54 protein-coding genes, 1 tRNA gene and 1 pseudogene (2 of these 56 cut by a window edge) are annotated in these 56,003 nt (G+C 65.5%); 18 read left to right on the plus strand and 38 right to left on the minus strand.

Annotated elements, in window-relative coordinates:
* From ASE13_RS09990 to ASE13_RS10015, 6 genes and pseudogenes are all read right to left on the minus strand, one after another.
* Nucleotides 1-1,740 carry the 5' portion of a glycosyl hydrolase 115 family protein gene (locus ASE13_RS09990; RefSeq protein ID WP_235536908.1) on the minus strand. It extends 855 nt beyond the left edge of the window, so only the first 1,740 of its 2,595 coding nucleotides appear in the window; the start codon lies at nt 1,738-1,740; the stop codon falls past the left edge of the window.
* Nucleotides 1,741-1,942: 202 nt separating this feature from the next.
* The gene (locus ASE13_RS09995) at nt 1,943-4,903 is read right to left on the minus strand and encodes a TonB-dependent receptor (RefSeq protein WP_056614126.1); all 2,961 of its coding nucleotides are present in this window, start codon (nt 4,901-4,903) and stop codon (nt 1,943-1,945) included.
* Between the two features lie 542 nt (nt 4,904-5,445).
* A complete protein-coding gene (locus tag ASE13_RS10000; RefSeq protein ID WP_321164339.1) occupies nt 5,446-6,507 on the minus strand; it encodes a LacI family DNA-binding transcriptional regulator in 1,062 nt (353 codons plus the stop codon).
* Nucleotides 6,508-6,892: 385 nt separating this feature from the next.
* Nucleotides 6,893-7,078 (minus strand): annotated as a pseudogene (locus tag ASE13_RS20250) (alpha-L-fucosidase); the annotation flags it as partial.
* Between the two features lie 242 nt (nt 7,079-7,320).
* Complete coding sequence (locus tag ASE13_RS10010; RefSeq protein ID WP_056614133.1) at nt 7,321-7,560, minus strand: hypothetical protein; 240 nt, start codon at nt 7,558-7,560, stop codon at nt 7,321-7,323.
* A gap of 17 nt (nt 7,561-7,577) precedes the next feature.
* On the minus strand, nt 7,578-9,326 hold the full coding sequence (locus tag ASE13_RS10015) for a chloride channel protein (RefSeq protein WP_056614135.1): 1,749 nt from the start codon (nt 9,324-9,326) through the stop codon (nt 7,578-7,580).
* 90 nt (nt 9,327-9,416) lie between these two features.
* On the opposite strand from ASE13_RS10015, the gene ASE13_RS10020 reads away from it, so the two are divergent.
* Both ASE13_RS10020 and ASE13_RS10025 read left to right on the plus strand, forming a co-directional pair.
* Complete coding sequence (locus ASE13_RS10020; protein WP_056615082.1) at nt 9,417-9,812, plus strand: MarR family winged helix-turn-helix transcriptional regulator; 396 nt, start codon at nt 9,417-9,419, stop codon at nt 9,810-9,812.
* A 54-nt stretch (nt 9,813-9,866) separates the two neighbouring features.
* Entirely contained in the window at nt 9,867-10,166 is a 300-nt protein-coding gene (locus tag ASE13_RS10025) for a hypothetical protein (protein WP_056614141.1), read from the plus strand.
* Nucleotides 10,167-10,491: 325 nt separating this feature from the next.
* Here the strand turns inward: ASE13_RS10025 and ASE13_RS10030 are convergent, their stop codons facing one another.
* Nucleotides 10,492-15,768, minus strand: a complete 5,277-nt coding sequence (locus ASE13_RS10030; RefSeq protein ID WP_162254684.1) for an autotransporter domain-containing protein — start codon at nt 15,766-15,768, stop codon at nt 10,492-10,494.
* A gap of 210 nt (nt 15,769-15,978) precedes the next feature.
* On the opposite strand from ASE13_RS10030, the gene ASE13_RS10035 reads away from it, so the two are divergent.
* Nucleotides 15,979-16,866, plus strand: a complete 888-nt coding sequence (locus ASE13_RS10035) for a helix-turn-helix domain-containing protein (RefSeq protein WP_056614148.1) — start codon at nt 15,979-15,981, stop codon at nt 16,864-16,866.
* A 275-nt stretch (nt 16,867-17,141) separates the two neighbouring features.
* On the opposite strand, the gene ASE13_RS20160 is transcribed toward ASE13_RS10035, so the two are convergent.
* The 3 genes from ASE13_RS20160 to ASE13_RS10050 all read right to left on the minus strand — a co-directional run bounded on the left by ASE13_RS20160 (nt 17,142) and on the right by ASE13_RS10050 (nt 18,066).
* Nucleotides 17,142-17,522 (minus strand): hypothetical protein, encoded by a 381-nt coding sequence (locus ASE13_RS20160; protein ID WP_200955610.1) that lies wholly within the window; start codon nt 17,520-17,522, stop codon nt 17,142-17,144.
* 144 nt (nt 17,523-17,666) lie between these two features.
* Complete coding sequence (locus ASE13_RS20465) at nt 17,667-17,849, minus strand: phage integrase central domain-containing protein (protein ID WP_414885307.1); 183 nt, start codon at nt 17,847-17,849, stop codon at nt 17,667-17,669.
* A 127-nt stretch (nt 17,850-17,976) separates the two neighbouring features.
* A tRNA-Ser gene (locus tag ASE13_RS10050) sits at nt 17,977-18,066 on the minus strand.
* 136 nt (nt 18,067-18,202) lie between these two features.
* On the opposite strand from ASE13_RS10050, the gene hspQ reads away from it, so the two are divergent.
* The 5 genes from hspQ to ASE13_RS10075 all read left to right on the plus strand — a co-directional run bounded on the left by hspQ (nt 18,203) and on the right by ASE13_RS10075 (nt 20,889).
* Nucleotides 18,203-18,583 carry a heat shock protein HspQ gene (hspQ, locus tag ASE13_RS10055; RefSeq protein ID WP_056614159.1) on the plus strand — a complete coding sequence of 127 codons (381 nt, stop codon included), beginning with the start codon at nt 18,203-18,205 and terminating at the stop codon, nt 18,581-18,583.
* A gap of 162 nt (nt 18,584-18,745) precedes the next feature.
* The gene (gene rplU, locus ASE13_RS10060) at nt 18,746-19,126 is read left to right on the plus strand and encodes a 50S ribosomal protein L21 (protein ID WP_056614163.1); all 381 of its coding nucleotides are present in this window, start codon (nt 18,746-18,748) and stop codon (nt 19,124-19,126) included.
* Nucleotides 19,127-19,150: 24 nt separating this feature from the next.
* Complete coding sequence (gene rpmA, locus ASE13_RS10065) at nt 19,151-19,420, plus strand: 50S ribosomal protein L27 (protein ID WP_056614164.1); 270 nt, start codon at nt 19,151-19,153, stop codon at nt 19,418-19,420.
* A 174-nt stretch (nt 19,421-19,594) separates the two neighbouring features.
* Complete coding sequence (locus ASE13_RS10070) at nt 19,595-20,155, plus strand: GNAT family N-acetyltransferase (RefSeq protein WP_235536909.1); 561 nt, start codon at nt 19,595-19,597, stop codon at nt 20,153-20,155.
* A 146-nt stretch (nt 20,156-20,301) separates the two neighbouring features.
* Nucleotides 20,302-20,889, plus strand: coding sequence for a TetR family transcriptional regulator (locus tag ASE13_RS10075; RefSeq protein WP_056614167.1), 588 nt, complete (start codon nt 20,302-20,304; stop codon nt 20,887-20,889).
* A gap of 223 nt (nt 20,890-21,112) precedes the next feature.
* On the opposite strand, the gene ASE13_RS10080 is transcribed toward ASE13_RS10075, so the two are convergent.
* The 3 genes from ASE13_RS10080 to ASE13_RS10090 are packed head-to-tail and all read right to left on the minus strand — an operon-like array spanning nt 21,113 to nt 24,646.
* Complete coding sequence (locus ASE13_RS10080; RefSeq protein WP_056614169.1) at nt 21,113-23,089, minus strand: ATP-binding protein; 1,977 nt, start codon at nt 23,087-23,089, stop codon at nt 21,113-21,115.
* A gap of 50 nt (nt 23,090-23,139) precedes the next feature.
* On the minus strand, nt 23,140-24,402 hold the full coding sequence (gene spt, locus ASE13_RS10085; RefSeq protein WP_056614172.1) for a serine palmitoyltransferase: 1,263 nt from the start codon (nt 24,400-24,402) through the stop codon (nt 23,140-23,142).
* Between the two features lies 1 nt (nt 24,403).
* The gene (locus ASE13_RS10090) at nt 24,404-24,646 is read right to left on the minus strand and encodes an acyl carrier protein (protein ID WP_029935363.1); all 243 of its coding nucleotides are present in this window, start codon (nt 24,644-24,646) and stop codon (nt 24,404-24,406) included.
* Between the two features lie 130 nt (nt 24,647-24,776).
* On the opposite strand from ASE13_RS10090, the gene ASE13_RS10095 reads away from it, so the two are divergent.
* Nucleotides 24,777-26,420 carry an NAD(P)/FAD-dependent oxidoreductase gene (locus ASE13_RS10095; RefSeq protein ID WP_056614174.1) on the plus strand — a complete coding sequence of 548 codons (1,644 nt, stop codon included), beginning with the start codon at nt 24,777-24,779 and terminating at the stop codon, nt 26,418-26,420.
* Nucleotides 26,421-26,769: 349 nt separating this feature from the next.
* On the opposite strand, the gene ASE13_RS10100 is transcribed toward ASE13_RS10095, so the two are convergent.
* Genes ASE13_RS10100 through obgE form a run of 4 tightly spaced genes read right to left on the minus strand, consistent with a single transcriptional unit; the run spans nt 26,770 to nt 30,041 of the window.
* Nucleotides 26,770-27,675, minus strand: coding sequence for an NAD-dependent epimerase/dehydratase family protein (locus tag ASE13_RS10100; protein ID WP_056614177.1), 906 nt, complete (start codon nt 27,673-27,675; stop codon nt 26,770-26,772).
* Nucleotides 27,672-28,778, minus strand: a complete 1,107-nt coding sequence (gene proB / locus ASE13_RS10105; RefSeq protein WP_056614180.1) for a glutamate 5-kinase — start codon at nt 28,776-28,778, stop codon at nt 27,672-27,674. The genes ASE13_RS10100 and proB overlap by 4 nt, the downstream gene beginning before the upstream one ends.
* A 13-nt stretch (nt 28,779-28,791) precedes the next feature.
* The gene (locus tag ASE13_RS10110; RefSeq protein ID WP_056614184.1) at nt 28,792-28,977 is read right to left on the minus strand and encodes a hypothetical protein; all 186 of its coding nucleotides are present in this window, start codon (nt 28,975-28,977) and stop codon (nt 28,792-28,794) included.
* Between the two features lie 14 nt (nt 28,978-28,991).
* A complete protein-coding gene (obgE, locus tag ASE13_RS10115; RefSeq protein ID WP_056614187.1) occupies nt 28,992-30,041 on the minus strand; it encodes a GTPase ObgE in 1,050 nt (349 codons plus the stop codon).
* Between the two features lie 156 nt (nt 30,042-30,197).
* Between obgE and lptF the strand changes: the two genes are divergently transcribed.
* The 3 genes from lptF to ASE13_RS10130 are packed head-to-tail and all read left to right on the plus strand — an operon-like array spanning nt 30,198 to nt 32,846.
* Nucleotides 30,198-31,400: an LPS export ABC transporter permease LptF gene (gene lptF / locus ASE13_RS10120; RefSeq protein ID WP_200955614.1), complete on the plus strand. Its 1,203-nt coding sequence runs from the start codon at nt 30,198-30,200 to the stop codon at nt 31,398-31,400.
* Nucleotides 31,397-32,494: an LPS export ABC transporter permease LptG gene (gene lptG / locus ASE13_RS10125; protein ID WP_056614191.1), complete on the plus strand. Its 1,098-nt coding sequence runs from the start codon at nt 31,397-31,399 to the stop codon at nt 32,492-32,494. Before lptF ends, lptG begins: the two co-directional genes overlap by 4 nt.
* 4 nt (nt 32,495-32,498) lie before the next feature.
* Nucleotides 32,499-32,846, plus strand: a complete 348-nt coding sequence (locus tag ASE13_RS10130) for a hypothetical protein (RefSeq protein WP_056614194.1) — start codon at nt 32,499-32,501, stop codon at nt 32,844-32,846.
* Between the two features lie 756 nt (nt 32,847-33,602).
* On the opposite strand, the gene ASE13_RS10135 is transcribed toward ASE13_RS10130, so the two are convergent.
* Nucleotides 33,603-34,706, minus strand: coding sequence for a fatty acid desaturase family protein (locus ASE13_RS10135; RefSeq protein WP_056614198.1), 1,104 nt, complete (start codon nt 34,704-34,706; stop codon nt 33,603-33,605).
* A 134-nt stretch (nt 34,707-34,840) separates the two neighbouring features.
* On the opposite strand from ASE13_RS10135, the gene ASE13_RS10140 reads away from it, so the two are divergent.
* Nucleotides 34,841-35,992, plus strand: a complete 1,152-nt coding sequence (locus ASE13_RS10140) for a hypothetical protein (protein ID WP_056614201.1) — start codon at nt 34,841-34,843, stop codon at nt 35,990-35,992.
* A gap of 50 nt (nt 35,993-36,042) precedes the next feature.
* Here the strand turns inward: ASE13_RS10140 and ASE13_RS10145 are convergent, their stop codons facing one another.
* From ASE13_RS10145 to ASE13_RS10165, 5 genes are all read right to left on the minus strand, one after another.
* Nucleotides 36,043-36,315 (minus strand): hypothetical protein, encoded by a 273-nt coding sequence (locus ASE13_RS10145; RefSeq protein ID WP_156404811.1) that lies wholly within the window; start codon nt 36,313-36,315, stop codon nt 36,043-36,045.
* Between the two features lie 61 nt (nt 36,316-36,376).
* Nucleotides 36,377-36,649 (minus strand): hypothetical protein, encoded by a 273-nt coding sequence (locus ASE13_RS10150; RefSeq protein ID WP_156404812.1) that lies wholly within the window; start codon nt 36,647-36,649, stop codon nt 36,377-36,379.
* A gap of 259 nt (nt 36,650-36,908) precedes the next feature.
* Nucleotides 36,909-37,685: an exodeoxyribonuclease III gene (gene xth, locus ASE13_RS10155; protein WP_156404843.1), complete on the minus strand. Its 777-nt coding sequence runs from the start codon at nt 37,683-37,685 to the stop codon at nt 36,909-36,911.
* Nucleotides 37,685-38,026, minus strand: a complete 342-nt coding sequence (gene erpA / locus ASE13_RS10160) for an iron-sulfur cluster insertion protein ErpA (protein ID WP_056614208.1) — start codon at nt 38,024-38,026, stop codon at nt 37,685-37,687. Before erpA ends, xth begins: the two co-directional genes overlap by 1 nt.
* 102 nt (nt 38,027-38,128) lie before the next feature.
* On the minus strand, nt 38,129-39,997 hold the full coding sequence (locus ASE13_RS10165; RefSeq protein WP_056614210.1) for a methyl-accepting chemotaxis protein: 1,869 nt from the start codon (nt 39,995-39,997) through the stop codon (nt 38,129-38,131).
* A gap of 195 nt (nt 39,998-40,192) precedes the next feature.
* On the opposite strand from ASE13_RS10165, the gene ASE13_RS10170 reads away from it, so the two are divergent.
* On the plus strand, nt 40,193-41,365 hold the full coding sequence (locus tag ASE13_RS10170) for a carbohydrate porin (RefSeq protein ID WP_056614212.1): 1,173 nt from the start codon (nt 40,193-40,195) through the stop codon (nt 41,363-41,365).
* 52 nt (nt 41,366-41,417) lie between these two features.
* On the opposite strand, the gene ASE13_RS10175 is transcribed toward ASE13_RS10170, so the two are convergent.
* The 4 genes from ASE13_RS10175 to ASE13_RS10190 form a co-directional block, all read right to left on the minus strand.
* Nucleotides 41,418-42,599, minus strand: a complete 1,182-nt coding sequence (locus ASE13_RS10175) for a M23 family metallopeptidase (protein ID WP_056614214.1) — start codon at nt 42,597-42,599, stop codon at nt 41,418-41,420.
* A 121-nt stretch (nt 42,600-42,720) separates the two neighbouring features.
* Entirely contained in the window at nt 42,721-43,518 is a 798-nt protein-coding gene (locus ASE13_RS10180) for a ferritin-like domain-containing protein (protein WP_235536910.1), read from the minus strand.
* Complete coding sequence (locus ASE13_RS10185) at nt 43,515-43,979, minus strand: peroxiredoxin (protein ID WP_056614218.1); 465 nt, start codon at nt 43,977-43,979, stop codon at nt 43,515-43,517. The genes ASE13_RS10180 and ASE13_RS10185 overlap by 4 nt, the downstream gene beginning before the upstream one ends.
* Nucleotides 43,980-43,992: 13 nt before the next feature.
* Nucleotides 43,993-46,605 (minus strand): bifunctional [glutamine synthetase] adenylyltransferase/[glutamine synthetase]-adenylyl-L-tyrosine phosphorylase, encoded by a 2,613-nt coding sequence (locus tag ASE13_RS10190; RefSeq protein WP_156404813.1) that lies wholly within the window; start codon nt 46,603-46,605, stop codon nt 43,993-43,995.
* A 148-nt stretch (nt 46,606-46,753) separates the two neighbouring features.
* Here ASE13_RS10190 and ASE13_RS19825 point away from each other — a divergent pair, with 148 nt between their 5' ends.
* A complete protein-coding gene (locus ASE13_RS19825; RefSeq protein WP_156404814.1) occupies nt 46,754-46,942 on the plus strand; it encodes a hypothetical protein in 189 nt (62 codons plus the stop codon).
* A 17-nt stretch (nt 46,943-46,959) separates the two neighbouring features.
* On the opposite strand, the gene ASE13_RS10195 is transcribed toward ASE13_RS19825, so the two are convergent.
* The 3 genes from ASE13_RS10195 to ASE13_RS10200 form a co-directional block, all read right to left on the minus strand.
* Nucleotides 46,960-47,610, minus strand: coding sequence for a sigma-70 family RNA polymerase sigma factor (locus ASE13_RS10195; RefSeq protein WP_056614223.1), 651 nt, complete (start codon nt 47,608-47,610; stop codon nt 46,960-46,962).
* A gap of 92 nt (nt 47,611-47,702) precedes the next feature.
* A complete protein-coding gene (locus tag ASE13_RS20165; protein WP_200955622.1) occupies nt 47,703-47,840 on the minus strand; it encodes a hypothetical protein in 138 nt (45 codons plus the stop codon).
* 62 nt (nt 47,841-47,902) lie between these two features.
* Nucleotides 47,903-48,706, minus strand: coding sequence for a response regulator (locus tag ASE13_RS10200; RefSeq protein ID WP_056614226.1), 804 nt, complete (start codon nt 48,704-48,706; stop codon nt 47,903-47,905).
* 276 nt (nt 48,707-48,982) lie between these two features.
* On the opposite strand from ASE13_RS10200, the gene ASE13_RS20025 reads away from it, so the two are divergent.
* The 3 genes from ASE13_RS20025 (at nt 48,983) to ASE13_RS10210 (ending at nt 51,137) form a co-directional block, all read left to right on the plus strand.
* A complete protein-coding gene (locus ASE13_RS20025; RefSeq protein ID WP_162254685.1) occupies nt 48,983-49,150 on the plus strand; it encodes a NepR family anti-sigma factor in 168 nt (55 codons plus the stop codon).
* Nucleotides 49,151-49,206: 56 nt separating this feature from the next.
* A complete protein-coding gene (locus tag ASE13_RS10205; RefSeq protein ID WP_321164340.1) occupies nt 49,207-50,727 on the plus strand; it encodes a sensor histidine kinase in 1,521 nt (506 codons plus the stop codon).
* 275 nt (nt 50,728-51,002) lie between these two features.
* Nucleotides 51,003-51,137: an entericidin A/B family lipoprotein gene (locus ASE13_RS10210; protein ID WP_029935404.1), complete on the plus strand. Its 135-nt coding sequence runs from the start codon at nt 51,003-51,005 to the stop codon at nt 51,135-51,137.
* A 55-nt stretch (nt 51,138-51,192) separates the two neighbouring features.
* Here the strand turns inward: ASE13_RS10210 and tatC are convergent, their stop codons facing one another.
* The 8 genes from tatC to argS form a co-directional block, all read right to left on the minus strand.
* The gene (gene tatC / locus ASE13_RS10215) at nt 51,193-51,960 is read right to left on the minus strand and encodes a twin-arginine translocase subunit TatC (protein ID WP_056614233.1); all 768 of its coding nucleotides are present in this window, start codon (nt 51,958-51,960) and stop codon (nt 51,193-51,195) included.
* Nucleotides 51,957-52,388 carry a Sec-independent protein translocase protein TatB gene (gene tatB / locus ASE13_RS10220; protein ID WP_056614236.1) on the minus strand — a complete coding sequence of 144 codons (432 nt, stop codon included), beginning with the start codon at nt 52,386-52,388 and terminating at the stop codon, nt 51,957-51,959. Before tatB ends, tatC begins: the two co-directional genes overlap by 4 nt.
* 61 nt (nt 52,389-52,449) lie before the next feature.
* Nucleotides 52,450-52,692, minus strand: coding sequence for a twin-arginine translocase TatA/TatE family subunit (locus ASE13_RS10225; RefSeq protein WP_056614239.1), 243 nt, complete (start codon nt 52,690-52,692; stop codon nt 52,450-52,452).
* A gap of 89 nt (nt 52,693-52,781) precedes the next feature.
* Entirely contained in the window at nt 52,782-53,372 is a 591-nt protein-coding gene (scpB, locus tag ASE13_RS10230; RefSeq protein ID WP_056614242.1) for an SMC-Scp complex subunit ScpB, read from the minus strand.
* The gene (locus ASE13_RS10235) at nt 53,369-54,106 is read right to left on the minus strand and encodes a segregation and condensation protein A (protein ID WP_056614245.1); all 738 of its coding nucleotides are present in this window, start codon (nt 54,104-54,106) and stop codon (nt 53,369-53,371) included. The genes scpB and ASE13_RS10235 overlap by 4 nt, the downstream gene beginning before the upstream one ends.
* A gap of 69 nt (nt 54,107-54,175) precedes the next feature.
* Nucleotides 54,176-55,183, minus strand: coding sequence for a beta-N-acetylhexosaminidase (nagZ, locus tag ASE13_RS10240; protein ID WP_056614247.1), 1,008 nt, complete (start codon nt 55,181-55,183; stop codon nt 54,176-54,178).
* 46 nt (nt 55,184-55,229) lie between these two features.
* On the minus strand, nt 55,230-55,955 hold the full coding sequence (locus tag ASE13_RS10245) for an SPOR domain-containing protein (protein WP_056614249.1): 726 nt from the start codon (nt 55,953-55,955) through the stop codon (nt 55,230-55,232).
* Nucleotides 55,955-56,003, minus strand: partial view of an arginine--tRNA ligase gene (gene argS, locus ASE13_RS10250; RefSeq protein WP_056614252.1) — the 3' portion only. 1,676 nt of this gene lie beyond the right edge of the window; only the last 49 of its 1,725 coding nucleotides appear in the window; its start codon lies beyond the right edge, outside the window; its stop codon occupies nt 55,955-55,957. The genes ASE13_RS10245 and argS overlap by 1 nt, the downstream gene beginning before the upstream one ends.

Here is a 56,003-nt window from a genome sequence, read left to right on the forward strand (position 1 = left end):
GTCAGACGACAATCGCCCCTTCACCACCCTCACCTTCCGCGCGAGCGCGTCCCACTCGTCGACGATCGCTCCGAACTCCCCGCCATCGAGGATGTTGGGTGTCGCCTCGCCCAAGCGGTAGCTGTCCCAGTTCACCAGTTCGGGCTTGCGGCGAGCGGCCAAGCGAGAGTAATCGCTGATCAAGTCGCCAATCACCGGGCCGAGTGACGAACCGAATGTAGCGCTCGCCCAGTCGCGAGGGAACGCAGCGAGCTTTTGCGCGGTCATCGCTTCGGGATTCCATGCCATCTTCAGGAAAAAATCGATTGGGAACTCCATCGGCTTTATGTCGCCGACGTTGACGATCCAGATCGTGCGCGCGCCTGTTCGGTACGCCAGATCCATCTGCTGCCACGTCTTCTCTATCTGGACCGTATTCAGCCATTTGTAGCTGCGCGGCCCCCCGACATAATCGAAGTGATAATAGACCCCATAGCCACCCTTGCGAGCCGTACCATTCGAGGGAAGACGCCTGATCTGCCCCCAATTATCGTCGGCGAACAGCAGGGTTACGTCATCAGGAACCTTCATCCCGCGATCGTAATAATCCTGCACTTCCTTGTAGAGAGCCCAGACCTGAGGCGTCTCTTCGGCGGGACGCCCCGTCACCTCCGCAATAATTTGTCGCTGATCACGCACGACGCGCTCTAGCAGGCCAATCGCTGTGCCTTCTGCCATTGGTTCGTCACCATCGCCGCGCATTCCCACGGTGACGAGTTGTTCGTATCCGCGGCCATTCCCTTTGGACATCATCCGCTCGATACCGCCGCGCCAGAAGCTACGCAGGTTCGCGGCGTTGGTCGTGTAATCCCAGGCTCCGCCGGTGACGCCGCCTTCCTTGTTGCGGTGCCATTCGGATTGCGCGCGCGTCATCGGTTCATGGTGCGAGGTCCCGAGTACGATGCCCTTGGCGTCGGCCAGCGGCATGCTTTGCGGATCATCTGTTCCGATCGCTTTGCCCCACATCGCCGGCCACAGGTAATTGCCCTTGAGGCGGAGCACGAGGTCGAAGACGTGCGCATAGGCCTTGGCATTTACGCCGCCGAACTTGCGGCGGGCCCAGGTGCCGAATGCCGGATCCTCGTCGTTTATGAAAATGCCGCGGTACTGCACCTTGGGCGCGTCGGCCCGCGCTCCTGCGGTGATGTAGAGATTGGTTCGGCGACGCACGGGCACGTCGGCCCACCAGGACCACGGAGATACGCCAATCTTCTCCGAGATATCATAGGATCCGAAGATAGCCCCGCGCCGGTCCGACCCAACGATCACCAGCGCGCGACGGACTCCCGGAAACGGATCGTCAACGACGATCTGTCGATAGCCTTCCCATTTCCCGACAATGTCGGACACATCAATTCGGCGCCGCTTGACCAGATCGGCAATCAGTGGGCTGTTTCCCAGCTGGCCGATAAGCACGGCGCTCGTAGCCCCGCCGAGCGAACTTCGGAGCGGGAGCGGCTCTGCTCCGGCAACGCGGGCCACGTCTCGCGAGAACGCAGAGGCCGCATCTTTGACTGCGCCGTCTGCGTCCGCATCGACAATGACCGGGACGGGTCGCCCGTTGGTGATCAGTCCGAAGGAGGTTGTCGACGCCTTGGTGCAGACGCTCACCGGAGCATGACACGCCAAAGCGGGATTAGCGTATCCGAGCGACGCAAGGGTCAGAACGAAGGCGACGATACGAGACGAAGGGTTGTTCACGCGCCTACTCCGAGCGGGGCCGAGCGTTGGACAGATTGTTACCTGCCTCCCACCCACCTGAGCCCCTTCCGGGGCCATGCCGCCCTTGTCTCGCCCCTGGTCCGACACATTCACGCCAGCAGAACGGGGTCGATGAGGTCGTTGCAAATCGACAAACCTAAAAGACGGGGGTGGCACCAAGGCGCCACCCCCGAGGGGGAGGTCAGAAATTCGCCCGGAGCCCAACGACGAAATTGCGGCCGGCATAGCTGCCGTTGTAGGGCCTCGCCTCCTGCTTCTCGTACCGGGAGAGCGTCACCTGCTGCATCAGGTTCTGCGCCTGAAGGGTGATGCTGGCCTTGCGATAGAAGGGCAGCGGGAACGAAAGCTGCGCGTCGAGGTAATTGGTCGCGACATTGTACCGGTCGCCCGGGACGTTGTCGCACGGGCAGACGGCTGCGAGAGTCTCGTCGCGATGGACGAACGAGAGACGCAGCTGAAACAGCTTGCTCTCATAATAAGCCGTGGCGTTGTACGTCCAGGGTGCGAGCCCCGCCAGCAGGGCGTTGGGGTTCAGGCCCGGCGGCATATCGCCGCTCAGCGACTGGCCGATATGCGTGACGTTCACGTTGAAGCCGGTCCCCTTCAGCAGGAAGTCCAGTGGCTGGACCCATGTGAACTCCTGCCCGGAGAGGTTGATGATCAGGTCGGAATTGTCGCGCTGCTGCACGTTGAGGAGTGCGCTACCGGGACCGCCGGCATTGTTGATGCCCAGCTGCTGGCGGGTGGTAAGACGATTGAAGTCGATCCCAAGACTGCTGAACGGGCGCTGCGTCCGCAGGATATAGGGATAGTTGTAGATCTTCTTCCACCAGGCGTTGAACGACAGCACTGTGCGCGAACGCGGGTACCATTCGATGCCGACGTCGAAATTGTCGGCAGTGAACGGCTGCAACTCGGGGTTGCCGAGATCGAATGTGGTCGCATCCAGATCGAGGCTGTAGCCCGGCAGCAGGTCCGCGGGATTGACGCCGGTCACGGTCCTTGCCGCAGCGCCACGCACCAGCAGGGTGTCGGTCAGGAAATACGCGAAATTCGCGCTCGGCAGGAAATTCTCATACTCGTTCGAATAGGTTCGAATGGTCGGCCCCGAGCCACCGATCAGGATGAAATCGTTGACGCGGCCGTTCGCCCTCTGAAACGTCTTTGCATAGCGCACACCGAAATTGAACCGCAGCTCGCTGCCGAAGATGTCCTGCCGGCCATCGGCCATGACATAGGCGGCTGTCGTGTCCTCGAGCAGATCGCGCCTTGCCAGCGATCCGAGATAATTGTCGGCCCCCTCGCCCGGGTTGATGCCGTCGCGGAAGTAATCGAGATTGACCTTCTCTGCGATCTTGTCGAAATCCGGAACCAGCCATCCCTTGTTGAATCCAGCGTCGAACGGCGCGCCCTTGAACAGCGTCATCGATGGCAGTTCGGTCATGTAATTGGGGAGTTCCGAATTCGGAATCGCCTGGACCAGTGACGCCTCGGTCGAGGTCCAGTTCGTTCCGCAATAGCCACGGGTGAAGCAGTTTGCCGTCTGGCCGCCCGACCGCGACGTGATGCGGCGATCGAACACGTTCTTCATGAACCCCTGGCTTAACCGGAACGTGTTGGCATCGCCCCAGGCGACATCGAACCGGATCGCCTTCTGGTCGAGGTCCTGCAGCGTGATGCCGTTGCGGCCCTCGTTCCAATAATAGCGATTATAGGTCGAGAGATCGATGTTGCTGGCGATGGAAGGCGTCAGATCACCCGGCGTGTAGTTGTAATAACCGACCTGGCCGGTGTTGGTGGGGTTCAGGTTCGAGGTCGGCACCGACGCCGGCTGCGGCGTTCCCGCGGGATGGAACGAGAGCGGAATCGTCGGCGCCGCCGATTGCAGCGTGTACTGGATGGCCTCGTTGCGAAGGTGGGCATTGTTCATCATGCCGGATACCGAGATGTGCAAGTCCGACCGTGCGTCCCATTCAAGCGCCGCCGAGCGGTAGAACAGATCGGATGGCGTGTTGCCGTAATCCGACTGGTTCAGGAAATAGGTGTTGGCGAACGTGCCGGACGTGAGCACGCGATCCTCGTTCACTTCGAAATCGACGGGGATCTGGTTGTTGTAGCTGCGCACCACCATCATCAACTGGTGCTGGCGAAACTCGTTCTTGACGTCGCTGAACATGAGGTCCGCGCGGAGACGCAGGTTTGGAGAAGGACGGTATTCCAGATTCAGCAGGCCGCCGGTACGCTCGCGTTTGCCGATCGTCTGCTCGGCGCGCATGAGGCGCGGGACCAGCGTAAAGCTGAGGTCCTGACAGCTCATCCCGGAGGTGCCGCCCGGCGCGTGGTTGAGGCACTGGACGAGCGGCGAGCCCTGCGGGCCGAGGCCCAGTTCCGAAGGCACGTTGCCGGGCACGGTGGTCAGCGTCGCGCCGGCGCCGCGTCCATAGCCGCCGGTCGGGATCTGGCCCGAATTGCAGCCGTTGGCGATGCCCGCGGCATTGTTCGGGCAGGCACCCACCGCCAGCGTCGTCCACCCGATCGTGTCGAAATTCTCGGCGCGATAGTCCCGCTTCGCATAGGCCAGCGCGCCCAGGATCCCGAATTCGCCGATCCCGGTCTCGAAGCGGTTGCTGACGATCAGCGCGGCGCGCGGCGTCGTGGTGTTGCTGGCATCCTGATATTGGGCCTGCGCCTGAATGCTGATGTTGAAGCCCTTGCGATCGAACGCGCGCAGCGGTTGCATGTCGACCACGCCGGCGGTGCCCCCCTCAACCGTGCTGGCGAGCGGCGACTTGCTGAGGGTCAGGCTGCGGAACAGTTCATTGGGAAGCACATCGAGGCCGGAACCGCGGCCTTCGTTCCCCGAATAGGCGGAGGTGGTGGTTGCGAAGCCGTTGATGGTGGTGACCGTGAAACCCGCGCTCAGCCCGCGGACATTGATCGTGGTACCCTCGCCCGAACGATCGCGGTCGATCACCACGCCGGGCAGGCGCTGCAGCGATTCCGCAAGATTCTGGTCGGGGAACTTGCCGACGTCTTCAGCGAAGATCGAATCGGTGAAGTTGGTGGCATTCCTTTTGGCGTTCGCGGAATCCTCCAGTGATTGGCGGTATCCGGTGACGACGATCTCGTCGTCATTGCTCAATATTTGTGTATTCGCTCCGGCCTGTTCCCCAGCCTGAGCGGGGGGCAGCGTTTCGCCCGATTGCGCAGGCCTGCTTGGGGCGGAAGCCGCGGGCGGCTGCTTCGGAGGGGGCGTTACCTGATCCTGTGCATTTGCAACCGTCCCAAACGTGACGGCGCCGAGCGACGTAGCGGTGACCAACGAGATGCGAAGCAACGCGAATCGGTTTGCCATGGATGCCCCCTCCTGACGGGATTTTTTTATATATGATCGCCAGTTTCTTATGTGACGACAATGGTACCGCTATCATTACGCACAACAAAGCGTCAACCCATTAACGCATACAAATGCGACCACTCCGCGAGGAAGGCTCCCGAAATCGTCGCTCCTGTCGCCGTGGGCTTGGAGGTAACTGGCTGAAAAATGGGCTAAGACATCGTCGGATGGCGTTGCCCACCCTAATGGTCATTGCCGCGCGCGACGTTTGGCGCGGCACCTGCGCAGCAGAGAATCCGTGCCGATCCGCCGCGTCTTTGCCGTCCATTCGTCCGGCACTTAGGATGCTAGGAGGAAGGGGGTGCGTCCGATTCTCTCTGCACCAGTCGGTAAGGCAGGATTTCATGACGGACGGGGCCCGATTCGCCTGTCCGACGCTGACGAATCGTCTCGACCAGCATCTCAATCGCTCGCCCCGCCATATCGGCGATCGGCTGGCGGATCGTCGTGAGCTCCGGCCAGATCGCCGTGGCCATCGCGGTATCGTCGAACCCGACGACGCTCAGGTCGCGCGGAACATCGAACCCCCGCCGGTGGGCCGCCCCGACCGCACCGGCTGCCATGTCGTCATTGCTGGCAAAAACCGCAGTGGGGCGCCCGGGAAGTGCAAGCAGTTCCTCGGCCGCTTCAAATCCCGAGCGATAGGTGAACAGGCCGCTGCGGACCATCGCCTCATCGAAGGCGACCTCATATTGGGCAAGCGCGTCGCGATAACCCGAGAGGCGGCGGAAGCTCGATCCATGTTGCGGGTTTCCAAGAATGAACCCAATACGGCGGTGACCTGACTGAAGCAGATGTTGGGTCATCCGGCGTGCCGCCGAATGATCGTCTATTCGCACGGCATGGAACTCGTAGGAGGGATCATTGGCTGCCAGCAAGACTGCAGGCACCTCCGCTTCGCTCAGCAGCTCGTGAACGTCCCGCCTGTCGCAGAGGGGCGCCGGCACGACGATGCCGTCGGTCCTCCTGCGGATGAATTGCGCGATAGATTCGAGATCCGTCTGACCGGAATCGAAGCGGTTGACGATCAGCTGAACATTTTCCGTACCGGCCTGTTCGAGAGCCCCCATCAGAAGTTCGCTGAGATAAGCCGAACTCGGATTGCTGTAGAGAAGGCCGACGCGGATATCCCCCGTCGCCGCAAGCGACCTCGCCGCATTACTGGGAATATAGTTCAGCGCCTGGATCGAGGCGTTCACGCGGTCGCGGGTCTTCGGACGCACACTGTCGGCACCGTTGATGACCCTGGAAACAGTCATCGGAGCAACACTGGCATGCCGCGCGACATCCCGGATGGTAACGCTATCAGCAACTCTCCCGCGCGAACGACTTTTGATAGGTGCCTCCACGGTGCCGGATGACCAGCATTTGGAGCTTTCAGCCGAGACTCGCAAGAGTATCAGGTAAGCGGACCCAATCGAGAACGGCTGGTTGAGCGCGCAGGGCCGGATGGGGCAACGCTGTTCAGAACGCGGAGACGGCACATTGCCCCAGAGCGCCGGTAGCAAACTACCAGGTGGTCGGGCGCTGGATGAACGACCGCATCACCCGGCGAGGGCGAAACGATCCGCGCCGGACATCTGTTCGGGAGGCGCGGTGGCAATAAAATCGAACGGCGCAAATGGCGCCAACTAGCCAGGCAATCCACCAGACATGTCAGGCGATTCCGCTGCCTTCGACCCGCAGCACCGGCACGAATGCGCCGGGGCCGGGCGGGGGAAGGGTAAGGCGCATCCCGTCGCCGCGCTGGGGGACCGAGAGGAGAAGGTTGCCGTTCTTCGAGATGATGTCGAGCAGCCGCTGGATCACCTGCTTCGCGGGCTTGTAGGCTTTCCGCTCATAAATCCCGCGGTCGTAATGCCATTGGCCGAGACAGGTGCAGGTCTGCCAGGGTTCGGGCCGGATAAGTTCATGGTTCATCCGGTCGCCCTAGGGGGAGGACTCGGCTTGTTTTCGGGGTTGTCCGAACCACTCGATCTAAAGCTCGTGAGCAGCGCAACTTTTAAAAGTGGCGCGATGGCGTTGACATATCAGCCTGCTTGAGCGCGGAGACGACCGGACGGGCGGCACCCGTCGGCACCTGTTCGAGACGAGGTCGCCGTCCCTGCCCGCTCCGCCACATCCAGGCGAGGCCGGTTCAATCCTCAATCAAGAGCAAGTGCTCAATCGACGCGCTGGATAAGTTCGCCGGTCGCAGGCATTTCGAATGTCCTCGCATCGATGATCCTGAGTTCGTCGCCGAATTGCAGCCGCACCCCACGTGGCCCCAGCCGACGTCGGACCGCGCCGTCACTGGTGTGTAGTTCGACCAGCCTGTATTCGATCACCACGAGCGGAGTCTCGTCGTCGCCGACGCAAGGATATCGGGCGATCTCCTCGCGGACTACAGTTGGTCCGGTCACGCCATCGCTGCCATTGGCTAGGAACGCTCGAGCTCGGCGCGCGTGCGTGCGCTGCGCGCCTTCAGCAGGTCATGCCGCGACAGGATGCCGATGACCTTGCCGCTGGTCTCGTCGACGATCGGGATCCGCCCTACTCCGGTCGCCACCATGAGGTCCGCCACCGCACCGATAGGCGACTTGGGCGCGGCAAAAGGCTGCGAAGAGTCGGATAGCGCGTCGACCAGGCTGGTCTCGTGCAGATCGCCTTCGAGCCGCCAGCGCAGCGCATCCGAGCGCGAGACGAGACCCAGCAGCCGGCCGGCCGGGTCGACGACGGGATAGCTGCGATGGGTTGCGCCTTCGGTAAACCAGGCAATGACGGCACGGATCGGCATATCTCCGGGCAAGGTCTCCGGCGCAGGTGTCATCAGCTGCTCTGCCTGCAGGAAATCGAGCGGGTCGACCGAATATTCCTGCAGGATGTGGCGACCACGCCGCGCGATTTTCTCCGTCAGGATCGAACGCCGCATGAGCAATACGCTGATCCCATATGCCCCCGCGGAGGCTGCAATCGTCGCGGGGAGTGCGTCGAAACGCCCGCTAAGCTCGAGGGCGAAGATCGCTCCGGTGAGCGGCGCCCGCATCGCGCCGCTCAGGATTCCGGCCATGCCAAGCAACGCCCAGAAGCCGACCGGCCCAGGCAGAAACTGTCCGAGCAGGGCGCCCAGCGCGCCGCCGAGAATAAGCAGCGGCGCCAGCACACCGCCCGAGGTGCCCGAGCCGAGAGCCACCAGCCATACGACGGCCTTGAGCGTGAGCAGCGCGAGCACCAGCCGCAGGCCGAACGCCCCGTCCAGCAGCGCCTGAATGTTCGCATAGCCCGCACCGAGCACGCGTGGGTCAAACAGGCCGCCAAGCCCGACCACGACGGCACCGACAGCCGGCCACCACATCCAGTGCACCGGCAGACGGTGGAACATATCCTCCACGCGGTAGAGGAGCGACGACAGCAACACAGCCTCCAGGCCGATGATCAAACCCACCGCCAAGGCGATGGCATCCATGCCAACTCCCGGGACGATCGCCCCGGTAAACGGAAATAACGGACCTGTGCCGAGCAGGAACGGACGGATGCTGTGAGAAACGAGCACTGCGACGACGACAGGAAGGAAGCTGCGCGGCTTCCACTCGAACAGCAGCACTTCGACGGCGAGAAGAATCGCCGCCAGCGGGGTTCCGAAGACCCCAGTCATCCCTGCCGCCGCACCCGCGACCAGAAGCGTCTTGCGCTCCGCAGCGCTCAATTTGAAGCATTGCGCCAGCAGCGAGCCGATTGCTCCACCCGTCATGATGATCGGACCCTCGGCGCCGAAGGGCCCACCGCTTCCTATCGAAATCGCCGACGACAGCGGCTTGAGAATGGCCACCTTGAGCGAGAGGCGGCTCTCGCCGTAGAGGATTGCCTCGATGGCTTCGGGGATCCCGTGCCCCCGGATCTTTTCCGAGCCGAAGCGCGCCATCAGTCCCACGATGAGGCTGCCGATCACGGGGATTGCTACGGTCGCCAGCCCCACATGGGCTGCGGTGATCTCCGCTGGCGCCAACGACAGCCGGGCGAACCAGAAGAGATTCGTCGCCAGCGCGATGAGGCCCATGAGCGCCCATGCGCCGAGTGCCGCGCCCGCCCCTATCACGATCGCCCCGCCTGACAGCGGCACCAGGCGCCAGTCCGCGCTATGATCCGCCAGCCGGCGGAGGCCGGCCGCGTGCGTAAGATGCTCGGGCATGAAAACTCGGTTACACAGGCTGTCGAGCGAGCCCATATATCGCACTACGATATTATACAACCAGGAGAACAGTGCGTGGCTGCGAAAAAGATGCTCACCGATGAAGACTATGCCGCGCTTGCCGATTTCCGTCATGCGCTGCGGCAATTTCTTGCCTTCAGCGAAGCGCGCGCGGCGGAGTCCGGCCTGACCCCGCAGCAGCACCAGGCGCTGCTGGCGATCCGCGGCGCCGGAAACCGGCCCGTATCGATCGGCTACATCGCCGATCGGCTGATCTTGAAGCCCCACAGCGCGACGGGGCTGCTCAACCGGCTCGAGAGCCTGGGACTGGTGGTCCGGGAGGCGTCGCAGCAGGACCGCCGACAGGCATTGCTGCGGCTCACGCCCGCGGCACAGGCGGTGCTCGAGCAGCTTTCGGCGACGCACCGGGAGGAAGTCGTACGGCTCCGGCCAATGCTGGAGACCTTGATCGACCGCGTGCGCTAGGTTGATTGCGAACTGTATCGTATTGCGATATAGTTCGCAAAGGGAGTTGGCGTCATGCACACGATCCTCGTCATGCTAGGGTCCATCGCGTTGGTGGCAGGCGCGCTCGCGGGAGCGGCGGCGCTTTGCTGGCTGCTGTGGCACTTGTGCCGTTATCTGCACCATCCCGAATGGTCCGCTCTCCTGATCCTGTTGCTGGTGCTCCTGGCCCTCACCGGACATCTTCCGCGGAGCGGATTGTTGAACATGGCGCTTGCGTTCGCGCTTGCAGCCACGGTGCCGTTATGGATCGCCGGCAGGAACTGGTGCAGGCGCTGGTCGGGTTCCGAACCTGTTGCGGAAGCGGGGTCGTGAATGCGCCGCAAGCACTTGTTGGACTTCGACTGGACGAGCGCCTCTAAGGCATTGGGCCCATCGGATTTCCAACGCATTTGAAGCGGCCTATCGGCGCAACGTCTTTTCGACCGGCGCCGATGCTGATGAACGAATGGGCCGAGTTTCTTTTGGCCTAAGCTCATATCGACCGCTTCTGGGCTGTAAGCGGCCGGACTGCTTTCAGGTATGGAATGCAGGAAGCGGACAGCGTCCGGCTTCGAGCGATATCAATCCCCCGGGCGGCGTACGCGCCGCCCGGGGGCCGGACAGGTTCAGGAACGGACCTGCCCGCCGGTGCCGATCGTCAGAAGACGATCTTGAGGCCTCCGGTGATTGCGTGATCGGCGGTGCCGGATCCCAGAACGCCGTCATAGCCGACACTCAACGTGGCGCTGGAGGAGAGCCGGAACCGTGCCTCCGCATTGAACACGCCTGCATCCTTCGAGCTGGTCGTACCGAGAACGGTGAACGGCGTACCGCCGGCAAAGGCATGGCGGCCGACCGGTTCCAGATCGCCCCAGCCGTGACGCCAACCCACGGTACCGCGCAACGACAAGGGACCGGCCGGGCTCGTCTCGAAGCGGGCGCCAAGCGTCGAAGCCATGGTCTTCTCGCTGATCGCTGCGCCCGACAATGCCGCCGGACCACCGGCTTCGGTGAATGCATCGGTCTTGGCGCGAATGGCGGTCAGGCCCGCGAACGGCTCGATATAACCGCCACCCAGCGGCACCCGATAGCCGGCCTCGACGAAGCCCTGCAGGACCGATCCGTCATAGTCGGCGGTCGGCGATGCGCTGAACCCCTGGAACGCGATGCGGCGCGTCGTCTCGGTGGAAGTGCGAGCATAACCGACACCGCCCCGCAGGCCGAACCCGCCGAAGCGCGCTCCGGCATAGACCATCCCGTGGATGCCCTTGATCGAGCCGCTGCTATCGCGGCCGCTAACCCGGAGCTTCGTGTCGGTCCAGCCGGCAGCGATGCCGATCGTCACCGGCCCTACGTTGCGATCCAACCCGATCACGCCGCCCTTGGTATCGCGATCGAGTTCGGCAGCGTTGTAATCGCCGTCGCTGACGCCCGAGGTGCTGAAGAGACGCCCCCATAGCGCGCCTCCCGTCTCGCCATCGGCGAGGCGGTCCAGCACGGCATTCCGGACCAGCCGGCTGTCCTCGACCATCGCGTTGCGCGCGGACGGATGGATCTCGCCGGAAAGCTGGTCGAAGGCAGCCTGCGCCGCGGCGTCGGTCGGCAGCAACAGCAGCGCGTCCTTTACCGGATTGCCGTCGGGCAAGCTGTCGGCGCCACCTGCCGCAGCCTTCTGGTTCGGAGTGATTCCCGCACCCGCCAATGCCTTGAGCTGGACGAATTCGATGAATGCGCTCGTCGGCGTGTAGCCGTCGCGCAGCCCGGCAAAGGCAGTCAACAGCTGGTCCTCGAAGAGGAACTGGCCGGTCAACCCACCGTCCGCCTGGACCACGACATGCTTGCCATGCAGCACGAGCGGCTGCGTCGTGACGGCCTGCAACCTGCTGCCCGCCTCGATCTGGACCGTCCCGGTGGTGCGGAAGCTGTCCGCGCCGGTCGCCCCGGCTATGTCCACCGCCAGCGCCGAACCATTGGCGAAGACAGTGGCCGCCGAAGTCTGGACGACATCGCCGACGCCGCCGTCCTGAAGCCTGAGCACGCCGCTGTTCTGGAAGCGCTCGAGCCCCTGCCAGACGGTCGTTTCCGCGGTCGCCGCCAACACGCCACCCAGGATGGTGCCAGTCGTGGCATTGAACAACGTATCGTCAAGCGTCGCGAAGTTGCTGGTGCCGCCGGTGCTCCGCCAGTTGCCAGCGTTGATCAGCAGGCTGCTGTCGCCGGCGATCTCGACCGTGCCGAGCAGGGTGCCGGCATTGCCGATGCCGACCGATCCTCCGCTCGCGCTGATCGCCCTCGCGGATCCCAACCCCGAGGTGTTGCGAATGGTGCCGTTGTTGACGATCACCACGCCCTGATTTCCATCAGAAAAGGCCTCGACGCCGTTGTTGTTGCCCTGCGCCACCCCGTTCACGGTGATGCGGGTATCGCCGAGACCGAAATTGATCGCCGAGATGCCGCTGAGGCCGCCGGACGCGTTGCCCGATTCCACGGTGATGTCACTCGAGTTGCCGCCGGCGAAGACGAGGATGCCGGCCTGACCTTGCGCGGCGACGGTTCCGGTGGAGATCACGCGGGTCTCGCCAGTGCCCAAATTTTCGGCCTTGATGGCGTTGCCGGCCGCCTGGACGTCGGTGGCACGGATCGTCAAATCGGTCGTGGTCTGGCCGCTCTGGGCGAGGATACCGTATTCGCCCCCGGTTACCGGCCCTGTCGTCCGGATGGCGGTCGCACCGATGCCCTGATTGTCCACACGGATGCCGCCGAGGCCGCCCGACACGCTCGCGGCGAGCACGGTGATGTCGCCCGCATTTCCCAGGCCGACGGCGGCGATGCCGACATCCTCCTGGGCGGTAACGGCCCCGGTTGCGACGACGGTGGTTGCGCCGCTGCCGAAATTGACAGCGGTAATGCCGAAGCCGCCGCTCTGGACATCGGCCGCGTGGATCGTCAGCCCAGTCGAGCCTGCCTCATTCGCGGCGCGAATGCCGTAAGTGCCGCCGGTAACGAGCCCGGTCGCGGTGATCGAAGTCGTGCCGATCCCCTGGTTTCTCGAGAGAATGCCGTGGAAGCCGCCCGATGCGGTCCCGGCTTCGATTGCGATGTCGCCGGCATTTGTCCCGGCGAACGTGCGGATGCCCGCCCCGCTTCCACCCGTGGCGGTCCCGGCAATCACGGTCGTTTTGCCGCTGCCGAAATTCTCCACGCCGATGCCCTCGTCGCCGCCCTGGACCGCGCTCGCACGTACCGTCAGATCGGTCGCGCCCACGCCATTGCGGGCATAGATGCCGGACTCTCCCCCCGAGACGGGCCCGGTGGTGGCGATGAAGGTATCGCCGCTGCCGTCATTTCGGGTGTCGATGCCGCTGGCGCCACCCTGCACGCTCACGGCAGAGATGCGGATATCGGTCGATCCGGTACCACCGACGATCGAGATGCCCGCGCCATTACCCGCTTCGCCGGTGACGATACCCGTTGCGCTGACGCTGGCGGAACCGAGCCCGAAATTGGTGACGGTGACGCCGGACGATCCAGTCACATCGACTACATCGACGATTACGTCCTGCGCGGAAGTACCGGCCTTGACCGCAATCCCGTCAAAGGCTTGGCCAGTGACGTTGCCGCTGGCCCGGACCGTGGTTGCGCCCGTCCCGTCATTGTTCACCTGGATCCCGAACAGGGCGCCCTCCGCATTATGGACGTCCACCAACGCGTCCGTCGCAGTGGCATTGTTCTCGATCCGAACGGCATCGCCGGAGAAACCTACGACATTGCCGGTCGAGACGATGCTGGTCGATCCGGTGCCGCCGCTGGTTGCGCCGATTCCATAGGTGCCGGCGACGTCGACTGCTGTGATCGAGATATTCCCGGCGTTGGTGCCGGTCACCGCCCTGATGCCGAAGCCGGTCGCCGCTGCGACCGGGCCGGTTGCGACGATATTCGTGTCGCCCGTCCCGAAATTGGTGGTCCGGATGCCGGCAGTCTGCCCGTTCACTGCGTTGGCGCGAAGGTCGATGTCGGTGGAATTGACGCTGGCCTCGACCGAGATGCCGGCTTCGCTCAGCCCGGTGACGGTTCCGGTCGCCTCGATGCTGGCGAACCCGCTTGCCATGTTGAAGACTTCGATGCCCGTGGTGCCGCCCGTCGCCTCACCAATAGCGACATTGACCGCGCTGACCGCCTCCTCGGCATAGACCCGCACGGCGGCCTTGGTCTGACCGGTCACCTTGTCGGCGATCACGGTCATCGTCCCCAGCCCGTCACTTTCGGCGACGATGCCATAACCGGTCGCCTGAACCTCAACTGCGCGCAGAAAGAGGTCCGTCGTCAGGCCCTCGCGGTTCTGCGCGAGGATGCCGTAATTGAAGGCGCCAGCATCGCCCCCCACAACGAGGCCGGTGACGGCGATGAAGGTCTCACCAGTGCCTTCGTTGAGGGTGCGGATGCCGAAATTGCCGCCGCTCACGTTGACGGCGGTGACCCGGAGATCGGTCGATCCCGTGCCGATATTGACTGCGATGCCGGTACCAAGCGTGGCGACGACGTTGCCGGTGGCGTTCACGCTGGCGAGCCCGGCGCCCTGGTGATCCAGGAGGATGCCGCTGGAATTGCTCGTCACATCGACCGCATCGACCGAAGCACTCTGGCTCGCGGCGGTCGTCGTGACGAAGATGCCGGTCGTTGCTCCGCTCACGGTGCCGCTCGATCGCACCATGGTGTCGCCCGATCCGAGATTCTCGACGCGGATGCCCCTTTGCGCACCCTCCACATCGTGCGCATCGACCAGCACGTCGGTGGTGGCGATATCGCCGAGGACGTTGATCCCTTCATCGCCGAAACCGCTGACCTTGCCGGTCGTGACGACCGTGGTGGTGCCGACGCCGCTATTATAGGTGCGAATGCCCGAAAAACCGGTCACGTCGGTGGCGGTGATCGACAGGTCGCCGATGAGCCCCTGGCTGGACGCGAAGATGCCGTTCTCGCTCGCGCCGGTCACCAGTCCGGTCGCGACTATGGACAGGTTTCCGCTGCCGAGGCTGCTGGCCGTGATGCCGCTGGTCGCGCCGTTCACCTGCGCGGCACGAATATCGATTCCGAGCGTGTCGACGCCCGCCGAGACGCGGATGCCGTCGGCGCTCAGCCCGGTCACGGTTCCGGACGCGTCGACCTTGACCAGATCGGTGCCAGTGCTGTCGACGATGATTCCGAAGGTGCCGCCGGTCACGTCGCCTACGGTCAGGTCGACATTGTCGGACGCGTCGCCGGCGGTGATCCGCACCCCCGCGCCGGTGTGGCCGAGTACCGGGTCGGTCGCGGTAACTGTCACGGTTCCGTTCGCGTCGTAGGACACCCGGATTCCGTCGTCGCGCGCAGAGACGTCGTCGACGATCAGGCTGAGATCGCCCGCGCCGAACGCGCTGGTCGTGAAGACGCCGTTGCCGGAGATATTCACGATCGAGCCGACCCAGAGGGCGTTGGTGTCACCGCCGCCGGCATTGTCTAGGCGCAATGCGTTCGCGCCGTTGGCGAGGATATTGCCGTTCGAGAATATCGAGAGTTCGCCGGCCGACAGACCGCTGCTCCCGGTCGTCGAGAAGCGCACGCCCGCACCGGTCAAATCGGGCGATCCTTCGAAGCTGATCAGCCCGTCTCCGGTGACCTGCAGCGCGAGGCCGTTGCCGTTGTTGCTGGTGTCGACTTCGAAGCCGGGATTGGTGATCACCTTCGCATCGTCGGCGGTGATGACCTGCGGCACATTGGTCTGCCCGGAGCAGGTGAAATTGTTCGGCGGGCCTTCGACGCATTGTGCAAAGGCGGGCGACGTGAGTGCCGCGAGGCTGGCCGAAGCGGCCAGCGCCGCCAGCCGGGACATCTTCCGACGATGCGCGCAGTTGCGACGTGATCCGGGAGGGGCGAGATTCGAGATCTGTGCGTTCATGATGCGGGTTCCACTGTTCCTGATTGGCGCCCGGCGCGACCGGCCAACATCCACGGGGGGTCGATGCGGCAGCCGAAGGCGGGCCGGGGCTCGATGGGACAGGGGTGGCCATGCGTTCAGTTGCACCGGCCGTCGGCGAACGCTGCTCCGAAATGCAACGGGTTGCATTTGAACCGGCGACCGGTCAGGTTCGGGATCGCAGGGGGGGCGATGTCGAACAGCTTTGGAGAACGGCTGACGCTGGCGCTGAAGGCGCTGTCGATGAGCCGGGGGCGGCTCGCCGCCGAACTCGAGGTGGACAAGTCGCTGGTCGGGCGATGGGCGTCCGGGACGGTTCGCCCTTCGGGCCATAACCTCGAGCGCCTGACGCGCCTGCTCGCCGAAAAGCTTCCTGGACTGACACTGCTGGATTGGGAGCGCGAGCCCGCCGACTTCGCCGCGTTGTTCGGTGTCGACCTCGTCAACCTGCCCGGCGATCGGCCGTCAGGCCTCGACCTTCCGGCGGAGACGCTGGATGCCGCTTATGGATCGACCCGGCTACGCGGTGAGGGCTATGAAGGCTTCTGGCGCGCAACGCATCCCGCGGTCATCGCCCCCGGCAGGTTCTTCCACGAACACGGCATGATCCGGCTCGGTGATTCGGGGCTCCTCCGGTTCGAGCTCGGCGGACCCGATGTTCGCTACGTCGGTACGATATTGCCGATCGAAGGCCAGGTTTTCGTGATCGCCACGGACACTGTCCGGCACCTTCCCTGCTACATGATCTACAATATCGTCACCACGCCGAAGATCGTGCTGATGGACGGCATTTTGCTGACGGCCGGAAACGCGATGCGTAACCCGTCGGCCTATCCGATCGTGATGGAGCGGATCGGCGACCTTACCGGAGACAAGGAAGCGGACGATGCCCATGCCGCATCGCTGATGCGCCGCCCGCAGTTCGTCCAGGACGATGCATTGGTCTCGTCGGCCATGCGCGATCACCTGATCCGGGATTTCGGACCCACACCGGCGCAGACCGGCGGAGACATGCTTTTAACCGCAGCCGGAACGGCGGACCTCGCCAAGGTCGTCGCGGCGCTCAATTATCCAGGCTGAACACGCGCTGGTTTGTCGCACAGGGATGAGGGCAACATGGGAAGCCCTTCCTTGCTTGGCGGCCGCTTTCGGGAGGCGGAATTCATACTTTTAATGACCGCAATTGGACGCAAAGCAGACAACAACGGAAGGCTGAATTTCCACGATAGCAGGTCCTCCCTTGATTCGGCATGCGCCGGCCTTAGCCGCAAGCCTTCGGTGCAGGTTACATTCGGGATCGATTTTTACATTTCGTGCCAATCAACTTTCACTAAATTGCTTATCTCGCTGCGCCGCTAAGCTGCCCGGCGCCTGACCGGGAACCTGAACGCCGCATCGACCGCCATAGGGTTGAACCGCCTCGGCCGCGCTCCCGTCGGTTGGGCCGGCCGCTCGACCAGCACGAACGGCTCGGGCAACCCCTCGCACAACATGTCCGCCCAGGCCTGCGCCAGCTCGCGTCTGCGCGGCAGGTAGGCGGCACGATTATAGGCGCCCTCGACCTTACCTTTGGGAACATGGGCAAGCAGGTCGATGATAGCCCGGTCGCTCTCCTTTCCGTGCCCCTCGACCCACTCATTCATGATCGTTGAGAATGCGGCTCGAAAGCCGTGCGGCACATGATGGCCGTGATAACCCGCGCGGTTCGGCAGGTAGCCCAGCGCATTCTCGCTCATCGGCCGATGGAGGTGCCGCGTGCTCGGAAACGCGAGCGGGCCCTCCCCCGTCAGCGGCCAGAGCGCCCGCAAGACCGCGATCGCCTGGGGCGTCAGCGGTACGAGATGGTTCCCGCCGGGCGCTTCCTTACGGTCGAGGTCGCCCTACACAGCCGAGATGCGTTGCCGGACCCGCTTTGCCGTTTCGATCGCCCCTCTCGCCTCGATCTCACGCAGCGCTGCCATCACGAGTGGCGGGCTGAGTTGCGCGACCGGCAATTCGCCGATTCCGGGAAATACGTCCCGGTCTCCTGAAAAGTACCACGATTTTCCGACCGCGCGTACCAAGCTGGAGTGCCCGAAATGGCCGAAACGGGGTCGGACGGTCGTGGCCGAGCTGATCGGCTAAGCATCGGTTTTTAGGAGGAAAAAGTCGATCCCGGTGGCCCGGCATGGACTCCTGTGGAGGGGCCTCTGGCGGAGAGGGTGGGATTCGAACCCACGGTACCCGTGAGGGCACGCCGCATTTCGAGTGCGGTACATTCGACCACTCTGCCACCTCTCCGCGAGGTCTTAAGATGCCGATTATCGGGGGTATCCCGACACCGGCACCGGTCGATGAGGGCGGGCCCTTAGCGCAATGAATCCGGGGCCGCAAGCGCGGTGCTTGTGCCGCGCCGAACAAGCACTAGATTATCGTCATGTCGCGTGAGTCCATCCCCGCCCTTCCCCTCGAAGCCGCAGTGCCGATGCCGCCGGTGTCCTCCGCCCGCTTCGCGATCGGCGATGTGGTGCGCCACCGGATGTTCGATTTCCGCGGCGTGATCTTCGACGTCGATCCCGTCTTCGCCAATTCGGACGAATGGTATGAGGCGATCCCCGAGGATGTCCGGCCGCGCAAGGACCAGCCTTTCTACCATCTGCTCGCCGAGAACGCCGAATCGAGCTACATCGCCTATGTCAGCCAGCAGAATTTGGTGGTCGACGAAACCGACGAGCCGGTCGACCATCCCGCGATCGCCGGCCTGTTCGAGCATTATGCCGGCGGGCGCTACAAGCTGAAGCCGCTGCACCGGCATTGATCGGGTCGCCCCGGATCGGGCCGCTGCGGAAAATCGCGCGGCTGCCGAGCGGGAAAATGGCACTCCGCGGTTGACAGCGCGGACCTCTTCGCATAGCTGCGCCCTTCCTCCTGCCGGGGCAATCCTTGGCGGGCACAAGCTTTTGTAGGTTGAGACATCGCCATGTTCGCTATCGTGCGCACGGGCGGCAAGCAGTACCGCGTTGCCGCCGGAGACAAGATCGTCGTCGAGAAGCTCGACGGAGAGGCCGGTTCGACGGTCACGCTGGGCGACGTTCTGCTCGCCGGCGAGGGCAGCGAGCTCAAGGCCACCGACGGCCTGACCGTCTCGGCCGAAATCATCGCGCAGGCGAAGGGCGAGAAGGTCATCGTCTTCAAGAAGCGCCGCCGGCACAATTATCGCCGCAAGAACGGCCATCGCCAGAACCACACGATCCTGAAGATCACCGCGATCGGTGCGCAGGAAGAGAAGAAGAAGGCCGCGCCCAAGGCGAAGAAGGCCGCAGCTCCCGCCGAGGCTGAAGCCCCGGCCGTGGAAGCGTAAGCGAGATACGAGGAGTAACGCAAAATGGCACATAAGAAAGCAGGCGGCTCTTCGCGCAACGGTCGCGATTCGGCAGGCCGTCGCCTCGGCGTCAAGAAGTTCGGCAGCGAAGCAGTCGTCGCCGGCAACATCATCGTGCGCCAGCGCGGCACCAAGATCTATCCGGGCGTGAACGTGGGCATGGGCAAGGACCATACCCTTTTCGCGCTTACCGACGGCCGCGTGTCGTTCAAGGTCGGCAAGCTCGGCCGCAAATTCTGTTCGGTAGACATGATTGCGGAAGCTGCCGAATAACATCGGGTAACCGGACGGGTTGCCCACCAGGGTGACCCGGGTCCGGCGAACGGACCAGCTGAAAAGGGAGACGGGTCACCCCGGCTCCCTTTTTCTTTGCTCCCTCGAAATGTGGCTGCAAACTGGGTGTCACACTGACGCGCCAGGGGCACCACAAGACCGAGGAGAATGGTCATGTTCGTGCGTACGCAGAGACTGACGTTGCGGCCCGGCTGGCGCGAGGATGCGGCCGAGCTCGCCCGCGCGATGGGGCATGAGGAAGTGGTGCGCAATCTCGCCCGCGCGCCCTGGCCCTATACGATCGAGGCCGCGGAGACCTTCGCCGCCAGCTTCGAGGAGGCGACGACCCAGCCCAGGTTCCTGATCTTCGAGCATCAGGGCCACAGCCTTCGGCTGATCGGCGGGATCGGCATCGGCCCGTTCGAGAAGGAGCCGCACGAGCTCGGCTATTGGATCACGCCCGACGCATGGGGCCGCGGCTATGCGACCGAGGCGGGTGCGGCGGTGCTGCGCGCGGCGCGGGCGGCGGGAATCCGCCACGTCGCCGCCGGCCACTTCCTCGACAATCCGGCATCCGGACGCGTGCTGCGCAAGCTGGGCTTCCGTCCGACGGGGCGGATGACTTCAGTCTATTCGCGCGGACGTGGCGGCGCGGTCCCCTCCGTTCGGTTCGAACTCGATCTGGCGGGCGGCGACGTAGGCGATCACGACCCGCGAAACCGAATGGCGGCGTGACGCATTCACGGCGCGAACAGGGCTGCATTTCCTCTCTCCGCATCGGATTAGTCCCGATCGCGGAAACGCAGTCCCATTCGCCGCTTTCGCCCCGGCGCTTCCTCCCCTAAGCCGGGCTCCCCGTGAGCAAGAGTTGATCTCCGTCGATGTCACCCAGTGCACGCAAGCGCCTGTCTCCCGAAGAATCGCGCGACGCCGCGCTGGAAGCCGCCCGCGCGTTGCTGCTCGAAGCGGGGCCGCAGGCGGTCACGCTGAAAGCGGTTTCGGCGCGGATCGGGCGGACCCACGCCAATCTCCTCCACCATTTCGGTTCGGCGGCCGGGCTGCAGAAGGCGCTCGCCGCCAGCATCGCCGAATCCGTCACCGCCAAGATCGGCGCGGCGGTGCTGCGCGCGCGCACCGGCGACCATGATCCGCGCGAGGTCGTCGACCTGACCTTCGACGCGTTCGGCAAGGAAGGCGCCGGCGCCCTGGCGAGCTGGATGATCCTCAACGGAAACGAGGACGCGCTCGACCCGATCCTCGAGGCGATCCACCGCCTCGTCGACGAGATCGCCGAGGGGCATGGCGAGGACGCGATGCCGCTCCACGAGGAGACGCTGCAACTCACCCTGATGGCGCTGGGCGACGCGCTGCTGGGCGGACCGATGGCCCGGGCGCTGTCGCTCCCCCGCGACAAGGCACGCGAGATGGCGGCGGCAGCGCTGCGGCATTCGGTGGTCAACGAGGGCTAAGGGCTTCGACATTCAATGCCCCTTACTTCCCTCGCCCCCTGTAAGGGGGAGAGGGTTGCGCAGACTTAGGTTTTGCGAAGCAAAGCCTTAGTCGGAGCTGGGTGAGGGGGTGCGGCTGCGCAGCAGCCGCGCGGAGCTTCGCTCCGCTCTACCCCTCACCAATATCCTCTCCCCTATCAAGGGGAGAGGGGGTTCAAGTTGAACGTCGATGCCCCAAGGCCGCTCAGGCGGCCTGCTGGGTTCCCCGGCGCGCTTCATATTCCACGGCGTCGTTCACCGCGCGCGAGAGCGATGCCATGGTGAAGGGTTTGCGCAGCACCCCGCGCCCGCCGAACATATCGGCCTCCGCTTCGCCGGCGAAGCCGGTGACGAACAATACCGCCACGCCCTCCAGCCGCTCGCCGAGGCTCGCGATCATCTCGGGGCCGGTCTGTCCAGGCATCAGCACGTCGGAAATGACGAGGTCGAGCGACGCCATTCCGGCAACGGCACCGGGAGCCGCCAGTGGATCGGAGCAGGAGGTCACGCGGTGCCCGAGCTCCTGCAGCGCGCCCACGGTAGCGCCGAGCACGCGCGGATCGTCCTCCACCACCAGGATATCATAGGCCTTTGCCGGCACGACTTCCTCGACCGCAGGCGTCGCCGGCGCCGGCGCTTCCATGGTCTCGGCCCGCGCCTCGCCGGTATGCCGCGGGAGATAGACCGTCACCTTGGTGCCGCCGCCCAGCTCGGTCTCGATCCCGATCTCGCCACCCGACTGGCGTACGAAACCGAAGATCTGGCTGAGGCCGAGCCCCGTCCCCTTGCCCACCGGCTTGGTGGTGAAGAAGGGCTCGAACACGCGATCGAGCACCTCGGGCGACATCCCGCAGCCGGTGTCCGCCACGGTGATCGTGACATAATCGCCCGCCGGGCACTCGCCGACTTCGTTCACGCCGAGCGTGGCGCCGTCGGTGGTGATCGTCAGCGTCCCCCGCCCTTCCATCGCGTCGCGGGCATTGACCGCGAGGTTGAGCAACGCATTCTCGAGCTGGTGCCGATCGACCCAGACGGCCCATTGCTTCCCCGCATCGCGCGTCTTGACCTTGATCGTGTCGCCCAGCGTGCGATCGAGCAGATCGGACATGCCGGCGATCAGCCCGCCCGCCTCGACCGGCTCGGGCAACAGGGGCTCGGAGCGCGAGAAAGCGAGCAGCCGCCGGGTCAGCGCGGCGGCCCGGTTGGCGCCCTCCATCGCATTTTCGATATGCTGCTGGGCGTCGGGGCCTCCGGTGTGGAGATGCCGCTTGGCGAGCTCGAGCCCGCCGAGGACGACCGCGAGCATATTGTTGAAATCGTGCGCGATACCGCCGGTGAGCTGGCCCACCGCTTCCATCTTCTGCACCTGGCGAAGTTGCGCCTCGGCCTGCGCGCGCTCGCGTGCCTCGGCGCGCAAGTCCGCGGTCGCCGCGTCGACCGCGAGCTGGAGCTCGGCCGCGCGCTCGCGTTGCGCGGTCGCTTCGGCGTCGGCGGCGGCGCGTTCGCCCTCGGCCGCGATCGCCAGCCAGCCGAGCAGCACCGCGCCGATGACGATCATCACGCCGAAACCGGTGAGGATCCGCGAGGCGAAGCTCGAATTGTCGATCAGATCGCCTGCCGCACGCGTCCGATCGCGCAGTAGCACGCGCTCGGAATCGACGATCCGGGTGAGCAAGGCCTCCACGGCCTGCCGCGCCGGGCTCTGCCGGACGCGATAATAGCTGCCCCAGGCATCGTTGTGGCGCTTGTAGGTCGAATAGAGCGCGGTTTCGCTGAGCTCGCGTCCGCGAACCTCGAACGCGCGCTGCAATTGCGCGATCTGCGCCTGTTGGCGGGGACTGTCCCGCGTGAGCTGCCGCAGCCGCGCGAGCTGCTCGGTGGCACGCCCCCATTGCGCCGAATATTGCTGCCCCAGCGTCCGGTCGGCGCTGACCACGTAGCGGCCCAGCGCCGCTTCCGCCGCGGATATCGCGCCCGATAGCTGGTTGGCGCGGATGACGACTTCGAAGGTATGCTGCTGGAGCGCGACGGCACGGTCGCGTTCCTGATCGGTGCGGTGCTGGAGGACGATGATCGCCACCAGCACGCCCAACCCGAGCATCGCGAGCAGGCCGAGTACGAGGATGCGCCAGTTCGTCACACGACGAACCCGCTCCAGCACTATGCCTTGCCCCTCACTCATTTGGTGAATCTAGGGTGCTAAGAGCTTGGGGGGAAGCGATTAGAGTCGCTTCAGCTTATCACGCCCACGCTTCGGCCCGCGGCACGGAACATTTCCAGGATTCGCGTAACCTGCTCGACCGTGTGCTCGGCGCAAAGCGAGCAGCGCAGCAGATAGGTGCCGGCCGGCGTCGCGGGCGGACGGGCCATGTTGACGTAGAGGCCGCCGTCCAGCAGCGCCTGCCACATCGCCACTGCCTGCTCCTGATCCTCGAGGATCACCGCGATGATCGCGCTGTCCGGATTCTCGGTGCCGAGGCGGAAGCCCATCTCCTTGAGCCCGCCATGCAGGGTCCGGGCATTTTCCCAGAGATGCTGGCGCTTGTTGTGCGCGTGCATGAGCTTGCGGATCGACATCGCCGCGGTCGCGACCACCGAAGGCGGCAGCGAGGCAGTGAAGATATAGGGGCGGCAGGCAAGCCGGATCGCCTCGAACTTGGGATGGTTCGACACGCAGAAGCCGCCGACGGTACCGACCGACTTGGAAAAGGTGCCGACGATGAAATCGACATCGCCCTCGCAGCCCTGTTCCTCATATACGCCGCGGCCATTGGGACCGTAAAAGCCCATCGAATGCGCTTCGTCGCTGAGCACCATGGCGCCGTGCTTCTTGGCGACCGCGACCATTTCCTTGAGCGGGGCGATGTCGCCGAGCATCGAATAGACGCCTTCGAGCACCACCAATTTACCCGGCTCCTTCGGCAGGCGGCCGAGGCGCTTGTCGAGATCCTCGACGCTGTTGTGGCGAAAGCGGACGATCTCGGCATTGCCCTGCTGGCAGCCGTCATAGATCGAGGCATGGCTGTCGGCGTCGAGGATGACGTACTCGCCCTTCCCCGCCAGCGTCGAGATCATGCCCAGATTGGCCATGTACCCGGTCGAGAAGACGATCGCGCCCGAGACGCCGTAGAACTCGCGCAGCGCTTCCTCGACTTCCATGTGATCACGGAAGGTGCCGTTGAGCATGCGGCTGCCGTTGGTGCCCGAGCCGAATTGGTCGAGCGCGTCCTTGCCGGCCTGGATCACGTCCGGATCGAAGGTCATGCCCATATAATTATAGGTGCCGAGCAGGATCGTGTCCTTGCCGGCGATCACTGCTTCGGTGGGCGACTTCACCTGCTCCATCACGATCGCGAACGGATCGGTGACGCCGCTGTCGAGCAGCGCCTGGCGCTCGGCGATGAGTCCGTCGAACTTGCTCATCAAATCGCGCTCGGGAGCGACGGCTTCGGGATTCTCGGGAAGCGCGTCGGCGGTCTGGATGGCGTCGGTCATGTCAGCCCTTCAGCTTCTGCACCGCGTCCACGAGCTGGCCGACATTCTCGATCTCGGCCTGCATGTTCATCGTGATGATGATGTCGAACTCGTCCTCGATCGCCGCGACGAAATCCATCACCGTCAAGCTGTCCCATTCGAGATCGCCGGCGAAGGTGGTGCTGTCGGTCAGCGCCACGCCCTTCTTGTTGAAGGGCTCGATCTGGGCGGTGACGGTTTCGAAGATTTCGGAGCGTTCGGTCATGCGCGGTCCCTTAGTGCGATCGGGGAACCCTGCCAAGCGAATGCGGCGGAAAGGCGCCGCTGAGGGGGCGGCGACGTGCGGCGGCGTGGATGGGTTTGGATTGCGGCGCTCCAGTCGCTAGGGGCGTGGCATGCTTCGCCTGTCCGGACTCTACCTCCCGCTCGACCACCCGCCCGAGGCGATGCCCGAGGCCATCGCCAAACGCCTCGCCATCGGACCCGCCGAGCTGAAGGGCTATTCGGTCTATCGCCGGGGCAACGACGCGCGGCGGCGCAATGCCATCCATTTGGTCTACACGGTGGATGTCGTGCTCGCGGACGAAGCCGGGGTGCTGGCGCGCTTCGCCGGCGACAAGGACCTCAAGCCGACGCCCGACATGGCCTACAAGTTCGTGGCGCGGGCGCCGAAGGACTGGAATGGCCTCCGGCCCGTGGTGATCGGCGCGGGGCCGTGCGGGCTGTTCGCGGGGCTGATCCTCGCCCAGATGGGCTTCCGGCCGATCATCCTCGATCGGGGCAAGGTGGTGCGCCAGCGGACGAAGGATACCTGGGGCCTGTGGCGCCGGGGCGAGCTCAATCCGGATTCGAACGTCCAGTTCGGCGAGGGCGGCGCGGGCACCTTCTCCGACGGCAAGCTCTATTGCCGGGTCAAGGATCCGCGCTTCCTCGGCCGCAAGGTGCTGGAGGAGTTCGTGAAAGCCGGCGCGCCCGACGACATCCTCTGGGAAGCGCATCCGCATATCGGCACCTTCCGCCTCGTCACCATGGTCGAGAGCATGCGGGCCACGATCGAGGAACTCGGCGGCGAATATCGCTGGGAGACGCGGGTCGACGATCTCGAATTGGAGCGCCTGCCCGACGGGCGCCAGAAATTGCGCGGGCTGCACCTGCATGACCTTGCTGAGGATAGGGGCAGCTTCCTCGAAGCCGATCACGTCGTGCTCGCAGTGGGCCACAGCGCCCGCCCCACCTTCGAGATGCTCCACCGGCGCGGCGTGCATCTGGAGGCCAAGCCCTTTTCGATCGGCGTGCGGATCGAGCATCCGCAGAGCTGGATCGATCGCGCGCGCTTCGGCAAGTGCGCAGGGCACCCGGACCTCGGTGCAGCGGCGTACAGCCTCACGCATCACTGCGAGAACGGCCGAACAGTCTACAGCTTCTGCATGTGCCCTGGTGGGCGCGTGGTGGCGGCGACCTCGGAGGAAGGCCGCGTCGTCACCAACGGAATGAGCCAATATTCGCGCGCCGAGTTCAACGCCAATTCGGGGCTGGTCGTGGCGATCGATCCCGCGCGCGACTATCCGGGCGGACCGCTGGCGGGGATCGAACTCCAGCGCCACTGGGAGGACCTCGCATTCATCGCGGGCGGCTCCAATTATCACGCGCCGGGGCAAAAGGTCGGCGACCTGCTCGCCGGGCGCGCCTCGACCGAACTCGGCGAAGTCGTCCCCTCGTACAAGCCGGGGGTGAAGATGACCGATCTTTCGGCGTGTTTGCCCGGCTTCGTGATCGAGGCGTTCCGCGAGGCGCTCCCGGTGTTCGGACGCCAGATTGCCAATTACGACCATCCCGACGCGGTGATGACCGGCGTGGAGACGCGGACCTCGTCGCCGCTACGGATCACGCGCGGGGCGGACTTCCAGAGCCTCAATGTCGAACGGCTGTTCCCAGCAGGCGAAGGTGCGGGCTATGCCGGCGGCATCCTCTCCGCGGCGATCGACGGGATCAAGGCCGCCGAGGCCGTGGCGCGGAGCATGATGGGCGGGGTAGCCTGAACGGCCGGAATTGGTGGTTAGCCGCGAAAGGTCACACTAGGGTCACACTGCCTGCATGGTTCTAGCCGGCCGTGTTCCTGCGCAGACAATCCAGGATGGCATGGGCCGAGCAGCATTATACTCCTGCTTTCGCACGAGCAGGATGAAGGGGCCGTTACGATATCAAAGAGCTGAATGAGGCTGTCAGACGAAATCCTACATTGCAAGCATGTCTGCAAATGGGTGGTCAGCGGACAAAACTCCTTCTCCCCTTGTGGGAGAAGGAAGGGGCCCGCTCGCAAAGCGAGTGGGAAGGATGAGGGGGGTGTCTGCAATTGGGCGCTAACTGCCATTCGTCCGAACGGCGCGTTCAGAGCAGCCCCTGATCGCGATACCAGGCCGCGGTCGCCGCCAGCCCCGCATTGGTCTCCACCTGCGGCTTCCATAAATCCACAGGCGGGCGGCGGGCGGAGTCGATCACCCAATCCTCGTGGCAGAAATAGGCGACGCGATCGGGGGTGAGCTTGGCGCTCTTACCGCGGACCAGTCGATCGAGATGCGCGCCGGCCATCATCAGCGGGCGCGGCAGCGCGATCGTGGCGACGCGCTTGCCGATCGCACTGCCGATCGCCAGCCCGAATTCCTTGTGGCTCCAGCCATTTTCGCGGCCGTCGTCGCAATCGAACGACCGCCCCGCATTGTTGCCGCTGGCCAAAGCAAGCAGCAGCCGGCCGAGATCCCCGACCTCGATCACCGACAGGCGCCCACCCGGCGGCAGCAGGGCGATCCCCCTTTTCGCGAGCTTGAACAGCTCGAGCATCTCCATGTCGCCCGGTCCGTAGATCGCCGGCGGACGCACCATCGCGGTGTCGAGCAGCGAATCCTCGACCAGCCGCTCGGCCTCGGCCTTGGACCAGCCATAATCGGACATGCGGGGCTCGCGCGCGGCGAGCGACGAGACATGGACGAAACGCCGCACGCCCGCGCCCTCGGCGGCGGCGAGCATGTTGCGGGTGCCATTGATGTTGCCGGCAGCGAAACCGGCGCGATTGGGCGCGTTGACCACGCCGGCGACGTGGATCACTGCGTCCGCCCCCTCACAGAGCCGATCGAGGGCGTCGGTGGCGTGCAGATCGCCGGGGACCCATTCGAGATGCGCCCGCTCCGCCTGCTCCCGCCGGGTGAGCGCGCGCACCGTATGCCCCGCCTCCACCGCCAGCGCGATCAGCCGCGATCCGACGAAACCGGTGCCGCCGGTGATCGCAAGCGTGCTCACAGCAGCGCCATATGGCTGCGGTGGACCAGCGCCGATCGCGGGGCATAGCCGAGGATCTCGGCCTGCTCGTCGTTGCGGCGGCCGGCGATGCGGGCGGCATCGTCGCTCGGATATTCGGCGAGCCCGCGCGCGAGCGGGCGCCCCTCCGGCCCGGCGACCACCACCAGATCGCCGCGGACAAAATCGCCTTCGATCCGCGTGGCGCCGGCGGCGAGCAGGCTCTTGCCCCCCGCAAGCGCTTTCGCCGCGCCGGCATCGACATGGATCGTGCCGCGCGCGGTCAGCCCGCCCGCCAGCCACGCCTTCCGCGCCGGCGCGGCCTTCTCGGCAACGAACAAGGTGTGCCGCGCCTCGGCCGACAGCGGATGCTCGACCCGGCCCGAAGCGATGGCGAGATGTGCCCCCGCGGCATTGGCGATCCGCGCGGCGGCGATCTTCGAAACCATCCCCCCCGAACCCATGCCCGACGCCGATCCCTTGTCCGCCATCGCCTCGATCGCGCCGTCGATCCGCTCGACCCGCTCGATATGTTCGGCGCCGGGAAGCGCGGGATTGCGATCGTAAAGCCCATCGACGTCCGAGAGCAAAACCACGCCCTGCGCCCCCGCCGCCTGCGCCACCCGCGCGGCGAGCCGATCATTGTCGCCGAAGCGGATTTCCTCGGTCGCGACACTGTCATTCTCGTTGAGCACCGGAACCACGCCGAGCCCCAGCAACCGATCCAGCGTCGCCGCGGCATTGAGATAGCGGCGGCGATCCTCGAGATCGTCGAGCGTCACCAGCATCTGCGCAGCGGTGAGGCCGTTGGCGCCCAGCGTCTCCGCCCAGACTTGGCTCAGCGCGATCTGCCCCGTAGCGGCCGCCGCCTGCGCGTCCTCGAGGCTGGCGCGCCCGCCCTTGGCCAGCCCGAGCCGCCGCGCACCCAGCGCGATCGCGCCCGACGAGACCACCGCGATCTGCTGTCCGGCCCGGACGCGCTCGGCGATATCGACGGCAATGCCCTCCAGCCAGCCGCGCCGCACCCCGCCCGCCGGATCGACGAGCAACGCCGAGCCGATCTTGACGATCAGGCGTGGGCAGGAGGAGGGGGGAAAGAGGGACATGACCGAAGTGCTGCTAGCCTAGCGAAGAGGGAGCGAACCAGAACTTTTCAAGCAAGTTGCCGACAACCAAAAATGCGCTCGTTCCACCGAGCAACCACCAGCCCGCATTGGCCCGCCGGCGATTGAGCAGAATTATCAGGACCGGAAATACGAAAACGACGAAAAAGCCGACGAGCACGGCGCCCCAGGTCAACGCCATCAATCGTCACCCCCTCAAACCGGCGACCACTCGATCGCGTCCTCGCCCTCGTCGTCGTCGCTGACCTTGCTCGCCTCGGGCCCGATCGCCTCGAGCAATTTGTCGAGCACCCAATCGACTCCGGTGCCGGCGGCGCCCGAGAGCGGGATCACTTCCGCTCCGCTTGCCTCTTCCAGCTCCGCCGAAAGCGCGGCGACCAGTTCGTCGTCGAGCGTGTCGATCTTGTTGAGCGCGACGATCACCTGCTTGTCGGTCAGTCCGGCACCGTAATTCTCCAGCTCGTCGCGGACGATGCGGTAACTCTCGGCGACGTCCTCGTCATTGGCGTCGACGAGGTGGAGCAGCACCCGGCAGCGCTCGATATGGCCGAGGAAGCGATCGCCGATCCCCGCGCCTTCCGCCGCGCCTTCGATCAGGCCCGGAATATCGGCCACCACGAACTCGCGCTGCTTGTGCCGCACCACGCCGAGCTGGGGCCGGGTAGTGGTGAAGGCATAAGCGCCGACCTTGGCCTGTGCATTGGTCACCTGATTGATGAAGGTCGACTTGCCGGCATTGGGCAGCCCGACAAGGCCCGCATCGGCGAGCAGCTTGAGGCGCAGCCACACCCACGCCTCTTCATACGGCCAGCCGGTGCCGTGCTGGCGCGGCGCGCGGTTGGTCGAGGTCTTGTAGCTGGCATTGCCGCGCCCGCCGTCGCCGCCGCGCAGGAAGACGATCCGCTCGCCTTCCTTCGTGAGATCGGCGAGCAGGGTCCGCTCGTCGTCGTCCGCGAGGATCTGGGTGCCGATCGGCACCTTGATCACCAGATCGTCGCCCCCCGCGCCGGTGCGGTTCGAGCCGGAGCCGCCCTGCCCGCGCGGCGCCCGGAAATGCTGGGTGTAGCGGAAGTCGATCAGCGTGTTGAGGCCGGCCACCGCCTCGAAGATGATGTCGCCGCCCTTGCCGCCATTGCCGCCGTCGGGGCCGCCATATTCGATGAACTTCTCGCGCCGGAAGCTAACCGCGCCGGGGCCGCCGGCGCCCGAGCGCACGAAAATCTTCGCCTGATCCAGAAAATGCATGGGCCGTCATATAGACGTTGCCGCCCATCCGTCACCCCATGACGGGCAGTCGGTCGTTTCGGGGTGGCGCATAGCGGAACCGAGGGTATAGGCTCTTGCTTTATTGAGCGGCGCGCGTCGCGCCGGCAAGACAGGACAAGGCGACCGCCGCACCGCATGAATTCGATCGATCGCTACATGGCGCGGCTGATCGCGGTTCCGCTGATTTCGACGCTGTTGATCTCGGCGATGCTGCTCGTGCTCGATCGCATGCTGCGGCTGTTCGATTTCGTCGCCACGGAAGGCGGGCCGGTCAGCGTGGTGTGGCGGATGCTCGCCAACCTGCTTCCCGAATATCTGGGCCTCGGCATTCCGATCGGACTGATGCTCGGCTGCCTGCTCGCCTTTCGCCGCCTCGCTACTTCGTCCGAGCTCGACGTGCTGCGTGCCGTAGGGATCAGCTACACGCGGCTGCTGCGCGTACCCTATATGTACGCGATCGCGCTGGCGCTGCTGAACCTGACGATCGTCGGCTTCGTCCAGCCCTGGGCGCGCTACAATTACGAGCAGCTCCGCTTCGAACTGCGCTCGGGCGCGCTCGGCGCCTCGATCAAGGTCGGCGAGTTCACCAGCTTCGGCAGCCGGATGACGCTGCGGATCGAGGGCAGCGAGAATCAGGGCCGCGATCTCTCGGGCATCTTCGTCCGCATGAGCACGAAGGATGGTCCGCTGGCGGTTACCGCCGAGCACGGCCAGTTCCTCCGCTCGGACGACCCCGACACGATCATCTTCCGGCTGACCAAGGGGACCTTGGTCCACACCGCCCAGGGCTCGCCGGTGCCGCGCGTGCTGACCTTCGACACGCACAATTTGCCGATCCCGCTGCCCAAATACGAGCAGTTCCGCAGACGCGGCGACAAGAATCTCGAGCTCACCCTCCCCGAGTTGGCAGTGATCGGCAAGAGCGCGGGCGCCACCCAGGCGCAGCGCGCCACCAGCCGCGCCGCCTTCCACTTCCGCCTCGCTGAAGTGGTGTCGATGTTCCTGCTGCCGATGCTCGCCGCTGCGCTCGGCATCCCGCCCAAGCGCTCGACCTCGGCGCTCGGCGTGTTCCTGTCGATCGTGATGATCGTCACCTATCATAAGGTGAACGAATACGGGCAGTCGTTCGGCAGCCTCGGCAGGATCGATCCGATCATCGCCTTGTGGGTGCCGTTCGCGATTTTCGCGGGACTGGTGATCTGGATGTACCGCACCGTGGCCTATGTGCCGGGCGGCCAACCGATCGGCGGCCTCGAAAAAGCTTTCGCCCAGCTGTGGCGCGCGATCCGCAAACGCCTGCCCGGCCGCCGCCGCAAGACCACGGAGGTCCCGGCATGAACTGGGTCAATTTCTTCCCGTCGCGAACGATGTCGTTCTACATGGGCAAGATGTTCCTCGTGCGCACCTTCGCCATCCTGGCGGCTTTGGTGCTCGTGCTCCAGGCGCTCGATCTGCTCAGCGAATCCGGCCGCATTCTCGCTGTCCCCGGCAATGGCGATGCCGAGGTCTGGCGTTATGTCGGGCTCCGCACGCCGGAGATCATCGCGCGCTTCCTGCCCTTTTCGGTGCTGCTCGGCACGATCCTCGCGCTGTCGCAGCTCAACCAGAACAGCGAAGTCATTGCGATGAAGGCGTCGGGGCTTTCGGCGCATCAGGTGCTGGCGCCGCTGATCCTCACGGCCCTCGGCGTCGCCGCGCTTTCCTTCGCCTTCAACGAACGCGTCGTCAGCCGCGCGACTTCGACGCTCGAGCAATGGAAGAAAGTCGAATACGGCCCCCTGCCCATCGATCGCGGAGACCGGTCGAACGTCTGGGTGAAGGATGGCGACAATCTCATCGTCGTCGATCAGATTCGCGGCAAGGGCGACGCCGCCCAGCTCTATGGCGTCACCATATATGAGCGTACCGGCCAATCGCTGCGTTCGATCCTGACCGCAAAGCACGGTACGCGCGACGGCGCCGGCTGGAAGGTCGATGGCGCGCAGCGCTTCGACGTAGGTGCGGGGACGCTGACGCCGCTGGCGCCACTCCGCGTCGCAGGCGGCGTACGGCCCGACCAGTTCACGCTCAGCCACATCAATGCCGACGGCCTCTCTTTCCCCGCACTGCGCGAAGTGATCCATGATCTCGAGCTCGCCGGCCGCCCGACCAAGGCGCTCGAAGGATCGCTCTGGCACAAATTGTCGGGGCCGCTCTCTTCGGTGCTGATGCCGCTGCTCGGCGCGGTCGCGGCTTTTGGCATCGCGCGATCGGGCAAATTGTTCGTCCGCGCCGTTATCGGCATGGCGCTCGGCTTCCTCTATTTCGTCGCGGACAATTTCGCGCTGGCGATGGGCAATCTCGGCGCCTACCCGCCCTTCCTCGCCGCCTGGGCGCCGTTCCTGCTGTTCCTGATGATCGGCGAAGCGGTGTTGCTGCGGACCGAGGAATAAAGCCGTGGCCAAAGCGGACCGCCTCGACCGCCTGGACGCGCATCGCCTGGAACTGGAAACGGAATATACCGCCGAACTGATCGATGCGCTGCGGGTCACGGCCTTGGGGAAATGGGGCCTGTTCGACCATCAGGAGGATCGGCGGACACGCGAGGCCGTCGCGCCGGTCATCGACAAGCTGGGGGAGCTCGGTGACGCGATCGACAAGGCAAGAGCGCAGCTTGGCCTCAACCCGTTCGAACTCCAGCAGGAATTCCTCGCTTCGCGCGGCAAGCCGAGCCCACAGGCCGTTGGCGAACCCAAACAGGCGCAGGCATGGCTCGATCGCCTCGCTGCGGCTGACGACGATTAGCCTCGGCAGGTAGGCATAGCCGAGAGGCATAGGGTTACAAATGCAAGATCGTGCAGATGTCGTATTTGTCCAATCGCGGGTGGGAACCACAGGTTAGACGCACACCCATCCACTGCGGCCGTGCGAGGTGCACGACGTCATGATGGTTGATCGGTGGCGGAGATCTGAACCGTGCGCAAACGCGTCTACAACCGCCTCCGGGCACTCTCGCCAAGCGCGATCAGGCAGACGCTTGCTCGTTGGCTTGCGGCTCTCGACGCGGTGAGCCGGATGCTCTTCTCCGAACCGGAGTCAGGCCAGCCAAAGCGCCGTCAGTTCTGAGGCTATCGCTGCACTGCGCTGGCTGAAGTCATTTGCTGCCAATCTGTCATTGTTCCCTTGCAACGTAGGATTGCGCCTGCTTGCCTCACCCTCTCGTCATCCCGGCCTCGAGCCGGGGTCCCGCTGCCGAGCAGAAGAAGCGGGATCCCGGCTCAAGGCCGGGATGACTGTATTTTGTCGATGGTTGTCGATCTCTCCACCTGAGGGTGGGCGATCTCGCAACCGGCTCTTTGATATCGTCGGATCGATCCCCCTCCAGGATGCAGTCAACGCGCGCGAAGGCGTCGCGTCGGTGGCGCGTACCCGTCGCAAAGGAGCACGTCGTGTCAACCGCCTGGATTATTTATTGCCCTAAAAATAACGACTTACCACCTGTCAGTCGCCCGCGAAAACCGCAAACGAGTCAAGCATGAGCCATTTGACTAGGAACAGAGTCTAGCGGCGCGCGCCCATCGTGCTGCGCGCCAGCTGGCCGACCAGTCCCGGCAGACCGGCATAGCTGGCCTTGTGATAGGGCGAATCCTGCTCGACCATCACGGTCAGGCGTCGATGCGCCGCACCGAGATTGTGGTACGGAACGCTTGGCAGCAGATGGTGCAGCGCGTGGTAGCGCAGGCCGACCGGCGCCCAGAGCGCAGGAAGCAAAGCCGGGGGCGGCACGTTGACGCTGTCGAGATACTGCGCCGTGACGGTCATCGCCTCGCCTTCATTCTCCCAGAGATGCGCGACGAGCGTGCGGACCTGGTTGATCACCGTGATCGTGCCGATCACGCCGAGGAAGATCAGGAAGGCGCGCAGCGGGATCACGCCCGCGGCGGTGAGGCCGATCAGCGCGATTGCCCAGACGCTGGTCGCAGCTTCCTGCAACAGCCATTGAGTGCGGGCGGCACCCTCGGCCGGGCGGCGGCGGAAGGACGGGTTGATCACCAGCCCCGAATAGCGTTCGACCACCGGCTTGCGCAGCGCCGGAATGACCAACGAGAGCGGCGCGAGCAGCGCGTAGCGGATCAGCAGCCCGATCGGCGCCAGCGCGGCGATCAGCACGAACAAAGGCAGCGACCACGGTTTCATCAGCGCAAGCGGCAGATATTCGGGATCCTCGACCGTGCCGTAACGGGTACGGGCGTGGTGGAGATTGTGGACGCCCTCGTACATGAAGGACGGCACCATCAGCGGCACGCCGACGAGCAGGTTCCAGCCCAGCCGATAACCCGGCACCGTGCTGTGCTTCATATGGGTGATCTCGTGGATGAAGCTGCCCGCGCGGTACAAAGCGAGCACCGCCACGAAGGCGGCAAGCAATGCAAGGCCGGGCGAGGTCAGCGTGATGGCCAGCGCCAGCGCGCCGTAACCGACGACGACCGAGGCGATCGTGTCGGCCCAATAGACGGCCGGCCGCGCCTTATGCAGGTCGCGTGCGATCTCGGCAGCGGCGCGCAGCATCGCCTTGTCGTCGGCGATGCGCCCCGCCGCGGTGCGCGCAACCGGGGCGTCGGGCGCCGCGACTTCGCGCAAATCCAGTGCGATAGAGCTGTTCATGGGTATTTCCATTGCCCGTAGATAGTGGCTCAATATGGGCAGCAACAGGGGCATAGCGGGCTCGGACAGGTTCCGCTTGACAAGCATGGCCCTCAGGCGGGACTTCGGCGCACCTCTGTCAAAGGCTCGCGTTCATGCCCGCACCTGCCATTCGCCCCGTCGTCACCAAGGCGGATATCAACGCTTTCGTCGAACTCGCTTACCGCCTGAACGGCGACGATCCCCATTGGGTCGCGCCGCTGCGCGACGAAGTGAAGGCGACGATCGATCCGAAGAAGAATGGCTGGTTCAGCCACGCCGAAGCGCAGCTCTTCCTCGCCGAGCGCGACGGCAAGGTCGTCGGCCGCATCTCGGCGCATATCGATCGGCTCGCGCTCGAGATGCCGCCCGAACAGGGCTTCGGCCCCGGCACCGGCTTTTGGGGCCTGTTCGAGGCCGAAGATGCCGGGACTGCCGCCGCGGTGATTGGCCAGGCCGAGGCGTGGCTGAAGGACAAGGGGATGACGCGCGCGCTGGGGCCGGTCAGCCTGTCGATCTGGGAAGAGCCGGGGCTGCTGGTAAAGGGCCACGATCATTCTCCGACGGTGCTGATGGGGCACCACCCGGCGCGCTATCAGGGCTGGATCGAGGCGCTGGGCTATGCGCCCGCCAAGAAGCTGCTGACCTATGAACTCGACATCACTCAGGGCTTTCCCCCACTCGTCCAGCGCATCATCGCCGCGGGCGAGAAAAATGCGAAGATCCGCATCCGCAAGGTCAACAAGAAGCGCTTCGATGAGGAAGCCGCGATCATCCTCGCGATCCTCAACGATGCATGGTCGGATAATTGGGGGTTCGTCCCGCTGACCCAGCCCGAGATCGACGATGTCGGCAAGAAGCTCAAACCGCTGGTGTTCGAGGATTTGATCATGATCGCCGAGCTCGAAGGCGAGCCGGTCGCGTTCATGGTCACCCTCCCCGATCTCAACGAGCCGCTCAAGCCGTTGAAGGGCAAGCTACTGCCGTTCGGCTGGGCGAAGCTGCTCCTCTGGCTGCGCAAGCCCAAGGCCCGCACGATGCGCGTGCCGCTGATGGGCGTGGTCAAGAGGCTGCAAAGCTCGCGCATGGCGAGCCAGCTGGCCTTCATGATGATCGAATATATCCGCCGCGCGGCCGTGCCCAATTACGGCGCGGAGCGCGGCGAGATCGGCTGGATCCTCGACGACAATCAGGGGATGATCGCGATCGCCGATACGATCGAGAGCCGGATCAACCGCGAATATGTAATCTACCAAAAGCCGCTCTGAGGGGAAAACCCGCGGCGGGTACGCAACTGCGCCGCGGGTTCCTCTGGCCGCTACTTGCCGGCTTCGAGCGGATCGAAGCCGGTCGCGAGCCATTGCTCCCGCGTACGGCAATCCTTCGTCCGGAGATGGCTTCCGGTCAGGGTGTCGACCACGCAGTAGAGCTTCTGTTTCGATCCCTTCGCGCTTTCCTGCTGCGGCTGGTCGGATTGCAGCTTGGGTTCGGTCGTCGGATCGGACTTGGCCATCGCGGGCGAAACGGCGCCGCCGGCCAGCAAGGTAGCTGCGAACATTGCGGCCGCGGCGGAAATGATATGGTTCTTCATGGTGTCTCTCCTCGGATATGGGCCGGCAGGCGCCACCGCGGCTGCCGGTCGTGACGGTCGCTTATTTCTTTTGCGGGGCGGCCGGATCCACGCCGGTCTTCGCGATCCACTGCGCGCGGGTCATGCAGGTCTTTTGCGTGAACACCGTTCCGGTCGAGACCTGCGGTTTGACGCAATAGCGCCTGCCTTCACCGGCCTTGGCGGAAGCCTTGGCCGTCTCGGTGCTCGGATCCGAGGCATAAGCCGGCGCGGTCGCGCCTGCGACGAGGACCGCGGCGGCAATCATTGCGGCGGCGACGCTCGAAACGCGGCCGGTGGTGCGAGTGCTAAACATATCCCTGACTCCCAGTTACTTTCAGACACCAGGCGCTCCCTCGTGCCGCCTGCCTCCTATGCGTTGCATCGGCCGTGCCAGTTTGTCCGGATATGGGATTTCAAAGGCTTAGCTGTATTACACTTCCAAGTCACCGCTATAACACAGCAATACACGCCAAGAATTGGCGGATCATGCGCGAAGGTGTTCGGAAAGGGACAGTCGGCTCTGTCCGATATCGACCGTCAGTGTCCGATTCCGTAACGGAAGGCGCTGCGGCCTAGCGCAGGGTCACCCAGGTCGGGGCGTGATCGCTGGCGCGTTCGCGGCCGCGATACTCCTTGTCGACGCCCGCGCCCGCCAGCCGATCGGCGGCTTGCGGGCTGAGCAGCAGATGATCGATGCGGAAACCCGCGTCGCGCTGCCAGCAACCGGCCTGATAGTCCCAGAAGGTCCAGATGCCGCCGCTCGGGAAGCGCGTGCGCAGCGCATCGGTCCAGCCCTGCGTGAGCAGGTTGCGATAACGCTGCCGCGATTCAGGCTGCATCAGCGCATCGCTCGCCATCGCCCGCACCGAGAAGGTGTCGTCGTCATTGGGAATGACATTGTAATCACCCGCCAGAACCACCGGCCGCTCCTCGGCGAGCAGCGCACGAGCGCGATCGGCAAGCCGCTCCATCCACTTGAGCTTATAGTCGAATTTAGGGCCGGGCTGCGGATTGCCGTTGGGCAGGTAGATCGATGCAACCACCAGATCGCCCACTTCGACTTCGATATAGCGGCTGTGCGCGTCGTCGGGATCGCCCTCGAGCCCGCGCTGGCGCTCGACCGGCTGTGCGCCGCGCGCGAGCACCGCGACGCCGTTGAAGCCCTTCTGCCCGTGCCACACCGCGCCATAGCCCGCCGCCTCGATATCCTTGACCGGCAGTGTCTCGTCGGCGCCCTTCAACTCCTGGAGGCACACGATATCCGGCTTCTGCTCGTCGAGATATTCGAGCAGGCGCTCCATGCGCGCCTTGATCCCGTTGACGTTGTACGTGACGATTTTTGGCAAGATCAGACCGAGAAGCTGGTGCCGCAGCCGCAGCCCGATGCGGCATTGGGATTGATCACGTTGAAATGCGCACCGCCCAGCGAATCGACGAAATCGACCTGCGCTCCGCGGACGAGGTCGAGACTCACCGAGTCGACCACCAGCTGGACACCATCGAGCTCGGCGACGGTGTCGTCGGCTTCGGCCGCATCGGCAAAGCCGAATTTGTACTGGAAGCCCGAGCACCCCCCGCCCTCGACCGAGAGCCGCAGGATGGCGGGCTTGGACTGCTTCGCCGCGATCGCCGCCACGCGTGCCGCGGCGGCGGGAGTGAGCGCGATGTCAGGCTGGGTGATCGTTGCCATGCTGCCGAGATAGTGGCGCTGCGGCAGCGAGGCAATGACGCGGTTCGGCCGAAACCGACAAGAGTGTCGCGGCGCGGCCGTGACATCCCGTATTCGAATGGATCAGAACGAAGCCCAATCGCCTGAACCGGCGCCGCCATTCGCCATCGCGGCAACCGGGAATGCCTTGGCCGGCGAGGCATGGCCCGAGGTCCTGGCGGGCGCGCTTGCGCGGGCCGCGAAGGGTCGCGCGCCATTGCCGACATTGAACTTCGAGGCCTGCTCGCTGAGTGCGGCGACTTCGCCTGACAAGTTGCGCGCTGCCGCCGAGGTTTGCTCGACCATCGCGGCGTTCTGCTGGGTCGACTGGTCCATCGTCCCGATCGCGATCGATATCTCGCTGATCGCAGTCGACTGGGCCTGGTTGTCGCTGGCCATTTCGCCGAGCAGCGTGTGGACTTCGCTCACGTCGCCCGAGATGTCGGCGAGCGCGCTATCGACCTTCTGGACCATCTCCACCGCCGCGACGATGTCGGTCTGGGTGGCGGTCAGCTGATCGCGGGCACGGCCGGCTTCCTCTTCGGCGCGCATCGCGAGCGCCGAGACGAGATCGGCGACGACGGCGAAGCCACGGCCTGCTTCACCTGCACGGCCAGCTTCGACCGCGGCGTTCATCGCGAGAACCCGCGTCTGGAAGGCGATCTTGTCGAGGCCTTCGATGACCGAGTCGATGCCCTTGGCACTGTCGGCCACGCGCGTCATCGCCTGCACTGCCTCGTCGGCGATCGAACGCCCACCCGAGACCGTCGCGATCGCGCCATCGGCGCGCTCGACCGTGCGGCCGGCAGAAGCTGCGGTGGCCTTGAGGCGGCCGTCCATCTGGGTCACCGCCGCCGAAGTCTCTTCGAGGCTCGCGGCGTTGGCTTCGGTGCGACGCGCGAGATCCTCGGATGCCTGGGCGATCTCGCCCGAGCCCGTGCGGATCGTCGCGGCGCTTTCCATCACCGTGCCGATCAGGCTGCGCAGCTCGCTGACCGCCCCGTTGAAATTGCTCTTGAGCTGCGCGAACGGCGGCTGGAGATCGGCGGTGACCTGCGCGGTGAGATCGCCATGGGCTAGCGCGGTCAGCCCCGATCCGAGGCTGTCGACGATCAACTGCGCCTGCGCTTCCTTGGCCTGCTCGGCGGCCTGGAGCTGGTCACGAAAGGCAACCATCGCCCGGGCCATGTCACCGAGTTCGTCGGCGCGCTCGGTTCCGATCACTTCGGCGGTCAGATCGCCGGCGCCGAGCTTGCGCATCGTCCCTGCCTGCGAAACGATCGGCTCCACGACGCGACGGCGCACCGCAGTCGCAACCGCGAAAGCGACGCCCATCCCGAGCGCCAGCGTGATCAACAGAACCACGATCGCGATGATGCCGACAAGCTTGCCCGACGCACTGGTCTCCTGCGCGTGCTTCTCGATCGCCTCGGACGCCGCGCCCATCGAATCCTCGAGTGCGCGGAACTGGTCGAAGAAATTGGGCAAGGCGCGCCGCGCCGCTTCCGGATCGCGGGCAGTGTCCGCCAGCATCCCGCGCGCGGTTGCGGCATAAGCCTGCATCGGCGCGACCAGCTTCGACGTCACGGCCGCGACTTCGGCGGATCCGGTGTATTCGCCGTCGGCGGCGATGTTCTTTTCGAGCGTCGCGAGATGCTCCGCGAAATCCTTCTCGATATCCTCGCGCTTCAGGGTGCTCGCGGGGTCCTGCGCCTGCAGCGCGGCGAGGACATCGCTGCGGATGGCGTCGTGCATCATGTCCGCCAGCGTATGGTTGTGCAGCAGGCTCGACGCCGCGGCCTGCCGTTCGAGCGCAAGGCTCTGCTGCCACGAAGCCGCTATCCCGGTGCCGCCGCACAGCAGCATCAGACCCAGCAGGACGCCACTCACGGCTTTGGCGGCCCGCTGGAGCGACATGCCCGCCCCGACTGCGGTGATGGAAGCTGCACTCATTCCTACGTTCCTCTTCGATGCAGGCGGCTGCGTTCGATCCGCGCCGGGCATGTTCCATTATAGGATGCAAGTTCGCGCAGGTGACTTGGCCTCAAATTCAAATCTGCGCGGCCCTGCAGCTCTCTTTCTTCCTACAATGGAGAATGTTGCCGGGATGAGGGCCCCCGGCACGATCAGATCTGCCGGGAGTTCCTCATGCACCGTTCGCTGTTATTCGGCGCCACCGCCGCCCTTGCGCTGATCCCGCCCGCGCATGCCCAGGATGCCGAAGCGCCGGCATTGGCATTCGGTGGGCGTTATGTGGCCGATACCGTCTATGTCGCCGAAGGCAGCGGAGCCGATCGTGCCTTCGTCCTGCACGACGCCGAATTGACCGTCGATGCGGATTTCGACCAACTGATCGGGGTACGCGGACTGACCGGCGGCGTGCATCTGCTCGCCACCGCCGGCGGCGCGCCCAACGATGCGGCCGGCACGCTGCAGGGCATCAACAATATCGAAGTAAGCGCGCATCGCGCGAAGCTCTACGAAGCCTGGCTCGAGCAGGCGCTGAGTGAAAGCGCGAGCCTGCGCATCGGCTTGAGCGACCTCAACGCCGATTTCTATCAGAATGATTCCGCCGGCCTGCTGATCGCTCCCGCTTTCGGCATCGGATCGGAGCTCGCCGCGACCGGCCCCAACGGCCCCTCGATCTTCCCCTCGACCGCGCTCACCGCCCGGCTGGCGCTCCAGTTCGGCGACACCGGCTATGCTCGCGCCGCCGTGGTCGATGCCAAATCAGGCGTGCTCGGCGATCCCGACGGCGTCGACTTCACCCTGCGCGACGGCGCGCTGTTGATCGCCGAGGCAGGAACGACCGCGATTGGAAAGCTGGCCGTGGGCGCGTGGCGCTACACGCGGCGCCAGGACGATATTCGAGCGATCACGCCGGCGGGCGAGCCGGTGAAGCGCGTCGCGACCGGCATCTATCTGCTCGCGGACCGCAAGATCGCCGGCAGCGGCGGCCATGCCGTCAATCTGTTCGCACGCGCCGGCATCTCGGAGGGGCGCACCACACCGTTCCGTGGCGGCTTCCAGGCCGGCGTGCTGATCGAAGCGCCCCTCGTCGGCCGCCCCGACGGCCAGCTCTCGTTCGGCGTGCAGCAGGGATTTCTGTCACGCGGCTATCGCGACGTGCTGCGGGATGAAGGCTATCGAAGCAGTACCGGCGAATGGGGCATCGAACTGACTTATGCCGACAAGATCGCGTCGTTCCTGACGCTCCAGCCCGATCTGCAATATATCCGCCGCGCGCATGGCGAGCCGAAGGGCCGGGGTACGGTGGTTCTCGGGCTGCGGCTGACCGCCGAGTTCGCCAGGGAGGACTAGGCCTAAGTGGTGGGGGCCACCTCGATGGGCAGCCCCTCTCCTCTCCTGCCTCTTACTTCGCGGGGCCGCCGATGCCGCCCTGCGCACGATTCTGGACCGCGGTCAGATATTCGCCGGTCTGGAGGAACGGGATCGGATTGACTGCCTTTCCGTCGACGCGGACTTCGTAGTGGAGATGGCTGCCGGTGGAACGGCCGGTCGAGCCCATCAGGCCGATCATCTGGCCGCGACGGACGCGGGCGTTGTCGGCGACGAGGATCTTCGAAAGGTGGCCGTAGCGCGTTTCGATGCCGCGGCCGTGATTGATCTGGACCAAATTGCCGTAACCGCCCTGACGGCCAGCATGGCTGATGATGCCGTCGGCGGTCGCGTAGATCGGTGTGCCGATCGTGCCGGGGATATCGACGCCGGCATGCATCGCCACCGTGCCGCGGAACGGATCCGAACGCACGCCGAAGCTCGACGTGAACAGCAATTTGTCGACCGGCTGCATCGAGGGGATCGAGATCACCGTCTGCTCGAGCGCGTCGAGCTTCTTCCAGGTCAGGAAGAGCGCGCGGAACTGGGCATCGGCGCTCTCGGCCGAATCCGAACCGGCGGCGCCGTCATTGTCGTCCATCGGCTCGTAGGGGCCGCCCATGCCGCCCTTTACGAAGCGCTCGGGCGCGAGGCCGAGGCGGCGGAATTGGCTGGCAGTCTGCTGATAGCGCGCCTCGCCGGCAACGCGGGCCTTGCCGGCAAGTGCGACCTGGCGCTGCTCGACATCGCGCAGCGGCGCGAGCATCTCGGCGGCGACAGCGCTGGTCAGCGGCGCGGCTTCGGCCAGCGCGGCATCGAGCGCGGCGGGATCGGTCTTGCCCGAGAGCACTGCCGAGATCAGCGCCTGACGCTGCTCGACGCGCGCCGCCTGGAGTTTGGCGGCTTCCTTGGCGGCGGCAACTTCGGCCTGCATCTTCGCGACCTGCGCGCGCATCTTGGCGACCTGCGCCTCGGGCGAACCCGGAGCCGCGCTCACGCCGCTGACGGCGATCGCACCGGCCATCGCCTGCGACACGCCATAACCCGAGAACAGCACGGTGACCGCCGCGACGCCGGCGAACAGCGCCTGGGTGCGGCCGGCGATGCTGAAACGGCGCAGATCGCGGCCGTCATGGAAAATAAAATCACGGGTGGTGAAAAAATTGCGGAACCGCTTGCCCAGGTTCGCATTCTTACAGTTCGAAACGTCGGCCATGAGTCCCCAGCGATTCAGGCAAGCGCGCACCGATGCGACCCGGTGATCGGCCTACAAAAAATTCCATTGTCCCGGCAGAGCCCCCTCCGCGTCTGGACGTGTCGGGGTTTGCCCTGAGAAATCAGGGGACTGCAATAGGCCCGTAGTAACCACGCGTCAGACCGGCTGAGTCGCGCGCCGAGTCGTTGAAAGGAGGCTTCAGGAGACCGCGAAAATACGTGCGGACAAACATTTGCCAGGTCGTTTCGGGAACGAAACCGTGCTGCTCGCATGCCGATTCGAACCAGATCGTGCCGGCCCGGACATGACGGATTTCGTCGTTCAGAATGCGCGTCAGAATGCGCGTGGTAGCGATATCGCCGACCGCTTCGAACCGCGCGATCGTGGCCGGCGTGACGTCGAGTCCGCGCGCCTCCAGCACCATCGGAACCACCGCCAGCCGTGCCAGCGGATCGTGCGCCGTGGTGGCCGCGGCATCCCACAAACCGTCATGCGCCGGCATTGCGCCGTAGTGGCTGCCGAGCTGTTTCAACCGCCGATCGAGCAGCGCGAAGTGCATCGCCTCGTCCGCACCGACGTGCATCCAGTCGTCGGTGAAGCCGCGCGGGAACTGCCCGCCGAAACGTCCCACCGCATCGAAGGCGAGATCGATCGCGGCGAATTCGATATGCGCCAGCGCGTGGATCAGCGCGATCCGCCCGCGTTCGGAGCCGCCCTTGCCGCGCCTGGCCATCCGGTTGGGCGGCAGCAGCTCCGGGCGCTCGGGGCGCGCCGGCCGATCGGGCATCGCCACGTCGAACCGGTGGTCGAGCCGGCCCAGCCGCCAGTCGCGCGCCGCCGCTCGTGCCGCCTTCACCTTGGCGAGCGGCTCGGCGGCGGTCAGCACCGCGCGCGCCGCCTCGGCAACGCTGCGCGTCACGTGCCGAGCATTTCCCGCGCCACCGCAAGCACTTGCTCGGCATGGCCGGGCACGCGCACCTTGCGCCACGCGCGGAACAAAGTGCCGTCCGCCGCGAACAGGAAAGTCGAGCGGTCGATCCCCATATATTTGCGGCCGTAGAGCTGCTTCTCGACCCACACGCCGAGCGCTTCCATCGCCACCCCATCGGCATCGGTCGCGAGCGGCACGGTGAGATCGTATTTCGCGGCGAACTTCCTGTGCTTCGCCGTGCTGTCCTTCGAAACACCGAGAAGGTCCACGCCCAATGCCTTGAATTCTGGCAGCAACGCCGAGAAATCCTGCGCCTCGCGCGTGCAGCCTGCGGTATCGTCCTTGGGGTAGAAATAGAGCAGCAACGGCCCTTTCCGGTCGGACAGTACGAAAGCCCCTTCGGCCCCCTCCAGCTCGACTGCCGGCAGCCTGTCGCCCTGCTCGATCATCTCTTCGTCTCCGTCAGCCGCCGGCGCGGATCGCCGCCCAGCACGCCGCCACCTCCTGCCGGGTCGCTTCGAGCGAGGCAACCACAGCGTCCCATGATTCCAGCCCGACCGCGCGGGCGATCAGTGCCTGCGTGGTCTCCGCCGGAGGCTGCGCGTCGGGCGCGACAAGACGCAGCGTGACCAGCAGCCGCGACAGCAATGCATGCGCCTCGACCATCGTGTCGGGCATCAGCCCCTTCGCCGCGAGCAGCCGGATCGCCTCGCGGAGCCGCGGCGTGAAGGCGGTCTTGTGGCGCAGCTGGAGCACGTGGACCGCGAATTCGAGATCGACCAACCCGCCGGAGAGCAGCTTGGCGTCGAGCGGCCCCGCAGGCGGCTTATGCGTCGCCATCTCCGCGCGCATCCGGATCGCGTCGGCGAGGATATCGCGCTCGGGCCGCGCGCCGTTCAGCACGTCGTCGACGATCGCCTGCACCGCGCCACGCGCCGCCGTCGAGCCGAATACCGGCCGCGCCCGAGTCAGCGCCATATGCTCCCAGGTCCAGGCGTCCTCGCGCTGGTAGCGCGCGAACCCGTCAAGCGAGACCGACAGCGGCCCCTGCGCACCCGAGGGCCGCAGCCGCGTATCGACTTCGTAGAGCGGTCCGGCGGCGGTCGCGACCGACAATGCGGCGGTCACGCGCTGCGCGAGGCGGTTGTAATAGACCACCGCGCCAAGCGGTTTGGCGCCGTGGGATTCGGCCGCATAATCGCCGGTGAACAGATAGATCAAATCGAGATCCGAGGCGTGGGTGAGCGCCTGCCCGCCCATCCGGCCCAGCGCGAGGATCACCAGTTCGCTGTCCGGCACCCGGCCATGCGCGCGCTCGAATTCGTCGACCGTGGCGCGCGCGAGGACTTCGATCGCCGCCTCGGCGATCCGCGCATAGCCATAGGATACTTCGAGCGGGTCGCTTGCCCCCGCGACGATCTGCGCGCCCAATGCGAAGCGCTTCTCGCCGACCAATCGGCGGACATGCTCCAGCTGCCATTGATAATCGGCGCCGCGCTCGCGTGCCGCCATTTCCCCGATCAGCGTGGGGATATCGGCAACGGGATCGAGCGCGCTCGCGTCGATCAGTCCGTCGAGCAATTCGGCGCGCCGCCCGAGCTGCTCGGCCAGGGTCGGCGCGTGGCACAGGATCGTGCTGAGGAGTTGGCGAAGCCCCGGCTGCGCCTCGAGCAGCCGGAAGAAGTTGATCGCGCTCGGCAGCCGCGAGAGCATCGCATCGAAGCGAGTGATCGCGTGCGTGCTGTCGGGCGCCTGCGCGAAGGCGGCGATCAGTCCGGGGAGCAGCGCTTCCAGCGCCTCGCGCGCCTGGGGCGAGCGCAGCGCCGGATAACCGCCGCCGCGCCAGCCCTCGACGATGCGGAGCGCGCCTGCCGGATGATCGAACCCGGCTTCCTTTAGGCTGGCCTCCAGCGTCTCGGGATCGGCGGGCAGCCGCGGTTCCTCCTCGCCGGCGAGGGCATCATAGACGCCCCCCACCCGCTCGACATGCGGGCGCAGCCGCTCGATCAGCGCCGCGCCGTTCGGCAGGCCGTGCAGCGCCGCGACATTGTCGAGTGCTCCCTGCCCGGCCGGCAGCGTATGCGTCTGCAGGTCGTCGATCATCTGCAGCCGGTGCTCGACGGTGCGCAGCTCGGTATAGGCCGCGCTCAGCGCCGCTGCATCGTCGGCGTCGATCCGCCCGTCCGCGGCCAGCGCCGCGAGCGCGTCGCGGGTCGCCGGCACGCGCAGCGCCGAATCGCGCCCGCCATGGATGAGCTGGTGGATCTGGGCGAAAAACTCGACTTCGCGGATTCCGCCGCGGCCGCGCTTCAGATCGTAGCCGGGGCCGAACGCCTGCGCCTGGGCATAATGGTCGCGGATCCGGCGCGAGATGTCACGGATCTCGCGGATCGTCCCGTAATCGACTGCGCGCCGCCACACGAACGGCCGGATCGCCGCGAGGAATGCCTCGCCCAGCGCGATGTCGCCGGCACAGGCACGGGCACGGATGAACGCCGCGCGCTCCCAGGGCAGCGCCTGCGATTCATAATAAGAGATCGCCGCCTCGACCGGCAGCGCGATCGGCGTCGCCTCGGGCGAAGGCCGCAGTCGCAGATCGACGCGCATCACGTAGCCGTCGGCGTCGCGCGACTGGAGCAATTCGATCACGCGCCGGCCGATACGCACCGCCGCGTCCTCGGGCGCCTCGCGCGGTTTGCACGGCAGGGTTTCGGGATCGAAGATCAGGATCGGATCGATGTCGGAGGAGTAATTGAGCTCGCGGCTGCCGAGCTTGCCCAGCGCGATCGCCGCGAAGCCGAGCGGCGCGGCATCGGGCGTGCGCTCGCGGATCGCCGCCCGGATGGCCCGATCCAGCGCATCATCGGCGAAGTCGCTGAGCAGCCGCGTGACTCGCGTCAGATCGAAGCGCCCGGACAGGTCGCCGAGCGCCACGAGCAAAGCGAGCCGCCGGCGCTCCAGCCGCAATCGCCGCGCCTCTCCCATTTCGCCTTCGAAAGAACGCGCGGCAGCGAGTGGATCTTCAAGCGCCGCTCCGAGGTTTTCGAGCAATTGCGACTCGCGGTCGGCAAGCATCGCAAGAAAAGGCGCATGGGCCCGCGCAAGATCAACAGCGCGTTGCAAGTCCCCGGAATTCATCGGGTAACCCCTTGTCGAGACGAATCAGGAACAACACATTCTCGGGAGTCAAGCAACAAATGTGAAGTTGAGGCGTATTTGTGTCGTGACCCGATCGTCATCCCGCTCCGCCCCCGAGGCCAATGGGCGCGCTTATCGCGTCGAACGGCCCCGCGCCAGCGATGCGATCGCGCTATCGCTACGTGACGCCTTCTCGCGCGAGCCGAGCCTGCCCGAAGACATGGCCGCGATTCTGCGCCGCCTTAATCGTCCCGGCGTCTCGACCGCGCATTGAGCTAGGGTCGTGCCGCGTCAACGGTCGCGGCTGAGATCGTCGACCTCGCCCATGATCGTATCGAGCGCGCTCTTGCCGCCCGGATTGGGCAGGCTGTCGCGTCGCGACGGCAGCTGTCCTTCGGTCAGCAGCGTTTCGAGCGCGACGCGGCCACGCGCGACCCGGCTCTTGATCGTGCCGACCGCGACGTTGCAGATCTCGGCCGCTTCCTCATAGGCGAAGCCGCCCGCGCCGACGAGGATCAGCGCCTCGCGCTGCGGCTGCGGCAGATGCAGCAAGGCGCGCTGCATGTCGTTCAGTTCGACATGGCGGTCCTGGCTCGCAGGTGCGGCGAGCAGCCGATCGGCCACCAGATCGTCCCATTCGCCCTTGAAGCGCGCGCGGCGCATCTGCGAGAGATAGAGATTGCGCAGGATGATGAAGGTCCATGCGCGCATGTTGGTGCCCGCCTGGAAGCGCTGGCGCGCCGCCCATGCCTTGAGCAGCGTTTCCTGCACCAGATCGTCGGCGAGGTCGCGGCTGCCCGAAAGCGAGCGGCCGAACGCGCGCAGATGCGGGATCACCGTCGCGAGTTGCTTCTTGAACTCGGGATCGGACAGCGCGACGTGCTCGCGCGGTGGCTCGGCTGCCGCGTCCTCGCGATCGTCGGGCTGTTCGGACTCAGTCATTCGATCCCGTTCACTTGCGCATGCATGTTGCGGCGCTGATTGGAGATAAGCGCCGCAGGCGCGATTGCCAGCATTTTTGCGGAAAGGTCCGGTCAGAACCAGACGATGATCACGAAGGCGATGATCACCAGCGCCAGGCCGAAGCCCAGCACATAGCGGGTCATGTGTGGCGTCGTCCCGGCGCGGGCGCGATCGGTGGAGACATGGATGGTTTCGTCATTCTCAGCCATGTCCCCTCAACCCCCGAAAACCGTTTTGGGTCCGTATCATGTGGAACCCGCACCGGAATTTTTCAGACGCCGGCGGGCACCGTCGCCTGGTCGAAGAACAGCGCCTGGCTGATCGTCGTCTTCACCGTTTCGCGCTGGAACGGCTTGGTGATCAGGAAGGTCGGCTCGGGCCGCTCGCCGGTGAGCAGGCGCTCCGGGAAAGCAGTGATGAAGATCACCGGCACGCTGAATTCGGCGAGGATGTCCTTCACCGCGTCGATGCCCGAACTGTCGTCGGCCAGCTGAATGTCGGCGAGCACCAGGCCCGGACGATCCTCCATCGCCAGCGCCACCGCCTCGTCGCGCGTGACCGCCACGCCGGTCACCTCATGGCCGAGATCGCGGACGATCTGCTCGAGATCCATCGCGATCAGCGGCTCGTCCTCGATGATCATCACGCGGGTACGCGTCTGGCGCTCGATCTCCGCGACCGCTTCGCTGACGAGGCGGGAAACCTGCGCGGGGTCCTCTTCGATCAGATAGCCGGCATCCTCGATGCTGAAGCCCTCGACCGTGGTCAGCAGCAATGCCTGGCGCGACAGGGGCGTCAGCCGCGCGAGCCGCTTGCGGGCAATCATCTCGGCCTGGTTCGAGGAATCCTCGATGATCTCGTCCTCTTCGAGATGGGTCGACTGCCAGATCGCCTGGAAAGTCCGGTAGAGGCCGAGCCGGGGATCGACGTCACGGGGAAACTGGTCGGGCGCCGCCACGATGGCTTCGAGCGCGGCACGCACATAGCGGTCGCCTTCGCTCTGGGCGCCGGTGAGTGCACGCGCATAACGGCGCAACAAGGGAAGGTGCGGCGCGAGTTGCTGTCCAAGCGACATAAGGGAAATTTTCTCCTTCGTGGGCGCGGGCCGCTTTTGTCGCGCCCCGGCATCCGCATTGCAATCGTTTCTGCTTTCCGAAGGAGCCCCTCCCCGGATTTCGCATCGCCTGTGGAACAATCGAGGCGCTATTTGGTTTCATCGCGCGGGCCATGTGGCACTCCGTGCACTACGCGAGCGCTTGCGCTCTGGCGTCATGGCGTTAATCGGGCACCTGGTGCTCATGCGTGTTCACAGTCCGGGTCCCGGACGATCGGGTCCTCACGGGGGGAATTGGTGCGTTCCGCAAAGGGTGAAACAAAACGGCCGCCAAAGCCAAAAGGCGGGACGGAGAGCAACAAGCCCAGCCGCAGCGTGGGCGATGCATTGCGCCAGGCCTATGACGAGGCCGTTCGCGAAACTGTGCCCGACGACCTGCTCGACTTGCTGAAGAAGCTCGACTAGCCAAAAGCATGGACAGCACGGATCCGAAGCCGCGTGGCAAAGGTCCCGCGGCAACGATGGCCCGCATGCCGACCGGCGCGAAGGTTTTCCTGATCCTCGTCGGCGCGCTGCTCCCGCTCGCGCTCATCGCACTGCTCACCACGCTCCAGACGACGCGGATCGCCGACACCGAGGCGCGCGCGCGCCTGCATGCGATCGCCGACGAGAGTTCGGGCGTGGTGGAGAATGCGCTGACCAATCACGTCGGACAGATGAGCCAGACGCTCGCTGCGCTCGAACAGAATCCGGGCGACGCACCGAGCTGCACTCAGCTCGCGGGCACCTTCGCGGCGCAGGGCAGCGTTCGCTTCGCCATTGCCGACCGGGGTGGGCGCGTGCTCTGCGGCCAGCGCTTCTCGCTCCCCGGCGCGCCGGTGCTCCGCCCGTCCGAATTGCGTGCCACGTTCCTGCCCGACGGGATCGCCATTCGGATCGGCGGCAATGCGGGAATGAGCGCCACGGCTTATTATCCCGTGTCGGCGCTGGCGGCGCTCGCCCGGCCCAGCGGCTTCGTGCCCGATTACGGCGCGGCGCTGGTGCGGCACGAGCAGCGGCTGGCGCTGCGCGACCTCGCTACTGCGGGACCGCTCGGGCGCAGCGAGAAAGTCCTCAGCAATCTCTCGATCGACAATCTCGATCTCGAAATGTCGATTCCCGGCGCGCCGATCACTTCGCCGCTGATCATCACCACTGCGCTGCTGGTGCTGATGTGGATCGCCGCCGCCACGATCGGCTGGTCCGTGGTCAACATCCTGCTGATCCGCCCGCTCAGGACGTTGCGCACCAGCGTCGGCAACTACACGCCCGGCGAAATCCTCGACATGAAGCGCTTCGGCGCGATCCCGGCGCAGGAGATCCGCGATCTCGGCGAAACCTTCCAGCAGATCACCCGGACGGTGCAGCTCCACGAGGCCGATCTCGCCGCGGGCCTCATTCGTCAGACCAAGCTGACCCGCGAAGTGCATCATCGGGTCAAGAACAACCTCCAGGTCATCTCCAGTCTGATCAATTTCCACGCGCGCGCCGCGAGGAGCGCCGAAGCGAGCGAGGCCTATGCCTCGATCCAGCGCCGGGTCGACGCGCTCGCGGTGGTGCATCGCCATCATTATACCGAGCTCGAGGAGAATCGCGGGCTCGAGCTGCGTTCGGTGATCGGCGAGCTCGCCGCGAACATCCGCGCGACCGCGCCCGAGCAGGCGGCGGGGCTCGGCATCACGCTCGAGATCGAGCCCTTGCTGGTAAATCAGGACGTCGCGATCGCAGTCGCCTTCCTGATCACCGAACTGGTCGAACTGGCGGTCAGCTGCAACCCGACCACGCACGTCCGCATCTCGATCAAGGGCGGCGAGGAGCCGGACCGCGCCATCCTACGCGTCAGTTCATCCGCTTTGGTCGAGAGCGCCGAGCTGGAGGGACTGTTGGAGAGCCGCTACGGCCGCGTCATCGCCGGGCTCGCGCGCCAGCTCCGCACCCCTCTCCATCATGACCCACTGGTGGGTGCATATGAGGCTTCGATCGCGATTACGGGGCGACCCTGATTTTTTTCGCAAAAAAGTTCGGAACTCGGGAACCCGTTTCCGCGATGTACGTTCTGCACCTCGGATAGTGACCTTTTGCCCCCCCGCTCTCGCTATCCAAGACATGGGCCCGGAAGCGTCAACCCTCCCCCCCCCGGTGACGCTTCCGGGCCTAACACTTTCTCCCGTCAGCGGAATTCATGATCGCTCGCCACGGCTTCGTGCCTGTCGCGGAACGATTTGATGGATCCGGGCATTTCTTCCCTGAACCCGATGCGTAAATTGGAGAAGTTTCGATGCGCAAGATTCTAACCTGTGCCGCGCTTGCCGGCGCGATCTTGGTCTCGGCCTGCAACACGATCGAAGGTGTCGGCCGCGATGTGGCTTCCGCCGGCGATACGGTTGCCGGCGCCGCGGACGACAACAAGTAGGTCGTTCGCTCGGATTTTCAGGAAAGCCCCTCCGTGTGCGGAGGGGCTTTTCGTATTAGGACGCCGCTTCGGTCTCCGCCGCGCGCTCGCGCCGCCGCCGCGTGAACCAGATCGCCACCAACGCGAGGAAATAGAGCGCGACCAGCGGCACCGCGAGCAGCAGCTGCGACCCGACATCGGGCGGCGTCAGCACCGCCGACAGCGCGAACGCCCCGACCACCGCATAGCGCCACGCGCCCTTCAACTGCTCATAGGTGACGATGCCCGCGTGCTCGAGCAGCATCAGCAGCACCGGCAGCAGGAATGAAATCCCGAAGCCGAAGATGAACTGCATCACGAACTTCAGATAGTTGTTCACGTCGGGCAACGCCTGTTGCGCAACGCCGCCCAGATCGCCCTGGAAACCGAGCAGGAACTTCAGCGCCACCGGGATCGCCACGAAATAAGCCATCGAGGCGCCGGCGATGAACAGCACGGGCGTGGCGAGCAGGAAAGGCAGCAGCGCCTTCTTTTCCTTGCGGTAGAGGCCTGGCGCAACGAACTGCCAGAGCTGGTTGGCGATCACCGGGAACGCGATCATCAACGCCGCGAAGAAGGCGACCTTTATCTCGACGAGGAAGCCGCCGAAAACCTCGGTATTGATGATCGTCACCTGCCCCGCGACCTTGAGCGGGGCGACGAGGAAGCCGAGGATCTGCCGCGCGAAATAGAGGCAGCCGGCGAACGCCAATACCAGCGCGCCCAGCGACCAGAGGAGGCGGCGCCGAAGCTCGATCAGATGGTCGAGCAAGGGCGCCTGAGTGTCGTCGATCTCTTCGTTCACGATTGCGGCTCGTCCGGCGTCGGGGGCTGATCCGGCATCACGGCCTTGGGCTTGCGCACCCGCTTCGGCTTCGCCGCGGCCGGTTCGGTCGTCTCGGCGGGGAACAATGCCGGCTGCTCGACCATCACCGGATCTTCGTCAGCGGCCGGATCCTGCGCGAAATGCTCGGGCTGAGGCGCGGGCAGCGACGGCGTGGGATGCTCGCGCATGATCCGCTCATTCTCCGCAGCCCATTGCTTCTCCATCTCGGCAAGCTCGGATTCGCGGATCATCGTGTCGATCCCCGAGCGGAACTGGCGCGCGACGCCGCGCGCCTTTCCCACCCATTTGCCGACGAAGCGCATCGCGCGCGGCAGGTCCTTGGGTCCGATCACCAGCAGCGCCACCACGGCCACAAGCAGCAACTCGGTCGGCGCTACGTCTAACATTCGGCACTGCCTCGGGCGCGCCCCGAAGCGAGACGCGGATCAACGGTGGATGGAATCGGACTCAGCGCTCTTCGCGCGTGCGCTCGGCTTCGGTCTGGAAGCTCGCGTCCGGCGTCGGTGCGGGCTTGCCCTCGATCCGGGTCGGCGGCGCCGGCGTGGCTTCGTCGTCCTCGGCCATGCCCTTCTTGAAGTTCTTCACGCCCTTGGCGACGTCGCCCATCAGGTTGGAAAAACGACCGCCACCCAGCAACAGGATCGCTACCACACCGAACACAAGCCAGTGCACAAGGCTTAAACCGCCCATCAGAAATCTCCTCTATCGCGACCTATCTAGGCTTCGCGCGCGTCCGGGGCAACGGCCCAGGCAAGGCCGCCGTGAATTGTTGGCGAGCCCTATTCGTCTTCCATGACAGTTTCGCTCGCGCCTTGCTCGAACTCCCCCTCGAAGGCGAGGTCGACCGGATCGAGCAGCCCCGCCGCCTTGAGATCGTCGATCCCCGGCAGATCACGCCGGCTGGCGAGCCCGAACTGGCTGAGAAAGCCCGCCGTCGTCGCATAAGTGAGAGGGCGCCCCGGCACTTCGCGGCGCCCCGCCGGGCGCACCCAGCCCGCCACCATCAGCACGTCGATCGTGCCCTTGGAGATCTGCACCCCGCGAATCGCCTCGATCTCGGCGCGTGTCACTGGCTCGTGATAGGCGATGATAGCCAGCGTCTCGATACCCGCGCGGCTGAGTTTCCGGCTCTCCTCGCGGTCGCGTCGTAGCAGATGCGCGAGATCGGCGGCGGTCTGGAAATGCCAGCGCTCGCCGCGGCGGACCAGCTCGATCCCGCGCCCGGCATAAAGCGCTTCCAGTGTCGCCAGCGCGCCGCGAACATCGGCCTCGGCGCCGACATGCGCCTTGATCTCGTCAACGGTCATCGGATGCTCGGAAGCGAACAACACCGCCTCGACGGCACGGCCCAGATCGTCCTGGCGGATCATGCGCTCGCCTTGAGATAGAGCGGCGCGAACGCCGATTTCTGCTTGAGCTCGAGCCGCCCCTGCCGCGCCAGCTCGAGCGCGGCTACGAACGAGGAAGCGAGCGCCGATTTGCGATAGGTCCCGCTCGCTCCTTCGGGAAGGAAAGTCTCGATCGTGCTCCACTCGATTCGCGTGCCGATCAGTGCCGAAACACGCTCGATCGCCTCTTCCAGCGTCATCACGTCGCGCACCGCCACTACGTGCATCACCGGCCGGGTGCGCGCGCTGATCCGGCCATAAGCGGCGATCAGGTCATAGATCTCCGCCTCGTAGCGCCCCTTGCGCACCACGCGCAGCCCTTCCGGGGTCCCGCGCAGGAAGACGTCGCGCCCGAGCCGGTCGCGCGCCACCAGCCGCGCCCCGGCCTCACGCATCGCATTGAGCCGCTCGAGCCGCAGCTGGAGCCGCAGCGCCAGTTCCTCGGGGCTCGGCGTCTCCTCGGGATTGCGCGGCAGCAGCAGCGCCGATTTGAGATAGGCGAGCCAGGCCGCCATCACGAGATAATCGGCCGCCAGCTCGAGCCGGAGCTCGCGCGCCTCGTTCACGAACCGCAAATATTGCTCGACCAGCTCGAGGATCGAGATCTGCCGCAGGTCGACCTTCTGGTTCCGCGCGAGCGCCAGCAGCAGATCGAGCGGGCCTTCCCACCCGTCGATGTCGATCTTCAGAGTGTCGGAAGGATCGGCTTCGCTCATCAATGCAAGTTAAGCAGAGCACATGGTGGCTGTCACCATCTCCCTCCCCCCGCAAGCGGAGAGAGGGAGCTAGGCCAGCGCCAGCAATTCGTCCCGCTTGGCGATCAGCCCGCCAAAATCGGCGGCGGCGCTTCCACCCGCAATCGTCGCCATCGCCCGGTCCAGCCGCGCCACACATTCGGGCGTCGCATCGCCGATCAGCTCGGCGATCTCGACCATCTCGTCCATCCGGGCCCAGCAATCGAGCACCACGTCACACCCCGCGGCGAGCGCCAGCGAGGCCTTTTCCCCTGCCGTGCCCGACAGTGCCTTCATGTCGATATCGTCGGTCATCAGCAGTCCGTCGAAGCCGATCCGGCCTCGGATGATCTCCGAAATCACCTTGGGCGAAAGCGTCGCGGGCCGTTCGGCATCCCATGCCTCGAACACCACGTGGCACGTCATTCCCATCGGCGCGCCGTTAAGGCGGGTGAACGGCTCCAGATCCATCTCCAGCGCCGCCGCTTCGGCCTTGACGTGCGGCAAGTCGTAATGGCTGTCGACCAATGCGCGGCCGTGCCCGGGCATGTGCTTGACCACGCCGACCACGCCGCCGCGCCGCATCCCTTCGAGCATCGCCTGCCCCAATGCCGCGACTCGCATCGGGTCGCCGCCGAAGGACCGGTCGCCGATCGCCGGCGTGACATCTGCCTGGCGCACGTCGAGCAAGGGCGCGCAATTCACGTTCACGCCGACTTCGCCCAGCATCATCGCCAGCGCCTGGGCATTCGCCCGTGCCGCCTCGATCGCCGAGATCGGTGCGATGTCGTACAGCGCGTCGAACGCCGCCCCCGCGGGGAAAGCCGGCCATTCGGGGGGCACCATCCGCGCCACGCGCCCGCCCTCCTGATCGATCAGGATCGGCAAATCGGCGCGGCCCGACAAGTCGCGCAGGCTGTCGGTCAGCGCCTTCATCTGCGCCACGTCGCCGCAATTGCGCTTGAAGAGGATGTAGCCGAGCGGGTCGGCTTGCCTGAAGAAGGCACGCTCGTCGGGAGTCAGTTCATGGCCGGAGGCGCCGAAGATGACGGGTTTCATGCGCCCGCCTTAGACCAGGCGCGGGCCGGGCGGGAAGGCCCCCAGCTCAATTCGCGATGAAGCAGTTCTCGCCTGCGACCTTCAGCCGCCCGCACAGGTCGCGCGCCTGCGGGTTGCTGCCGGCATTGACGCGCAGCCGCCAGACGGCGTTACCGTTGCTCTCGCCACGCTCGACCGATTTGCCGAGCGGCGCGAGATAAGCGAAACGTCTGGTCAGCCGCACCCAGGCGACATTGGCGCCGGCCTCGTTCGGAAAGGCGCCGAGCTGAATCAGCGAACCGGACCCAGGACGCGCCGTCGCAGGCTTCGTGCCGGCGGCGGATGCGTTCGGCCCGACGATGGTGGGACCGGGAATCGCCAACTTGGCGTTCTTGGTACCCGGAGCAGTGCTGCCTGGAACGGTCGCCCGCGTTCCTTCCACCGGCGCCTCGGGAAGCGCACCGATATTGATGCTCGAATTGCTCGCCGCACCCTGGCTCGTCGCGAAGACGGTGTCGCCCTCGCCTTCGGCCTTCATGCCGCCGGGCTCGTCGGGCTTGACCTTGTAATCACCCGCCGGCGCCTTGATCAGCTCGCCATTGCCGTTGATCGGATTCTGCGTCCGCTGATACCACAGATAGCCGAGCACCGCGGTTCCGATCACCGCCAGCGCGAGCACCGCGAGCAGCATGAAACGCGCGACCGAATGGTCCTGCGGATAGTCCTCCTCGGCCGTCTCCAGCCAGGGAAGGCGATCCTGCTCGTCATAGCCCTGGCCCGAACGCAGGCTCATCAATGCATCTCCTGGACAGCCTCGACACCCATGAGGCCCAACCCATTA

Origin of the sequence: Sphingomonas sp. Root241 (assembly GCF_001428865.1) — a bacterium.
Lineage (GTDB): Bacteria > Pseudomonadota > Alphaproteobacteria > Sphingomonadales > Sphingomonadaceae > Sphingomonas.

What these genes read in the sequence shown, in the direction of transcription:
- ASE13_RS10015 (WP_056614135.1), bottom strand. Translation starts at nt 9,326, where the DNA reads ATGCCCGAGCATCTTACGCACGCGGCCGGCCTCCGCCGGCTGGCGGAT.
- ASE13_RS10020 (WP_056615082.1), top strand. Translation starts at nt 9,417, where the DNA reads ATGCTCACCGATGAAGACTATGCCGCGCTTGCCGATTTCCGTCATGCG.
- ASE13_RS10025 (WP_056614141.1), top strand. Translation starts at nt 9,867, where the DNA reads ATGCACACGATCCTCGTCATGCTAGGGTCCATCGCGTTGGTGGCAGGC.
- ASE13_RS10030 (WP_162254684.1), bottom strand. Translation starts at nt 15,768, where the DNA reads ATGAACGCACAGATCTCGAATCTCGCCCCTCCCGGATCACGTCGCAAC.
- ASE13_RS10035 (WP_056614148.1), top strand. Translation starts at nt 15,979, where the DNA reads ATGTCGAACAGCTTTGGAGAACGGCTGACGCTGGCGCTGAAGGCGCTG.
- ASE13_RS20160 (WP_200955610.1), bottom strand. Translation starts at nt 17,522, where the DNA reads ATGAGCGAGAATGCGCTGGGCTACCTGCCGAACCGCGCGGGTTATCAC.
- hspQ (WP_056614159.1), top strand. Translation starts at nt 18,203, where the DNA reads ATGTCGCGTGAGTCCATCCCCGCCCTTCCCCTCGAAGCCGCAGTGCCG.
- rplU (WP_056614163.1), top strand. Translation starts at nt 18,746, where the DNA reads ATGTTCGCTATCGTGCGCACGGGCGGCAAGCAGTACCGCGTTGCCGCC.
- rpmA (WP_056614164.1), top strand. Translation starts at nt 19,151, where the DNA reads ATGGCACATAAGAAAGCAGGCGGCTCTTCGCGCAACGGTCGCGATTCG.
- ASE13_RS10070 (WP_235536909.1), top strand. Translation starts at nt 19,595, where the DNA reads ATGTTCGTGCGTACGCAGAGACTGACGTTGCGGCCCGGCTGGCGCGAG.
- ASE13_RS10075 (WP_056614167.1), top strand. Translation starts at nt 20,302, where the DNA reads ATGTCACCCAGTGCACGCAAGCGCCTGTCTCCCGAAGAATCGCGCGAC.
- ASE13_RS10080 (WP_056614169.1), bottom strand. Translation starts at nt 23,089, where the DNA reads ATGAGTGAGGGGCAAGGCATAGTGCTGGAGCGGGTTCGTCGTGTGACG.
- spt (WP_056614172.1), bottom strand. Translation starts at nt 24,402, where the DNA reads ATGACCGACGCCATCCAGACCGCCGACGCGCTTCCCGAGAATCCCGAA.
- ASE13_RS10090 (WP_029935363.1), bottom strand. Translation starts at nt 24,646, where the DNA reads ATGACCGAACGCTCCGAAATCTTCGAAACCGTCACCGCCCAGATCGAG.
- ASE13_RS10095 (WP_056614174.1), top strand. Translation starts at nt 24,777, where the DNA reads ATGCTTCGCCTGTCCGGACTCTACCTCCCGCTCGACCACCCGCCCGAG.
- proB (WP_056614180.1), bottom strand. Translation starts at nt 28,778, where the DNA reads ATGTCCCTCTTTCCCCCCTCCTCCTGCCCACGCCTGATCGTCAAGATC.
- ASE13_RS10110 (WP_056614184.1), bottom strand. Translation starts at nt 28,977, where the DNA reads ATGGCGTTGACCTGGGGCGCCGTGCTCGTCGGCTTTTTCGTCGTTTTC.
- obgE (WP_056614187.1), bottom strand. Translation starts at nt 30,041, where the DNA reads ATGCATTTTCTGGATCAGGCGAAGATTTTCGTGCGCTCGGGCGCCGGC.
- lptF (WP_200955614.1), top strand. Translation starts at nt 30,198, where the DNA reads ATGAATTCGATCGATCGCTACATGGCGCGGCTGATCGCGGTTCCGCTG.
- lptG (WP_056614191.1), top strand. Translation starts at nt 31,397, where the DNA reads ATGAACTGGGTCAATTTCTTCCCGTCGCGAACGATGTCGTTCTACATG.
- ASE13_RS10135 (WP_056614198.1), bottom strand. Translation starts at nt 34,706, where the DNA reads ATGAACAGCTCTATCGCACTGGATTTGCGCGAAGTCGCGGCGCCCGAC.
- ASE13_RS10140 (WP_056614201.1), top strand. Translation starts at nt 34,841, where the DNA reads ATGCCCGCACCTGCCATTCGCCCCGTCGTCACCAAGGCGGATATCAAC.
- ASE13_RS10145 (WP_156404811.1), bottom strand. Translation starts at nt 36,315, where the DNA reads ATGAAGAACCATATCATTTCCGCCGCGGCCGCAATGTTCGCAGCTACC.
- ASE13_RS10150 (WP_156404812.1), bottom strand. Translation starts at nt 36,649, where the DNA reads ATGTTTAGCACTCGCACCACCGGCCGCGTTTCGAGCGTCGCCGCCGCA.
- erpA (WP_056614208.1), bottom strand. Translation starts at nt 38,026, where the DNA reads ATGGCAACGATCACCCAGCCTGACATCGCGCTCACTCCCGCCGCCGCG.
- ASE13_RS10165 (WP_056614210.1), bottom strand. Translation starts at nt 39,997, where the DNA reads ATGAGTGCAGCTTCCATCACCGCAGTCGGGGCGGGCATGTCGCTCCAG.
- ASE13_RS10170 (WP_056614212.1), top strand. Translation starts at nt 40,193, where the DNA reads ATGCACCGTTCGCTGTTATTCGGCGCCACCGCCGCCCTTGCGCTGATC.
- ASE13_RS10175 (WP_056614214.1), bottom strand. Translation starts at nt 42,599, where the DNA reads ATGGCCGACGTTTCGAACTGTAAGAATGCGAACCTGGGCAAGCGGTTC.
- ASE13_RS10185 (WP_056614218.1), bottom strand. Translation starts at nt 43,979, where the DNA reads ATGATCGAGCAGGGCGACAGGCTGCCGGCAGTCGAGCTGGAGGGGGCC.
- ASE13_RS10190 (WP_156404813.1), bottom strand. Translation starts at nt 46,605, where the DNA reads ATGCTTGCCGACCGCGAGTCGCAATTGCTCGAAAACCTCGGAGCGGCG.
- ASE13_RS10195 (WP_056614223.1), bottom strand. Translation starts at nt 47,610, where the DNA reads ATGACTGAGTCCGAACAGCCCGACGATCGCGAGGACGCGGCAGCCGAG.
- ASE13_RS20165 (WP_200955622.1), bottom strand. Translation starts at nt 47,840, where the DNA reads ATGGCTGAGAATGACGAAACCATCCATGTCTCCACCGATCGCGCCCGC.
- ASE13_RS10200 (WP_056614226.1), bottom strand. Translation starts at nt 48,706, where the DNA reads ATGTCGCTTGGACAGCAACTCGCGCCGCACCTTCCCTTGTTGCGCCGT.
- ASE13_RS10205 (WP_321164340.1), top strand. Translation starts at nt 49,207, where the DNA reads ATGGCCCGCATGCCGACCGGCGCGAAGGTTTTCCTGATCCTCGTCGGC.
- ASE13_RS10210 (WP_029935404.1), top strand. Translation starts at nt 51,003, where the DNA reads ATGCGCAAGATTCTAACCTGTGCCGCGCTTGCCGGCGCGATCTTGGTC.
- tatB (WP_056614236.1), bottom strand. Translation starts at nt 52,388, where the DNA reads ATGTTAGACGTAGCGCCGACCGAGTTGCTGCTTGTGGCCGTGGTGGCG.
- ASE13_RS10225 (WP_056614239.1), bottom strand. Translation starts at nt 52,692, where the DNA reads ATGGGCGGTTTAAGCCTTGTGCACTGGCTTGTGTTCGGTGTGGTAGCG.
- scpB (WP_056614242.1), bottom strand. Translation starts at nt 53,372, where the DNA reads ATGATCCGCCAGGACGATCTGGGCCGTGCCGTCGAGGCGGTGTTGTTC.
- ASE13_RS10235 (WP_056614245.1), bottom strand. Translation starts at nt 54,106, where the DNA reads ATGAGCGAAGCCGATCCTTCCGACACTCTGAAGATCGACATCGACGGG.
- nagZ (WP_056614247.1), bottom strand. Translation starts at nt 55,183, where the DNA reads ATGAAACCCGTCATCTTCGGCGCCTCCGGCCATGAACTGACTCCCGAC.
- ASE13_RS10245 (WP_056614249.1), bottom strand. Translation starts at nt 55,955, where the DNA reads ATGAGCCTGCGTTCGGGCCAGGGCTATGACGAGCAGGATCGCCTTCCC.